This window comes from Aeromonas sp. PS2Canimalfood6, assembly GCF_048276795.1.
In the GTDB taxonomy this organism is placed as follows: domain Bacteria; phylum Pseudomonadota; class Gammaproteobacteria; order Enterobacterales; family Aeromonadaceae; genus Aeromonas; species Aeromonas caviae.
In genome coordinates, this window is sequence record NZ_JBLUXC010000017.1 from 1 (window position 1) to 57,671 (window position 57,671).

Here is a 57,671-nt window from a genome sequence, read left to right on the forward strand (position 1 = left end):
TGCATTGATAATAGTCATGGCTTCGGGCGTGTCGGTTTTTTTTTGCGATTAAATCAGATCACAAACGAAGCCTTTTTTCTATCTATTTCAATTGGTTGTAGCTAAAGATCCTGTACATGAGTATTCACTTGGATTTTTACGACCGCTCTAAACTAGCGCAATGGTTGCGGCAGCACCCGTCAGTCATGCTCTGGGCCAAAAAAACGCTTGGTCAGGGATATTCTGGGTGGCAGCCATATGGTGCTTGGAGCAATCCGCCTCAGGGGTCAGTAGATACCTTGATTTCAGCGCCAGGGGTGACAATTACTCTGCCATCCGGAAAGGGGCAAAAGCTAGCCATTCAGGACGCTATCGGGCCAATGCGAGAACTGATTAGCTCAACCAATAAAGCTGTTCGTATCACTGGATTATCCGGTGTTGGAAAGACCCGAATCTTACAGGCTCTTTTCGATGAAACGGTCGGAGCAGATGCGCTCGATCGGACTATCGCAGTTTATGTTGATACCGGTGAAAGCCCGGAACCCTCTGCAACAGCAATGCTAGATCGACTGATCGCTGAGGGGCGACGTGCCATTATGATCCTTGATAATTGCCCTTCTGAATTGCACACACTCCTAGCCCGTAAAGTAGCGGCCAAAGGTGCGATCAGCCTGATCACTGTCGAGTATGACATTAGAGATGACAAGCCTCAGACCACAGAGGTCATCCATATAGAAGCGATCGGACCGGAGATGGCTGAGCAGCTTCTTATCCGTCGCTTTCCCATTATTGGTCGGAATAACGCCCGCCGCATAGCCGAATTTGCTGACGGCAATGCGCGGGTTTCTCTGGCTATCGCCGAGAGAGTGGAAGAAGGTGAAAGTTTGGCTCAACTTTCTGACGTTCAGTTATTTGACCGATTGTTTGACCAGCGGAAGAGCCCGGACGATGACCTTCGGGCGCAGGCTGAAATATTGTCTTTGGTTTATTCATTTTCAGTTTCAACGGCTGAGGAAGGTCAAAACGAACTGGAGGTATTGGGTTCTATCTCAGGGTATTCCGCAAACCAGTTGTTCCGAGCAACAAGCAAGCTGTCTGATCGCCATATTGTACAGAAGAGGGCCCATTGGCGGGCCATTTTACCTCATGCCATTGCCAACAGGCTGGCGTCATCGGCACTGAATTGTATTCCGGTTAATCAACTAAGAGCGACTTTTGAAACTCTTGGCAACCAACGCTTACTCATGTCGTTCGCACACAGGTTAGGGCTGCTTCACGATCATCCCGTGGCGAAAGAGATTGTTGAATGTTGGCTTCAGCCCGACGGGCTGTTGGGGCGGTTAACAGAATTAAACGATATATCTGAAAGAATGCTGAATTATATCGCGCCAGTTGCACCTGAAGCTCTGCTAGATAGGATCGAAATGGTGTTGACTACGTCTGATATTCATGACGGTGCAACGAGTGAGAATCTACATACCGCAACCATCATCAATCTTTTACAGCTATTAGCATATGAATCGAGAGCATTCGATCGCTGTATTAGACTTCTTATTAATGTGGCTGGTTATGAGAAAGAGAATGATGACAATAACTCGCTAGGAAGCCAGATAACCAAATTCTTCCAAGCATATCTGTCTGGTACTCACGCTACGTTAGAGCAACGCATTACCATCATGAATGAATGCTTTTCATCGGATGTTCCTAGACGTATAGCGTTGGGTTTCAAGATGCTTGCGACAACCTTAGAAGATCGCTGGACTGGATTTGGAATGAATGCGTTTGGTGCTCGGCCGAGAAACTATGGACTTCACCCCAGTCATGATGAGCTTGTGCAGTGGCGAAGTGCTTTTATCGATGTTGCGGTACAATTGGGCACCTCCGGCGATCCCGCTATTGAGGTTCCCGCGCGTCAAATCATGGAGAATACATTCCGAGGGATGTGGAGCCAGATAGCGATAAGAGAAAAACTGATTGATGCTGCTCGAAAATTACATGCACATCGCCCTTGGGGAGGTGGTTGGAAAGCCGTTCGCTCTACGATCTATTTCGATCATACCGAGCGCAAAAACGCGAATAATGTCGAGTCCATACCAGATAATCTTGCTGCCTTGGAGAAAGAGCTAGAGCCACATGACTTGATTTCGGCAATTAGTACTTATGTTTTGAGCAAGGGGCAAGACTATTGGGCTCTGGATGCCAATTTTGATCATGAAAAAATCCATAAATATGATGAGGCCAGGCAACGACTTGAAGCCAAGGCGTTGCAATTAGGTGAGGAGTTTGCGGCATCAGGTCATAAACTTGATGAGCTGGGGCCAAACCTGTTTTCAAATGGTTGGATGCCTAATACCTATGCATTCGGAAGAGGATTGGCTAAGGGGGGGCATGATTTACGAGCGGGCTGGCAGCAACTTGTCGAGCAACTGGAACCATTGTCCAGGGTAGGTATGAATGTTGCTGTCTTTGGTGGTTTTATCAAAGAGATAGATGCATTTGAACCAGAGTTGGTACAGGAGTTACTCGACTTTTGTGCCCAGCATCCAGTACTCCGTCACTCGCTGGTCTATTTGCATCCTTGGGGTAAATTTACAGAAGTTGATCTAGAGCGTTGTATGATGCTGTTGGATGATCCTGATATTGACCCAAATATGTATGAACCCATCTTATGGCGAGATGAGTATGCATCCTTGCCGAGAGCGAGAATCCTCGAGCTTGCAATGCGACTTCTGAGTAAACCTGGCGGCAGTGATGTGGTGCTGGAGGCGCTAAGCATGCGCCTTCATGACAAAGATGTGATGGTGGATACGTTGGGGCCCGATTTTCGTCAGATAGGTCTTAGGGCCGCAATTTTAAATTTGCCAAAAGATCACAACGATCCTGGTGGGTCAAAAGGCTACAACATGGAGTACGTCATCAATGCTGCATTACGTTTCGATGGCAATGAGCCAGAAAAACAGGAGTGGTTGGACGCAATTTTTGCTGTTGTTGATCTGCACTATGGTTACGTTCATTCATATGAAAGCGCCATTGAGACAACAGCTGCGCTGATGCCAGAAGCATTTTTAAATCGAGTCTTTGAAGGCACTGAAGAGCAACAAGAACGACGGCAGTTTTTTATTTGTAATAGAGGCTTACGATTCTCACCTCTTGCCTATATTAATATGGATTTTCTGATTTCGTGGTGTTGTGCCCGAAATGAGCCCCGCGTATGGGTAGCTATTGCAGCAAGCATTAACTTGTGGGAAAAGGATGGCGAAATTGAAGGGCTCAGGATGTCAGAGTTAGCTCTCAGGCTGCTTGAGTCATCTCCTGACCCTGCTATTGTTCTGGAAATATTCGCCGAAAGTGTCACTCCTTCATCTTGGTCTGGTAGCCGAGCCAAAGTAATGCAGTCCAGAGCGGAGGCAATTCGCAAGTTAGTTGAGCATGACAGAGCAGATATTTCGAGTGCAGCTCAAACTGTTTCAGAGAATTTGGTTCAGTTTATCGAGCGACAGAAAGAGCGAGAACAGCGGGAGGATATGGAGCAAGAACAGCGATTTGAATAAAAATCACCTGTTTCAAGTCCGTAGGGTGCAATGAACAGCGTGAATTGCACCTCTAATTTGGTGTTTCATACCTTGTACAAAAGCCGCTCGGCAAACGGTGCAATGCGCTGCGCTTATTGCACCCTACGTCTCTTCGTCAATTCGCCGGGGTGGTGTAACTGATCGCACGCCCCGTAACCAAAGGAACAGAAGGGGCAATCGGCGCCCCGACTCTGCTAATGCCCCCGCTTTATATCACGGCATGCTGGTCCGGCATGGTTTGATAGTCTGCTGACTCACAACCAACAGCCCTGTTTTTCCTCCTATCAGGAGAGCATAAAAGGCAGAGCTCACTCATACCTCGCCGCTTCCCAGGCGTGTATCGCCTGTTTGCGGGTCTCGCCCCAGTGATAGCCGCCGAGTTTGCCGTTTTGCTGGATAACCCGGTGGCAGGGGATCATCAAGGCGATGGGGTTGGCGCCCACCGCCAGCCCCACGGCGCGGGCGGCCTTGGGATTGCCGACGGCGCTCGCCACCTGGGCGTAGCTCACCACCTTGGCGGGCGGGATCTGCAGCAGCGCCCGCCAGACGCTGATCTGAAAGTTGGTGCCACTCACGTGCAAGGAGAGGGGGCGGTCCGGTGTCTTGCTGCCATCGAACATGGTGTGGATGACCCCCTGGGTGCGTGATGGCGCTTCTCGCAGTTCTGCCTCAGGCCAACGCTGGGCGAGGGCACTCAGCGGCGTTTGTGGGGCCTGGTCATCGAGAAACGAGAAGTTGCACACCCCCCGCGGGGCCAGGACGACGCTGGCCCCCTCCCTTGCAAACAGGATGGCGCTGGCGCGGCCGATACCGGAGCTGGCGCCCGTGATGATGGCGACCTTGTTGGACAGTAATGACATGACAGTTCCCTCGCGTGATGTGCATGGCGCCGGGTGGTGATGCTCATGCAGGGTTGGCAGACAAGTGGATGGGTTCAACCCCCTCCTGGTTCAAACCTCCTTTGGTTCAACCCTCCTTTGGTTCAAAGCTTTGGGGGGTCGAAAGCACTGTTGGTTTGAAAGCAATATGGCGGCGAACCTTCGTCACGACGACCCGGATCTTGCTCACTTGTGCCATCGGTGATGGGCCATCACGGCATCGGGAGATATCAGCGTTTTTTGAAGGGAGTGGGAAGGAAGTGGGAAGGGAGCGGGGCTGTGGCGCCGCTTTCCCAGGTGGTGGTGACCTGGGTTTGCAAGGGCAGGGCATGGAAAACAGTGCCACCGGTGTCGGCGGCACTGACGCAAGGCCTGGTGGGATAACCCTCTTTTAGGGGTTATCAGGCCAGGGCGGGGCTGGATGTGGCGGCGCAGGGCAGGGCGGCCAACTGTGCAAGGTGCTCGCCCAGAGAGACCCCGGCGCCGGTGGCGTTGACCGTCTCGAAGTAGTCGTGCCAGCCCGATGCGGCTATCCCCTGGACGAGGGCCTCGATGGCCGCGGCATCCGGCCCGCGCCAGATGGCGAAGAAGGGGTGGGGCGCACCATGGAGGGTGGCAGCATCGGTCTCGCCCAGGGCGATGGGCTCCACCCCGAGGGCGGCGAGGTTGGCCATGCTTGTGCCAATGGCCTCGAAGAACTGCTGACGGGCCGTCTGGCTCAATGACAGCCAGGCGGGAGTGGGGGTGTAGAGCTCTGCCAGATAGTGGGTCATAGGGGTTCCTTCGGGAGTTGGCCCTTGCGCAAGGTGCGCAAGGCGCGTTGACAAATCCGGGTTGTCGCGGGGCTGGGGCTTTCGCGAGACCAGCGCGCGCAGAGGTCAGTGACCCACTGTGGCCTGTCTTTGCTCGCATCGTTCAGCCAGTTGGCGACGGAGTCCTGCACATAAGGGGCGGGATCGGCCCTGAGGGGCTCGAGCAGCATCAGGGCCTGCTCCGGTGCTTGTCGCAGGGACGCAAGATGGGTACACCAGACGCCGCGGGGCCGGGTTGCTTCGCTGGCAAAGCGTCGCAGTCGCTCGGACGGCTCCGCCGTCCAGGGCACCAGGGCGGCAATGGCCGCCTCGAGCTGCGCAGCAATGGTCGTTCGCATTGCGATCCAGGCTCACTCGCGCACCCCAAAGTGCGGGTCATCGGCGAGGGGACGAATGAGGGCCAGGCGGTCGCTGAGCGACAGCCCCTCGCTCGCCCCCACCATGAAACAGGCCCAGCCCCGCACGGTATCGGAGGGATGACGGCTGAGCGCCGCAAGATCCCTCGTGCCGCTCTCGGTCAGGAGCAGCCTGGCGGCCAGCGCCATGCGCCGGGTAATGCCCTCCCCGGATGCGGCGTGCATCGATGCCAGCGCCTGGGGCCCGAGCGAAGGCAGGGTACACTGCATCAGGGCGGCAAAATCCACCGCCAGGCATTCGGTCAGGTTGCTTGCCTCAGCCTCTCCCCGATTGAGCTGGGCGAGGCGGGAGGGGGCGATATCCGTGATGCGATTGCGTGTCATGGGTGCTCCTCTGTGGCTGCCTCAGTGCAGCCTGTCCGGGATGAGAGGACATTGAGCCAGGCCCGCTTGAGCAGGGCGCTCAGGGTCTCTCGCTCTGCCTGATCGAACCCGGCAAAGAGGGAGCCTATCCACTGGCTGTGCTCATCGAGCAGGTGCTGCGCCAGGGCCTGGCCCTGCTCTGTCAGGCGCACCGAGATCTTTCGCCTGTCCTGGCTGTCGCTGTGGCGAGCCAACAGGCCGTCCCGTTGCAGACCGTCGAGCAGGCCGGTGATGGTGGCCCGTGTGACCCCCGCCTTGTCGGCAAGCTCGTGGGGAGCCAGCCCTTGTGGCAGGTCGCGCAGCAAAAACAGCAGCACGAACTTGCCTTCGGAGAGGCGGTGAGGGGCCAGGCGCGCCGCGCACGCCTGATCGATGGCAGCGGCGAGGGTCAACACCTCAAAGCAGACGCGTATGTTTTGGGTGTCCGTGTGTCCGCGGCGCTCTGCATCCTCGAGCAGGGCGAGGTGTTTCTGTTCCAGCGTGATCATGATGGTGAGTCTCGAATGACTTTGTATGGCGCCATACTATATGGCGCCAACCAAATGATCAACCACCCAAGCGCGCGACCGGGATGGTTCATGGCAACGGAGAGCGGGAGTGTGGCGATGGGGGGCCTTTGCAAGAGAAGGCGTTGCAAGAAAATCGGCCATCTTTGGCCGTCATTCCCTATAATGCCCCTCCTTTGTGGTCTGGGGGGAGTGCCCCGCAGTGAGCCACCGCAAGCCCGAATGTTGATAGAGACGATCCCATGCATACCCTGGAACAGCTTCGCGCAGGCGAACTCTGCGGCGCCCGCCACCTCAAACTTGCTGAAAACCTCGCGGTGTTCCCCCCCGAGATCCTGAGCCTCAAGGAGACCCTGGAGGTGCTGGATCTCACCGGCAACCAGCTGAGCGAGTTGCCTGACGCGCTGGCCGAATGCAAGAAGCTGCGCATCCTCTTCTGCTCCGAGAACAACTTCACCGAACTGCCCGAGGTGCTGGGGCGCTGCCCAGCGCTCACCATGGTGGGCTTCAAGGCCAACCGCATCGCGACCGTCCCGGCCGCCTCCCTGCCCACCAGATTGCGCTGGCTGATCCTGACCGACAATGCCATCGAACGACTGCCGGACGAGCTGGGGCAGTGCGACGCCCTGCAAAAGCTGATGCTCTCGGGCAACCGGCTCGCTGGGCTTCCCGAGACGCTTGCCGGTTGCCACCGTCTGGAGCTTTTGCGCATCGCCGCCAACCGCCTGCCAGCGCTGCCGAGCTGGCTGCCCTCGATGCCGCGTCTGTCCTGGCTGGCCTTTGCGGGCAACCCTTTCTGTGATGAGCAGGCGTGTCTGAACGGCACATCGAAGTTCACTACCGAGATCCTCTGGCAGGCGATCTCACTGGGGGATGTGCTCGGGGAGGGGGCATCCGGCGTCATTTATCGCGCCGAGTGGGCGAGTGCCGAAGGGCCCGGGGCGGTGGCGGTCAAGCTCTTCAAGGGGGCCGTCACCAGCGATGGCTTGCCCCTGAGCGAGATGACTGCGTCCCTGGCCGCCGGTCGTCATCCAAACCTGGTCGGGGTGATGGGGAGAGTGAGCGATCATCCCTCCGGCATCCCGGCACTGGTGATGCCCCTGATAGACCCCGCCTTCGCCACCCTGGCGGGCCCCCCGAGCCTGGACTCCTGCACCCGGGATGTCTATGGGGCGGATCTGAACTTCACCCCGGCCCAGGTGATGGCCATGGTGCAGGGGGTGGCTGCGGCCGCCCGGCACCTGCACGAGCGGGGCATCCTCCACGGCGATCTCTACGCACACAACCTGCTGTACTCCTTGCAGCCCGCGATGCCTCACTCGTCGCAGGAGGCGCCGGGCCGGGTGCTGCTCGGTGACTTTGGTGCCGCCTCCTGTTACGACCGCGTCGATGAGGTGCTGGCCGGGCGGCTGGAGCGCCTGGAAGTACGGGCCTTTGGCTGCCTGCTGGCCGAGCTGCTGGCGCGTTGTGATGGGGGGGACGCCGACCTCGACCCCCTTCATCGACTGGCCGGGGAGTGCGGCTTTGAGGTGCCTTCCCGGCGACCCACCTTCGCGCAGATCCTGACCCGGCTGGCAGCGATGGCGACAAGCCTGCCTGGGGTCGTGGCCTGAGGCCTGCCCATCGTGGGCGTACTCTTGCACAGGGGCGGGATCATGGGGCTTGCGCCACTTCGGTGAAGTTGTGATAGTGATGCACCATTGCAGATGACGAGAGGAAGATGATGGAAGCGGCATTTTGGCACCAGAAGTGGAAAGAGAACCGGATTGGCTTTCATCAGGCAGATTTCAACCGCTGGCTGCAATCCTGGTGGTCGGCCCAGCAAGGGAGCGACCCCGTGCTGGTGCCCCTTTGCGGCAAGTCCCGGGACATGCTCTGGCTGCGTGAGCAGGGGCATCCAGTGGATGGCTTCGAGCTCTCCGAGCTCGCCATTACCCAGTTTTTTGACGATAACAACCTGAGTGCAGAGAAAAGCGAGGTGGGTCCCTATCAGTGCCACCGGCACGCCGATCTGCGCATCTATCAGGGGGACTTCTTCGTCGCCCCGGAGCTTGGTCAGCGTTATCGCCTGGTCTATGACAGGGCGGCCCTCATCGCCTTGCCGGGCGCCATGCGCCGCCAGTATGCCGCCCTGATGAGCCGCCTGGTGGAGGCGGGGGGGCAGGTGTTGCTGGTGACCCTCGAATATCAGCCCGAGCAGCAGCAACAGCCGCCGTTCTCGGTAGGGGAGATGGAGGTGCGCACCCTGTTTGAGCGCGACTTTGGTGTCGAGGTGCTGGGGCGTGGCGCCGAGCTGGATCACCCCAGGGTGCTCTCGGGGCAGCTCTCCTATTTCGACGAGGTGGCTTACCGGCTGATCCGCCGGGGCTGAGAGGGCGCGAGGCCGATGCCAAGGATGGAAGTGGCGCTTGTTTTACCTCCTTTGACATAGATCAACGTGGAAAATCAGGGAAATGCCTAAGATGAGGCTGTTTCTCAATCACTGCTGGTGCCGACCGGTGAGCTCTGGTTTGAACGCCGGTCGAACATCAACCCAGTGTCTGATTTTCACGCTCATGTTCACTTTTGGCGGCTCTGGTCGCAATTGATTATGGTTTTTCCAGCCGACCCCACGGGGTCGGCTTTTTCTTGCCTGCGCGTTGCCAACAGGGGAGGTCAGCCTTCGAAGGTGGCGGCGTTGAGCCGAAATGCCCTGGGATCGTCGACAAACTGGCCGGTGATCCGCTCGTCGTGCTCGTGGCCCAGGCCATAGCTGCAGAGGATGAGGCGATCCGAGGTGCGGGATCTCAGCTGGGTGATGAAGCGCACCAGATCGGCACGGCTGAGCCTGCCCACCTCCTCGCGTACCCGTTCGCGCTGATCAAAACCCAGATCCTTGTTGCCGATGCTGACCCAGAGCCGCTGGCCGCGGCTGCGCAGGTTGGCATCCCGCTCGCTGAGCTGGGCCTGCAACCCCGCCTTGCTCTCCTGCCACTGCTGCTCGGTGAACTCCAGCATGGCCAGCGGGAAGAGATCGATGAACTCCTCCACCGCATCCAGCAGGATCTGCGGCCCCGCTACCGGCGACTGGATATAGAAGATGAGACCGGGATGGCGGTTGAGGGGCAGGTTGCCGGCTCCCACCACGTAACCGAGCTGCTGGCGTGTGCGCAGCTCGTGGAAGAAGGTGGATGACATGATGTGGTTGGCCAGGGTGAAGCAGGCGAGATCCCGCGCTCGGGTGGTGCGCGACTGGTAGTAGACCAGCAGCGCCGAGTCCTCGTGATCGCACCCCTGCTCGCGAATGAGGGTACCTCTGTCCTGGATGGAGATGAGGGGGCGGCGGGTCTCGGCGCTGGGCTGGCTGTTGGCACCAAGGTGGCGCTCCAGCAGGGCCGCGAGTTCGAGGGCCTCGGCGGCCGTCCAGTCTCCATGTACCAGGGCCTCCAGATGCACCCTGGCAAAGAGCTCGGAGACGAAGCCGGGCATCTCCCCGAGTTCAACGGTGCGCAGGTGGCGCAACAGCTGCTCGAAGGGCGGGTTGTTGGGTTGCAGCAAACTGGTGAGCTGGTTGAACAACTGGGAGATGGGGCGGGTCTTGGACTGGTTCTCCCAGTTGCGGATAAGCTGCTCCTTGATCTCGCTAAAGCGGGCCGGATCCGGATACCCCAGGGTGCGGTTGCCGAGGATCATGTCGAGCAGCAGCGGTTGCTTGTCGGCAAAGCCGCTGAGGTTGATGGTAAAGCCCCCCTGATGGGCATAAATCTGGTAGCCAAGGCCCGCGAGCTCCGCCGGGTAGGTGAGGGCGTTGAGGTGATCCGTGAGCAGTTCCACGGCCAGACGCGCCATGGCGATGTGACGCGGGCTCTTGACCGCATGTTCGCTGTCGACGGAGATGTAAAGGCTGCCCTTGGGCACGCTGAACTGATGCTCGTGCAGGTGCCAGAGCCGGAAACCGGGCCTGTCGATGAGGCAGGACGGCATGTCGGCGGGCAGTGCCGGCAGACGGGCGTCGAGGCGGGTGCTGATGAAGGGGTTGGGCGCCGGCAGGTGCAGGGCGGGATCCGGTTCACTCTGCTGCCAGCGGATCTTCTCGGCCTCGCTGATGCTCTGGACGCTGTAGGGGGTCTGGTACCAGCGGGCGAGGCGATCCGTGCTCACTTCCGGGGCCTGGATGGTCACTCGCAGATTGTGAGGCGTCAGCTTGGCGAGGAAGCGCCGGATCAGCGGCTCATCGAACTCGCGCATCATGTAATCGCCGTAGAGCAGATCGCCCGGCCCGTAGCTGAACAGGTTGAGCACGAGGCCGGAGACGGTGTCGAGGGCCCGGCCCCGCTCCTGGAAGCGGAAGGCGGATTCCAGCACGCTGCGCTTCTCCTCATAGCGCCAGGCCTGCACCCCGCCCCGCTCGATGAGCTTCAGATAGCCAAACAGGGCGGCGATGATCTCGTCCACATGCTCAAGCCCAAGGGGGGTGAGGCCAAAGCTCACGCCAAAGTCCTTGAAGTTGGCGCCGCTGATCCCGCCGCCGGCGGCGAGCTGATTGACCCAGCCCCGCCCCTTGAGCAGGGAGAGCAGGCTGCCTTCCCCCTCATAGCCGATGAGGTGGCTCAGGAAGGTGAGGGGTTTTTTGTCGTAATACTCATCCACGCACGGCAGCGGGAAGGTCAGCGCCAGCTTGCGGGTCTCCTTGACCGGGGTCAGCTGGATGCGAATGCCGAGATCATCGAGCCGGTAGAGAGGATGGTTCAGGACCGGAGGGCCGAGGCGGCGATCCGGAATGGCACCAAAGAAGCGATCACACCAGGCTAGTTGGATCTCGATGGGTGCCGGTGAAAGCATGACCAGCGCCATGCGATCCGCACTGTAGTGGGTTTCGTAGAACGCAATGAGGTCCGAGCGCAGATCCCGGCCGGGGAGATCCGCCAGGGTGTCGAGGTTGCCCACCGAGAATTTGGAGAAGGGGTGGTCCGGATTGACCGTCTCCTTGTGCACCTGGTAGCTGCGGCGCACGTCGTCCTGCAGCTTGAGGCGGTACTCGGAGTCCACCGCGTTGCGCTCCTTGTCGACCCACTCCGGTGCAAAGGTGGGGCAGATGAAGAACTGGGAGAACCGGTCGAGCCCCGCCTCGAAGAAGCCGTTGTCGATGTCGAAGAAGAAGTTGGTGAACTCGGTGCCGGTCCAGGCGTTGTTGCTGCCCCCGTGACGGCTTATGAATTGCTGGTATTCACCGGGTTTGGGGTAGGTGCGGGTACCGAGAAACAGCATATGCTCGAGGAAATGGGCCATGCCCTGGCGATCGGCAGGATCGTCGAAGTGGCCGGTATTCACCGCCAGGGAGGCGGCGGATTTGTCGGTCTCGGGATCACAGATCAGCAAGACCCTGAGCCGGTTTGCCAGCTCCAGATAGTGATACCGCCGATGATCATTGGGACTGGCATATGGGCTCATTGGGGAGGGGCTCGCGGTGAATTTATTTGAATTTAAACATGATTATCGACCCCGCTATCTTGCGAGGCAAACCCTTTTCTGAGAGGTGGCGCAATTGTTTCCCCCGGCATGGCGGGGTAAGATCCCCCCGCTATTTAAACAGGCCCCCTGGGCGAGGTTGTAATGAAAATCTACATCATGCGTCATGGCCAGGCTGGCATGAACGCAAAGACTGATGAACAGCGTCCACTGACCGAGCAAGGTATCGAAGAGTCCATCCACATGGCGGGCTGGCTGGCTCCCCAATTGGCAGGCTCCCTGAACCTGGTGATCCACAGCAACTACCTGCGAGCCAGACAGACCTGGCAGGCCATCGCTCCCGTGTTGCCCAAGGCCCTCAAGGTCGAGGAGAGCGGCGACATCACCCCCTATGGGGACCCGGCTTTCGTGGCGAGCTATCTCACTGCGCTGGCGGCGGAGCATGACAACATCCTGATGGTCAGCCACCTGCCGCTGGTGGGGTATCTGGTCCAGAGTCTCTGCCCGGCGGCAGGGGCCCCCATGTTCGCGACGTCCGGGCTGGCCTGCATCGAATGGCAAGATGGCAAAGGAGTCTTGCTCTGGTTGGAAGGACCGCATACAATACGGTAAAAGTTAATAATAAGTTACAGTTTGGTTTTTTGGGGAAGAGAGAGTCGATTTTTCCGGTTTTTTATATAAATTTAACGGAATTATTTCGCATAAGCTGCTGTCATACGGATACAACTTCAAGAGGTTGCAAACGATGAGAGTGTTCAAGAAGTACCTGCCACTGATGGTGGCAAAACATGTCAAAACCTTCTTCAAGGGGCGGATTTACATCCACGGCAGGGGGCGCTTCGATTTCCAGTCGGGCTTGCTGATGATGCCATTGCAAGCCGACATTCCCCATCGCCAGACGGTGCTCGAGGTCAATGAACTGATTTCAAGGCTCCACATGGATGCCGCCTGAGGCGCCTCAGGCTGACCCTGGTCCCCCTCATGCCCGCCCCTGTGCGGGCATGATTGTTGATGGCGCCTGGGCGCGGCGCCAACCGTTCGCGTCATGGCGCTTCTTCCTGCGTTGGCAGGCTTGCTTATCCTGATTGCCTCTCTATACTCGCGCGCAATACCCGCCTTTTTATTCTGGATATCGCAATGCCCCTTGCCTTCCTGTTTCCCTTCTCCTGCATGGCCATCTGGGCTGGCAATGGCATCGTCAGCAAGCTGGCGGTCGGGGTGTTGTCTCCAGCAGCGCTCGCCTGGTCGCGCTGGATGGTGGCGGCCCTGGTGCTGACCCCGTTTCTGGCTCACCGGGCCTGGCGCGAGCGCCGCAAGCTGCGGGCCGGTTTCTCGAAGCTGGCGATGCTGGCCCTGCTCGGCATGGTCTTGAACCAGACCTTTGGCTATTACGCGGCCCAGACCCTGGGGGCCACCGAGATTGGCCTGATGATGGGGCTGACCCCCTTGATGACAGTGCTGCTCAGCATCTGGTTGCTGCGCGAGCGGCCCACCTGGGGGGCGCTGCTGGGAGGCGCCATCTCCATTCTGGGGCTGGCGATTTTGTTGGGGCAGGGGGATCCGGCCCGGCTGCTGACCCAGGGCATCCATATCGGTTCCGTCTACATGCTGCTCTCGGCGGCCACCTATGCGCTCTACAGCGTGCTGCTCAAGCGCTGGGATCTGGGGCTGGACAACTGGTCCATGCTCTACGGCCAGGTGCTGTGCAGCCTCCTGTTCCTCACCCCCTTCTATCTGTTGGTGGACGGGCACTGGCCCGATGGCAGCGCCCTCTGGCTCATCCTCTATGCGGGGATCCCGACCTCTGCCCTCTCGCCCTGGCTCTGGATGCAGGGCATTGCCCTGCTCGGGGCGAGCCGCACCGCCATCTTCATGAACCTGTTGCCGGTCATGACGGCCGCCCTTGCCATCAGCTGGCTCGGGGAGCGGCTCACCAGCTATCACCTCATCGGTGGCGGCATGACCCTGATGGGGGTGTTGCTGGCGCAGTTGCTGGTCAGGCCCGTGACGGTGCGAAGACGCGCCCGGCTCGCGGTGGCGGGCTGTCAGGAGAAGTAGGATAAAAAAAGACCGCCCACGAGGCGGTCTTTTTGGTTCGGTGCACAGCGTCACTGCGCCGTCAGATAGAGATCCTTGGCATAGACCAGGTCTTGCGGGTTCTGGTAGGGGTAGCCCTTGACGTTGGGTTTGAGCAGCCGAGATTTCACGTAGAAGTAGACAGGGGCGATGGGGGCCTCCTCGTCGATCAGCACCTCGGCCTGCTGATAGAGGCGGTTGCGCTCGGCGGGGTCCTTGGCGTCATGGGCCTTGGCCAGGAGGGCGTCGTACTCCTTGTTGAACCACTTGCCGCTGTTGGCGCTGCTGCTGGAGGTCATGATGTCGAGGAAGGTGGAGGCATCGTTGTAGTCTCCGTTCCAGGAGTAGCGGCTCACCCCGAAGTCACCCTCGTTCAGGGCCGACACCATGGTCTTCCACTCCATGTTGTTGAGCTCCGCTTTGACCCCCAGGTTGTGCTTCCACATGGAGGAGATGGCGAGCGCTATCTTCTTGTGCCCCTCGTTGGTGTTGTAGAGGATGTCCACCGTCAGCGGCTTGTCCGGGCCGTAACCCGCCTCGCCGAGCAGCGCCTTGGCCTGCTTGATGCGCTCTTCCTTGCTCATCAGCTCGCTGGCGGGGCGTTTGAGCTCGAAGCCGTCCACGCTCGGCGGGGTCAGGCTGAAGGCCGAGAGCTGCCCCTGTCCCAGGATCTTCTCCGTGATGGTGTCCCGGTCGATGGCAAGGGAGAGTGCCTTGCGTACCCTGACGTCGTCAAAGGGTTTGCGCTGGGTGTTGAAGACGTAGTAGTAGGTGGCGAGCATGGGGGCGCTCACCAGCTCCTCCGGGCTCTGGCGCTTGATCTGCTGATACTGCTCCAGGGGATAGGTGGTGTAGTGCAGCTCGCTCGCACGATAGCGGTTGTAGGCCGCGGTATCGGAGACGATCTCCAGATAGATCACCTTGTTCAGCACGGTGTGCTCGTTGTCCCAGTAGTGGGGGTTGCGCTCGGCGATGAGGCGCTCGTTCGGGGTCCACTCCTTGAGGGCGAAGGCGCCGTTGGAGACGATGTTGGCCGGTTTGACCCACTCATGACCGAACTTCTCGATGGTGGCCTTGGGCGCCGGGAAGGTGGTGTAGTGGGAGAGGGTCTTGAGGAAGAAGGGGACCGGGTTTTTCAGGGTGATCTGCAGGGTGTAGTCATCGAGCGCCTTGATCCCCAGGGCATCCGGGCTCTGCTTGCCCTGCACCACGTCGCTGGCATTGGCGACGCCGGTCAGCTCGATGAACCAGGCGTAGTTGGAGGCGTTCTTGGGGTCCGCCGCCCGCTGCCAGCCATAGACGTAGTCCGCCGCCGTCACCGGCTCGCCGTTGGACCATTTGGCATCGGGTCTGAGCTTGAAGGTGTAGACGGTGCCCGTGGCATCGAGCTCGTAGCCAAGGGCGCCCGCCGCCTGCAGCTTGCCGTTGCCATCCAGGGTATAGAGCCCCTCGAACAGATCGTTGACGACGTCGCTGCCCGCGCTCTCTTCCACCATCTGGGGATCGATGGAGGCAGGCTCGGTGCCGATGTTGCGCACGAACACTTGCTGGGTGGCTGGCAGAAGCTGGGTGCCTTCAGGCACCTGGGCGGCGAGGACGGGGAGGGTGAGCAGAGCGGCAACCGCCCCGGCGATAAGCGACTTTTTCATTGAATATCCTTATGTTTTTTTGCTTCCAAAGCGTAGCCAGTGTGCGGGATTGGGGGGCAGATCTCAAGAGGGGAGCCTCTGGCGCAACATTGCCGGGCGCCAGGGGGAGCAAGGCGGGCCGCCGCGTCGGCCCGGATGCATTCTTGTCACGAATTAACCCCCCAAAAGATGCCGGATGGCACCCTTGTTTCACGGCGAAAGCCCGTGGTGGCGCGGCTTTCTGGCGATTTAAAGAACGGCTTAATTCGCTGCAAAAACAAAAAACAGGCGTTACATTGGGTTACAAAACAACGCTGCCGGGGATCGGCACTTTTTTTGCCGACACTTGCAAACGTTTTCAACGGCCAACGGAAACGATCTTAAAGGAACAAGAATGCGAAACATGATCACCATGGGCGAGTTCATCGTCAAAAAGCAGGCGGACTACCCGACCGCGACCGGCGAGCTGACCTCCTTGCTCAGCTCCATCCGCCTGGCCGCCAAGGTGGTGAACCGGGAGATCAACAAGGCGGGTCTGGCGGACATCATCGGCTCCATCGGCGCCGAAAACGTGCAGGGCGAGGTGCAGCAGAAGCTGGACGTCTATGCCAACGAGCGCTTCAAGGCGGCGCTGGAGGCCCGTGGCGAGGTGTGCGGCATGGCCTCTGAGGAGGAGGAGGACTTCGTCTCCTTCGATTCCGAGCTCTCTCGTCACTCCAAGTACGTGGTGCTGATAGACCCCCTCGACGGCTCCTCCAACATCGACGTCAACGTCTCGGTCGGGACCATCTTCTCCATCTACCGCCGGGTCAGCAAACCGGGCGCCGGGGTCACTCTGGAGGACTTCCTGCAGCCGGGTCACCGTCAGGTCGCGGCGGGCTACGTGGTCTACGGCTCCTCCACCATGCTGGTCTACACCACCGGCTTTGGGGTCAACGGCTTCACCTATGACCCCTCCATCGGCTGCTTCTGCCTCTCCCACGAGAACATCCGCATTCCGGAGGAGGGCAAGATCTACTCCATCAACGAGGGCAACTACATCAAGTTCCCGGACGGGGTGAAGAAGTACCTGAAATACTGCCAGGAGCGTGACGAGGCGACTCACAGGCCCTATACCTCCCGCTACATCGGTTCCCTGGTGTCGGATTTCCACCGCAACCTGCTCAAGGGGGGCATCTACATCTACCCGTCCGGCACCAACTCTCCGAACGGCAAGCTGCGCCTGCTCTATGAGTGCAACCCCATGGCCTTCCTGGTGGAGCAGGCCGGTGGCAAGGCGTCCGATGGCTTTGGCCGCATCATGGACATCCAGCCTACCGCTCTGCACCAGCGGACCCCCTACTTCGTCGGGTCCACCAGGATGGTGGAGCGGGCCGAGGCCTTCATGCGGGAGTTCTCCGCCCACGAGGATCCGGCCAACCAGGGCTAAGCCCGGGCCAGCGTCCCTTCGTCACGGGAGCCGTCAAGGCTCCCGTTTTTATTGGCGTGCAGGCGGGTGTAGCCAGGTTGATATGCTGACGGACTGACGGACTGACGGACTGACGGACTGACGGACTGACGGACTGACGGACTGACGGACTGACGGGCTGACGGGCTGACGGGCTGACGGACGGACGCGGCGCCTCGGCGGTCGCGGTGCAATGGCTGGTGGCCCCCTTGCCGGAATACCGGGTCTGGATACGTGGGCGGGATAAATACGGCACGGGCCATCTGCGGGGCTATCGAGGCGCGTTGAACCCGTTTTTTGCCCACAATCCTCCCCACATCCATCTGTTTTTCAGATGGGTTATGACTCAATGCATCGTATCAGTGGATGGATTCGGCGGTAAAACGGTGCTGCCAGGAGGGCGAACCGAGGCGTCGGGGACAAGAAGGGGGGCCGGGGGCGAGATGCCGCCCCTTGCCAGCAACGAAACGGGAGCCCTGGGGCTCCCGTTGTTATGGGCGGCAGGTCGCGCCCTGCTGACGTCATGCTTACCCTCAGGGGGTGGCATGGCGGGCGAGATCCGCCAGCAGGCCGTCCACCAGTTTGAGGCGCATGGCCCTGTCCTGGGTCGGCACCTGGAAGCGCAGCCGGGTCGGTCCGTCCATCTTGTAGATGCGCGGCTGTTCCGAGAGCAGCTTGACCAGATAGGCCGGGTTGACGCGGGTTTCCTGGGTAAAGTCCAGATAGCCGCCGCGCTCGCTCATCTCCACCCGGCGAATCCCCAGCGCCGTGGCGCGCTGGCGGAAGGCGGCCAGCTCCATCAGCGTCTTGGTCGGCTCCGGCAAGAGACCGAAGCGATCGATGAGCTCCACTTTGAGCTCCCGCAGCTCCTGCTCATCGGCGGCACTGGCGATGCGCTTGTACATGGAGAGCCGCATGTTGACGTCCGGGATGTAGTCGTCCGGGAGCAAGGCGGGCAGGCGCAGTTCCACCTCGGTATGCTGGCTCATGAGCTGCTCCAGCGACGGCTCCTTGCCATGTTTGAGCGCCTCCACCGCCTGCTCCAGCATCTCCATGTAGAGGGTGAAGCCCACCGATTCAATTTGGCCGCTCTGATCGTCGCCCAGCAGCTCGCCCGCGCCCCGGATCTCCAGATCGTGGGTGGCGAGCGCAAAGCCGGCGCCGAGATCTTCGAGGGATGCGATGGCCTCCAGCCGCTTGGCCGCATCCTTGGTCATCAGCTTGGGATGGGGGGTGAGCAGGTAGGCATAGGCCTGGTGGTGGGAGCGACCGACCCGGCCCCGCAGCTGGTGCAGCTGGGCCAGGCCAAGGTGATCCGCCCGGTCCATGATGATGGTGTTGGCGCTCGGCACGTCGATGCCGGTCTCGATGATGGTGGTGCACACCAGCAGGTTGAAGCGCTGGTGGTAGAAGTCCGACATCACCCGCTCGAGCTCCCGCTCGCGCATCTGGCCGTGGGCGATGCCGATGCGCGCCTCCGGCACCAGCTCGGCAAGATCGGCGGCGCACTTCTCGATGCTCTCCACGTCGTTGTGCAGGTAGTAGACCTGGCCGCCGCGCTTCAATTCCCGCAGTACCGCCTCGCGCACCACCGCAGGTTCGTGCTGGCGCACGAAGGTCTTGATGGCGAGCCGCTTGGCGGGCGGGGTGGCGATGATGGAGAGATCTCGCATGCCGGACATGGCCATGTTGAGGGTGCGGGGAATGGGGGTGGCGGTGAGGGTGAGGATATCCACGTCGGCGCGTAGCGCCTTGATCTTCTCCTTCTGGCGCACCCCGAAGCGATGCTCCTCGTCGACGATGAGCAGGCCCAGATCCTTGAAGGTGAGCTCGGCGCTGAGCAGCTTGTGGGTGCCGATGATGATGTCCACCTTGCCCTCGGCCATCTCCTTCATCACCGCGCTCTGCTCCTTGGCGGAGCGGAAGCGGCTCAGTACCTCCACCCGCACCGGCCAGTTGGCGAAGCGGTCGCGGAAGTTGTCGTAGTGCTGCTGGGCCAGGAGGGTGGTGGGCACCAGCACGGCCACCTGCTTGCCGCCGTGCACGGCCACAAAGGCCGCCCGCATCGCCACTTCGGTCTTGCCAAAGCCCACGTCGCCGCACACCAGGCGGTCCATGCTCTTGGCCTGGCACATGTCGCCGAGCACAGCGTTGATGGCATTGAGCTGATCCTCGGTCTCCTCGAACGGGAAGCTCGCGGCAAACTGGCGGTAGGCCTCCCGGTCGTGCTTGAAGGCAAAGCCGTGACGGGCTGCCCGCATGGCATAGACATCCAGCAGCTCGGCCGCCACGTCCCGCACCTTCTCCGCCGCCTTGCGCCGCGCCTTGACCCAGGCCTCGCCGCCGAGCTTGTGGCTGGGCGGGTTGTCCGAGCCGGTGTAGCGGCTGATCAGGTGCAAACTGGTGACCGGCACGAACAGCTTGTCGCCGCCGGCGTATTCCAGGGTCAGAAACTCGGTGGGCAGGCCGCCTGCGTCTATGGTCTCGAGCCCCAGGTAGCGACCGACCCCGTGATCCAGGTGCACCACCGGCTGGCCCTGGGTCAGCTCGCCCAGGTTTCGGATCACCGCATCGGAGCTTAAGTTCTTGCTCTTGTCCCGCTGGCGCTTGCTGCGGATCTTGCCGCCGAGCAGCTCGGCTTCGGTGATGAGGGCAAGGGGCGTCTGGCCGGGCTCTTGCAGCAGGAAGCCCCGCTCCAGGGGACAGACCAGCAGCCCGTGGCGCGCATCGCTCACCAGGAAGGCGTCGAGGGAGGCAAACTCCCGGGGTTGCAGGTTGATCCGTGCGAGCAGATCCCCGAGCCCCTCGCGCCGCCCCTCGGACTCCACCGCAAACAGGGTGCGCCCGGCAAAGCCTTGCAGGAAGCCGTCAAGGGCCAGCAGGGGTTGCTCCTTGCTGTGGTCGAGCTGCAGATCCGGCAGGGGGGCGAGGGGCAGATCCTGCTGACCCGCTCCGCCGTCAACGGTCGCCTCCTGCAGCCGCACGGCGCCATAGTCCCCGAGGGCGGCGAAGAGCTGCTCCACCGGCAGATAGATCTGCTGGGGCGGCAGCAGGGGACGGGTGTTGTCCCAGCGCCTGTCTTCATAGCGCTGGCCGATGTCGTTCCAGAAGCGCTGGGCCGCGGGGTAGATCTCCCCCACGGTGAGCAGCAGGGTGTTGCCTGGCAGGTAGTCAAACAGGCTGGCGGTCTGGTTGAAGAAGAGCGGCAGGTAGTATTCGATGCCGGCGGGCCAGCGCCCCTTGCTCACCTCCTGATAGACGGAGCCCTCGGCCCGGGAGATCTCGAACTGTTCGCGATACTGGCCACGAAACAGCTCGATGGCCCCCTCGTCGGTGGGAAATTCCCGGGCGGGCAGGAGGCTCACCGACTTCACCTGCTCGCTGGAGCGCTGGGTCTCGGGGTCGAACGGGCGGATGGAGTCCACCTCGTCATCGAAAAAATCAATGCGATAGGGGCGGCTGCTCCCCATGGGGAAGAGATCCAGCAGGGAGCCGCGGGCGGCGAATTCGCCATGCTCCAGCACCTGTTCCACCGCCACGTAGCCCGCCTGCGCCAGACGCCCGCGCAGCTGCTGCAGGTTGAGGCGCTGGCCGCTTGTGACCATCAGGCTGTATTTGTCGAGATAAGCCTGGGGCGCCGTGCGCAGCATCAGGGTGGAGATGGGCACGATGAGCACGCCGTGGCGCATCTGCGGCAACTGGTAGAGGGTTTCGAGGCGCTGGGAGATGATGTCCTGGTGGGGAGAGAAGCTGTCGTAGGGCAGGGTCTCCCAGTCCGGGAACAGCAGCACCGGGCAATCCTGATCCGCCAGCAGGAACCCCAGTTCCTGTTCAAGGCGCAGGGCGCTCGGGGTATCGGCGGTGACCAGCAGGACGGGTCTTCGGGCTTCCCGGGTGAGGCGGGCGGCAACCAGCGCCAGGCTGCTGCCGACCAGCTGGCCGAACGTTGTCTTCTGGCCCGCTTTGGCGGGCAAGGCGGGGAGGGTCATTGGCATCATCGGAGTCTTTTACTGTTGGCGTTCTTTTGACATGGACCTGGGTTAGCGCTGACGTTCCTGGGCACGCAGCTTGAGCTGTTTCGACTGCACATGCAGGCTGGCGCGCACCAGCAGCTCCCGGTCATCCTCGCGGATGCGCACGTAGTCGAGCATCACGTGGGTGCCATGCTCTCCAGCGTCCCGCTGCACGACCTCGCCGTAGCAGTAGACGGCGGAGGCCTCTTCCCGCAGGAAGATCTTGAGCCGCACGATCTGGTGCAGGGCGGGGGCCTCCCCGTGCCCCTGGTGGGGGTGCAGGTAGGTGAGCTGCCCGGCGCCAAAGCGCAGGGTGTGGAAGCGGTGCTCGGGGTGATCCTGGGCTGCCAGCACATAGCCCATGATCATGTCGATCTTGCGGGACTGCTGATTGATGATCTCCACCAGATCGTGCATGGACTCGTTCTGGCTGCGCAGCAACCGGCTGCTCACCAGATCGATGGAGGTAATGGCGGAGGCGATGCGAAACGGCTCGGGCAACTCGGCCTCCAGGGCCTCCAGCGTCGGCAGACGAAAGTCGGCCGGCATGGGGATCACATTGACCGGCGTGGCATGGGTGACGCTGAAGAACTGTTCCTGCATGGAGGCTATCCCTTGTTGTCATAGACGGTTTCCCTTTATTATCCGGTATCTTATTTCGTTGGCAACGTAGATATCCTTGAAGACCGGACTTTTTCAGCCACTGTCGCTGGCCATCGGCCTGCGTTATGCAGGCTCGCGACGCAGTAACCGCTTCGTCTCCTTTATCTCCCTGTTCTCCACCTTTGGCATCGCCATCGGGGTCGCCGCCCTGATGGTGGTGATCTCGGTGATGAACGGGTTCGAAGGCCAGCTCAAGGGGCGCATCCTCGGGGTGATCCCCCATGTGGTGGTGACCAATCAGGCTGGACGCATCGAGGCCGAGCCCGAAGGTCTGCCCGATCTGGCCCGCCTGCCCCACGTGGTGGCCACGGCCCCCATGCTCGACAGCGAAGGCATGCTGCAAAGCCCGGGTCAGCTCACCGGCGTGAGCGTGCAGGGGATCGATCCCGCCCGCTGGCCCAAGGATGACATCCTGCACGCCCAGATGCTGGGAGGGCGCCTTGACAGCCTGCAGGCCGGTGAATACCACATCGTGCTGGGGCAGGGGGTGGCCAGCCGACTCAAGGTCTCCATCGGCGACCAGGTGCGTCTCATCCTGACCGAAGGTACCCGCTTTACCCCCTTTGGCCGGGTGCCGGCCCAGCGTCTTTTCACCGTCTCCGGCATTTTCGGGGTCGGCGCCGACGTGGACAGCCAGGTGGCCCTGATTGCCCTGGGGGATGCCCAGCGCATGCTGCGCCTGTCCGCGGACAAGGTGGGCGGCATCCGCCTCTGGCTGGACGATCCCTTCGCCGCCGACGAGGTGGTGAAGACCGCGTTGCCGGACGGGCTGGAGTGGCAGGACTGGCGCCGCGAGCGCGGCGAGCTGTTCCAGGCGGTGGCCATGGAAAAACGGATGATGGGGCTGATGCTGGTGCTGATCATCGCGGTCGCCACCTTCAACATCCTCTCCGCCCTGGTGATGGTGGTCACCGACAAGGAAGGGGAGGTGGCCATCCTGCGTACCATGGGCATGAGCGAATCCGGCATCGTCAAGATCTTCATGGTGCTGGGGGCGTCGAGCGGCGTCATCGGCGCCCTGTTCGGGGGGCTGGCGGGGCTGGCGCTCTGCTTTGGCCTCAATCCTCTGCTGAACGCCCTTGGGCTCAACCTCTATATGGCGGCGGGGGGCAGCGGTCTGCCGGTCATCGTCGAGCCGGCCCAGGTCATGACCATTTTGCTGGGCGCCGTGCTGCTGAGCTTCAGTGCCACCCTTTACCCGGCCTCCCGCGCGGCCCGGGTCAAACCGGCGGAGGCGCTGCGTTATGAATAATTCATCTTCTGTTGTTACTGGTGCAAGTGGAGCCCCCGTTATGAATCAATCCGTCTCCTGCGAGCCGCTGCTGCGCTGCCAGGCCCTCAACCATGTCTACAAAGAGGGCAATCTGGAGACCCAGGTACTCAAGGGGATCGAGCTGGACGTTGCCCCCGGGGAGATGTTGGCGGTGGTGGGGAGCTCGGGCTCCGGCAAGACTACCCTGCTGCACCTGATGGGGGCGCTGGACAACCCTTCCAGCGGCGCCGTGCTGTTCAAGGGGCAGGACATCCATGGCTGGGACAGCCGCACCCAGGCGAGGTTTCGCAACCAGGAGCTGGGTTTCGTTTACCAGTTCCACCACCTGCTCTCGGAATTCAGCGCGCTGGAAAATGCGGCCATGCCGCTGCTGATCGCCGGTGAGTCGGTGGCCAGCGCCACCGAGAAGGCGAGCAAGATGCTGGGGCGGGTGGGGCTCTCCCACCGTCTCAACCACAGACCGTCCGAGCTCTCCGGTGGCGAGCGCCAGCGGGTGGCCATCGCCCGTGCCCTGGTCAACGAACCCAGCCTGGTGCTGGCGGACGAGCCCACCGGCAACCTGGATCATGCCAGCGCCACCGCCGTCTATGAGCTCTTGTGCGAGCTCAATCGCGAGCTTGGCACCGCGTTCGTGGTGGTGACCCATGACTTGAGCCTGGCGGCCAAGCTCCACCGCCGGGTCACCCTGGTGAGCGGCATCATGGCGGAGGTCGCCTGATGTTCAAGCCGCTGCCCCTGTTCCTGGGCCTGCGTTACAGCCGCTCCCGCCGCCGCAACGGCTTCATCGCCTTCATTTCGGCCTCCTCCCTCATCGGCATCGCCCTCGGGGTGATGGCCCTCATTCTTGGCCTCTCCGCCATGAACGGGTTCGAGCGGGAGCTCAAGAACCGGGTGCTCTCCGTGGTCCCCCACGGCGAGCTCATCGGCATGGAAGCGCCGCTGCCTGACTGGCCGAGGCTCAGGGACTACCTGCTGGCCCAGCCCGGGGTGGAGGCGGCTGCCCCCGTCATTCGCCTGGACGGCCTGCTGGAGCACGGCTCCGCCCTCAAGGGGGTCCAGCTGCGTGCGGTGCTGCCGGAGCTGGAAGCCAATCTCTCCGATGCGGGCAACTTCATGACGGGTCGGGGCCTTCGCGAGCTGCAGGCGGGTGAACACGGGGTCATCCTCGGCAAGATCATCGCCGACAAGCTGGGGGTCAAGACAGGGGACACCGTCACCCTGCTGCTGCCCCAGGCGGGGGATGCCGCCGGCATCAAGAACCCGAAACGGGAGGCGCTCACCGTGGTGGGGCTGCTCGAGATCGGCGGCCAGCTCGACGGCCTGCTCGGCTTCATGCACCTGGCGGACGCCCAGGCCATCACCGGCATGGGCAGCGCGGTGGAGGGGTTCAGCCTCAAGGTGAGCGACGTGCTCAAGGCCCAGTCCATCACGGTGGCGGCGGCCCAGAAATTCCCGCACTACGTCTATATCAGCAGCTGGATGAGCCGTCAGGGCTATCTCTATCAGGACATCCAGATGGTGCGCACCGTGATGTACGTGGTGATGCTGATGGTGGTGGCGGTGGCCTGCTTCAACATCGTCTCCACCCTGGTGATGGCGGTGAACGAGAAGCGCAGCGAGATTGCCATCTTGAAGACCATGGGGGCGAGCCCGGGCCAGATCCGGCTTACCTTCGTCATCCAGGGGATGGTGAACGGGGTGGCGGGAGCCTTGCTCGGCGCCCTGCTGGGCGGCCTGCTCTCCAGCAAGCTGACCCAGATCCTGAGCGCCATCGAAGGGGTGATCGGGCACCGTTTCCTGAATCCCGACATCTACTTCATCGACTTCCTGCCGACCGAGCTGCACATGCAGGATTTGCTCATCGTGACCGGCGCCGCCATCCTGATGAGCCTGGTGGCGACCCTCTATCCTGCCTGGCGGGCGAGCGGCCTGGTGCCGTCCCGGGAACTGGGGCATTGATGCCCATGGATGTGATAAAGGGCCCTGCGGGGCCCTTTTTATTGTCACTCTTTTGTGGGGAAACCCCCGACGTGGCGGTTATCGGGGCAATACGCAGGAGGAGATGATGCCCGGTGCCGTGTTGATGGCATCAATGGGCATTCAACTCATCGAGAGGCAGTGAAAAACTCCCCACGAAGACATCGATGAAGTAGCGCATGGCGGGGTTCATCCTGGCGTCCAGCATCTGCTCGAGGCGCTTTCGCGCGGGCTCGAACTCCCGGTTGCCGACGCTCAGCTCCTCCAGACACTTGGTGTAGGCGCAGAGGGTGTCTGCATCCTTCACCAGGCTGGTGAGGGCCTCGTCCTGGGCGCCGGAGTCGAGCAGGGGGCGAAAGTCCTCGACCAGCTCAGGCGGCAACATGCCCAGCAGGCGCTGCTCGGCGGCAAGCTCAATCTTCTTGTATTCGCGGGCGATTTCGGGATTGAAGTACTTGACCGGGGTGGGCAGATCCCCGGTCAGCACCTCGCTGCTGTCGTGGTAGAGGGCCATGACGGCGGCCCGGTCTGCATCCACCTGAGCGCCGAACAGGCGATTGCTGATAAGACCGAGGGCGTGGGCCACCATGGCGACCTGCAGGCTGTGCTCGGCGATGTTTTCGGGCTGGATGTTGCGCATCAGGGGCCAGCGGTAGATGAGGCGCATACGGGCGAGGTTGGCAAAAAAATGGCTGGGCAGCATGGAAGACCTCGAATGGGGCAATGAAAAAGGGCAGACCCTAGTCTGCCCTTTTTTCCACCCGCAAGGATAGCCTGAGATGGGCCGTCAGCGGATGTAGCGGCCCGATTCGGCCTCGTGGTTGGTCACTATCATCTGGCCGATGGGGGCCAGGCTGATGAGGGCCAGCTTGAGGTGCTGGATGCCGAACGGGATGCCGACGATGGTGACGAAACAGGCCAGCGCCGAGGCGATGTGGCCGATGGCCAGCCAGACCCCGATGAGCACAAACCAGAGAATGTTGCCAATCAGCCCCAGGGCACCGGTGCCGATGTCGCTCTGGCCCGTCATGCTCTTGCGGCTCACCGCCTGCTTGCCAAACGGGAAGAAGGTGAAAGTGCCGATGACGAAGCAGGCGCGTCCCCAGGGGATCCCGATGAGGGAGACGAAGCAGAGCAGCCCCGCCAGCCACCAGGCCAGCCCCATGAAGACGCCTCCCAGCACGAACCAGAGCAGATTGAACAAGAAGCGGAAAAAGGACATGTGGGTGACTCCAGCAGCACGTGAATTGGCTGTCACCATAGCGAGCCCTGCCGGGGGACGCAATGGCACAGGCGAGAAGGTGGACAATTTGGGTCGCAGCACGCCATTTTTGTGCCTGATTGGCGGCGGATGGCGATCAAAATGGCCCGTTCGCCGTGAAAAAGAGTGAGCCAGTGCAAATTATTGCGGATGGAATGCTTGAACTCGGTGCAAGGCTTCCCCATATAGGAGAAAGTCTTGCGCAAATTGTGCTGTCTGTGCCCCGGATGGGGGATGTGCGGCTCGACGCGACCACTGCACGCCGCTATAATGTCGCGTCATATTTTCTCATCACAAAGACAGTCGTTGTCTTTATAAACAGGAAGACTCCGGGCTTGCCCGGGGGCAATAAAGGGTCAGCACGCAGTGCTGAGTTGAACGAGGTAAAAGAATGCAAGTTTCTGTAGAGACAACCCAGGGTCTGGAACGCCGTCTTACCATCACTGTACCGGCCGCTACCGTTGACGCCGCCGTGCGCAAAGAATTGAATGGCCTGGCCAAAACTCGTCGCATCGACGGTTTCCGTCCTGGCAAGGCTCCGGTTGCCATCATCAAGAAGATGTTCGGTGCCATGGCTCACGCCCGCGTTGCCGATGAAATGATGCAGAACAACTTCATCAAGGCCATCATCGAGAACAAACTGAGCCCGGCTGGCGCCCCGACCATGGATCCGAAAGAGATCAAAGAAGGTCAGGATTTCGAATTCACCGCCACTTTCGAAGTGTATCCGGAGTTCGAAGTTGCCGGTCTGGAGAGCATCAAGGTCGAGAAGCCGGTTGCCACCGTGAAGGACAGCGACCTGGAAAACATGATCGACACCCTGCGCAAGCAGCACGCCACCTGGACTGAAGCCGCTGTGGCTGCCGCCAACGGCATGCGTGTGACCATGGACTTCGTCGGTTCCATCGACGGTGAAGAGTTCGACGGTGGCAAGGCTGAAGGCTTCACCCTGGAACTGGGCGCTGGCCGCATGATCCCGGGCTTCGAAGACGCCATCCTGGGCAAGAAAGCGGGCGACGAGTTCACCATCGAGGTGACTTTCCCGGCTGACTACCACGCCGAAGCCCTGAAGGGCAAGGCTGCCAAATTTGCTTCCAAGCTGCACAAGGTTGAAGAGCAAGTGCTGCCCGAGCTGACCGAAGAGTTCGTCAAGCGTTTCGGCATCGAGAGCGGCAGCGTTGAAGAACTGAAGGCAGAAGTGCGCAAGAACATGGAGCGCGAACTGGCCCAGGCCCTGAAAAACAGCGTGAAAGAGCAGGTACTGAACGGCCTGGTTGAAGCCAACCAGATCGATCTGCCGAAGGCTGCCGTTGCCCAGGAAATCGACACCCTGCGTCAGCAGGCTCTGCAGCGCTTCGGTGGCTTCCAGGGCGGCAACGCCCCCGAGCTGCCGGCCGAGCTGTTCCAGGCCCAGGCCGAGCGCCGTGTCCGCGTTGGTCTGCTGCTGGGTGACGTCATCCGCACCAACGAGATCAAGGCTGACGACGCCCGTGTGACCAGCATCATCGAGTCCATGGCCACTGCCTACGAAGATCCGAAAGAAGTGATCGAGTACTATCAGCAGAACGAGCAGATGCTGAACGGCGTGCGCAATCTGGCCATTGAAGATCAAGCCATCGATCTGATCCTGTCCAAGGCGCAAGTCACCGAGAAAGAAGTTGCCTTCGACGAAGTGATCAACAAGTCCGGTGCCGCTGCCTAAGAACATTTGACTTAAGGTCAAAACTGTTAAGTATAATGGCTCGTGTGATCTCCACTCGGGCCATTTTATTTTAGGGACAATGCCTTATGTACAAGAACTATAACGATGTGACTGAATCCCCACGCAATGCGCTCATCCCGATGGTGGTAGAGCAAACCGCGAAAGGGGAGCGTTCCTACGACATCTATTCCCGTCTGCTGAAAGAGCGGGTGATCTTCCTGACCGGTCAAGTCGAGGATCACATGGCGAATCTGGTGGTGGCCCAACTGCTGTTCCTGGAGTCCGAGAACCCGGATCAGGACATCAGCATCTACATCAACTCGCCGGGTGGCGCCGTCACTGCGGGTATGTCCATCTATGACACCATGCAGTTCATCAAGCCGGACGTGAGCACCGTCTGCATGGGGCAGGCCTGCTCCATGGGGGCCTTCTTGCTGGCCGGTGGCGCCAAGGGCAAGCGTTTCTGCCTGCCCAATGCCCGAGTGATGATCCACCAGCCGCTGGGCGGCTTCCAGGGGCAGGCTTCTGACATCCAGATCCATGCCCAGGAGATCCTGAAAATCAAGAATACCCTGAACGATCGTCTGGCGTTCCATACCGGTCAGGACATGGCCACCATCGAGCGCGACACCGACCGTGACAACTTCATGTCCGCCGAGCAGGCCGTTGCCTATGGTCTGGTTGACGGCATCCTGAGCCAGCGCGGCTGAGCAGGGTACCCCGTCCTGTTGTAAACTCAGCAGGACGATCCATCCTCTATTGATAAAACGAGGTCGCTGAATGACAGAGAAACGCAAGGGTGAGGGCGACAAGCTGCTGTATTGCTCTTTCTGCGGCAAAAGCCAGCATGAAGTGCGCAAGCTGATCGCTGGCCCTTCCGTCTACGTATGTGATGAGTGTGTCGAGCTGTGCAACGACATCATCCGCGAAGAGATCCGCGAGATCTCTCCCAAGCGCGATGGTAGCGAGCTGCCGACCCCTCATGAGATCCGCGCCCATCTGGACGACTACGTGATCGGTCAGGAGTACGCCAAGAAGGTGCTGGCAGTGGCTGTCTACAACCACTACAAGCGTCTTCGCAGCGGCAGCGAGTCCGGTGGCGTGGAGCTGGGCAAATCCAACATCCTGCTGATTGGCCCCACCGGCAGCGGCAAGACTCTGCTGGCCGAGACCCTGGCTCGTCTGCTGGATGTGCCCTTCACCATGGCCGATGCTACCACCCTGACCGAAGCCGGTTATGTGGGCGAGGACGTGGAGAACATCATCCAGAAGTTGCTGCAAAAGTGCGACTACGACGTGGAGAAGGCCCAGCGTGGCATCGTCTACATCGACGAGATCGACAAGATCTCCCGCAAGTCGGACAACCCCTCCATCACCCGCGACGTCTCCGGGGAAGGGGTGCAGCAGGCACTGCTGAAACTGATCGAAGGCACCATCGCCTCCGTGCCGCCCCAGGGCGGTCGCAAGCACCCGCAGCAGGAGTTTTTGCAGGTCGACACCTCCAAGATCCTCTTCATCTGTGGTGGTGCCTTCGCGGGGCTGGACAAGGTGATCGAGCAGCGCTCCGTCAAGGGCACCGGCATCGGTTTTGGCGCCGAGGTGAAATCCAAGAATGCCAAGGCAACCCTGAGCGAGAATTTTGCCAAGGTGGAGCCGGAAGATCTCATCAAGTACGGTCTCATCCCCGAGTTCATCGGTCGTCTGCCGGTGGTCGCGACCCTGACCGAGCTTGACGAGGCTGCCCTCATCCAGATCCTGAAAGAGCCGAAAAACGCGCTGACCAAGCAGTATGCCGCGCTGTTCGCCCTGGAAGAGGTTGAGCTGGAGTTTCGTGATGACGCGCTCAATGCCATTGCCCGCAAGGCCATGGAGCGCAAAACCGGTGCCCGGGGTCTGCGTTCCATTGTCGAGGCCGTGCTGCTCGACACCATGTATGACCTGCCCTCCCTGAAAGGGGTCAGCAAGGTGGTGATCGACGAGACGGTGATCAAGGGAGACTCCGCGCCCCTGATGATCTACGACAATCCCGAGACTCAGGCCGCAGCCTCAGAGTAACTGTCTGATTTTTAATCACATAAAGGGGCTTTTTGCCCCTTTCATGCTTTTTACGGCCAAGGCGATTGAATCTCATCTTTGCGCCCCCATATACTCAGCCAAGCCTTTGCCAACGGTATAACAAGCCGAGAGGACATATATGAACCTAGAGCGTTCAGAACGCATCGAGATTCCCGTCCTGCCTCTTCGTGACGTGGTGGTCTATCCCCACATGGTCATTCCACTCTTTGTGGGGCGGGAAAAATCCATTCGCTGTCTGGAAGCGGCCATGGAGCAGGACAAGAAAGTCCTGCTGGTGGCCCAGAAGGATGCGTCGACTGACGAACCGACGGTGGAGGAAATTTTCTCCGTCGGGACAGTGGCCAATATTCTGCAGATGCTCAAGCTGCCGGACGGCACCGTCAAGGTGCTGGTGGAGGGGGGCCAGCGTGCCCGCCTTGAGCGGATGATCGACGATCGCGACTTCTTTGTCGGGGAGGCCCAGTACATCGCGTCCGCCCCCATCGAGGAGAAGGATCAGGACGTGCTGGTGCGCTCTGCCATCGGCCAGTTCGAAGGTTACATCAAGCTCAACAAGAAGATCCCGCCCGAGGTACTCACCTCGATTTCGGCGATCGACGATGCGGCGCGCCTGGCCGATACCATGGCTGCCCACATGCCGCTCAAGCTCGAAGACAAGCAGAAGGTGCTGGAAATCGCCTCCGTGTCCGAGCGCATCGAGTTTCTGATGGCCATGATGGAGTCGGAGATCGACCTGTTGCAGGTCGAGAAGCGCATCCGCTCCCGGGTCAAGAAGCAGATGGAGAAGAGCCAGCGGGAGTATTACCTCAACGAGCAGATGAAGGCCATCCAGAAAGAGCTGGGTGAGCTGGAAGACAGCCCGGATGAATTCGAAGCCCTCAATCGCAAGATTGAAGAGGCCGGGATGCCGGAGGATGCCCGCGAGAAGGCCCAGGCCGAGCTCGCCAAGCTCAAGATGATGTCCCCCATGTCGGCGGAAGCCACCGTGGTGCGCAGCTATGTGGACTGGATGGTGCAGGTGCCCTGGAAGGCCCGCTCCAAGGTCAAGAAAGACCTGGGCAAGGCCCAGGAGGTGCTGGATGCGGATCACTATGGCCTGGACAAGGTCAAGGATCGCATCCTCGAATACCTGGCGGTGCAGGCGCGTGTGAACAAGCTCAAGGGCCCCATCCTCTGCCTGGTCGGGCCTCCCGGGGTGGGCAAGACCTCCCTGGGCCAGTCCATCGCCAAGGCCACCGGCCGCAAGTATGTGCGCATGGCCCTGGGTGGGGTGCGTGACGAGGCGGAGATCCGTGGTCACCGTCGTACCTACATCGGCTCCATGCCCGGCAAGCTCATCCAGAAGATGGCGAAAGTCGGCGTGAAGAACCCGCTGTTCCTGCTCGACGAAATCGACAAGATGAGTTCGGACATGCGTGGCGATCCCGCTTCCGCCCTGCTGGAGGTGCTGGATCCCGAGCAGAACAGCAGCTTCAACGATCACTATCTGGAAGTGGATTATGACCTGTCGGACGTGATGTTCGTAGCCACCTCCAACTCCATGAATATCCCGGGTCCGCTGCTGGACCGGATGGAAGTGATCCGTCTGTCCGGTTACACCGAGGACGAGAAGCTCAACATTGCCAAGCAGCACCTGGTGGCCAAGCAGATCCAGCGCAACGGCCTGAAGCCTTCCGAGATCACCATCGAGGATTCGGCGCTGATCGGGGTGATCCGCTACTACACCCGCGAGGCGGGTGTGCGCAGCCTGGAGCGTGAAATCTCCAAAATCTGTCGCAAGGCAGTCAAACGCATCCTGCTGGACAAGAGCATCAAGCATGTTCAGGTCAACCAGGAGAACCTCAAGGAGTTCCTGGGGGTACAGCGCTTTGACTATGGCAAGGCTACCGACCAGAACCAGATTGGTCAGGTGTGCGGGTTGGCGTGGACCGAAGTGGGGGGCGATCTGCTCACCATCGAGACCACCAACATGCCGGGCAAGGGCAAGCTCACTTACACCGGTTCCCTCGGTGACGTGATGCAGGAGTCCATCCAGGCGGCCATGACGGTGGTGCGTGCCCGCGCCGAGAAGCTGCGTATCAACGGCGACTTCTACGAGAAGCGCGACATCCACGTGCACGTGCCGGAAGGGGCGACCCCGAAAGACGGCCCGAGCGCCGGTATCGCCATGTGTACCGCCCTGGTCTCCAGCCTCACCGGCAACCCGGTGCGCGCCGACGTGGCCATGACGGGTGAAATCACCCTGCGTGGCGAGGTGTTGCCCATCGGTGGTCTCAAGGAGAAACTGCTGGCGGCCCACCGTGGTGGCATCAAGCGTGTGCTGATCCCGAAAGAGAACGAACGTGACCTCGAGGAGATCCCGGCCAACGTCAAACAAGATCTTGAAATCTATCCGGTTCGCTGGATTGATGAGGTGCTTGCACTGGCGTTGCAGGACAATCCGCAAGGTTTCGAACGCGTTTCTGTCGTGTAAATGTTGATGCGCCGCAAATTTGGCGCATTCGGGGGGTGGTTAAGGCTTGCATGCACCGGACAACGGAAGTAGCCTTGACCACCGATCGGGTACTCATGATGAGTCGCAATGCGTGATGTGGCGCGGGTTTGCGCCAGATTGTCACTTGCAACTGATCAGGAGGCTTGTTATAAAACCTCCACTTGTTGTGGCCAGGGAAATCAGCGCCGCAGCGATGTTCGATAAAAGGGGAATATAAGAGTGAATAAATCTCAACTGATTGACAAGATTGCAGACGGTGCTGATATCTCCAAAGCTGCCGCTGGTCGTGCGCTGGATGCCTTCATCGATGCCGTGGGCGAAGCCCTGAAAGAGGGTGACCAGGTTGCTCTGGTTGGTTTCGGTACTTTCGCCGTTCGCGAGCGTGCAGCCCGTTCCGGCCGCAACCCGCAAACTGGTGCGACCATCGAAATCGCTGCCGGTAAAGTTCCTGCCTTCAAAGCCGGCAAGGCCCTGAAAGACGCGGTCAACTAAGCCGGTCGCTGATATCTATCGGCACCGTCCTTGGTCTCTGACCAGACAAGTGAGAGGGCTCTCCCTCATACTGCTTGACCAAGGCGCATCGCAATCGGTGCGCCTTTTCATTATTTACGCCCATCGAGTTCGGGAGCATAAGTACAAACATGATGTTGGATAAACTACGCGAAGGGGCGCAGGGCAAGGTAGCCAAGGTTATCTTGGGCCTGATCATCCTCTCCTTTGCCTTGGCCGGCGTAGGCAGCTACCTCAATGGCCCGGCACGTACCGCCCCCGCCACCGTCAACGGCAATGACATCAGTGCCCCCGCACTGGAGAATGCCTACCGCAATGAGCGGGCCCGCATGGAATCCCAAATGGGTGAGGCCTTCAACCAGCTGGCCGCCAATCCCGATTACATGAAACAGTTCCGCCGTGGCGTGCTGGACCGTCTGATCGATCAGGCGCTGATCGATGACAAGGCCCGCTCCCTGGGTCTGCGCGTCAGCGATGAGCAGATCAAGCAGGCCATCGTCGCCATGCCCGAGTTTGCCGAGAACGGCAAGTTCAGCAATGACCGCTACCTGCAGCTCATTCGCCGTGCCGGCATGACCCCCGAGATGTTCCGCGACTCCCTGCGCCAGGATATGGTGCGCCAGCAATTGATGGGCGCCGTGCTGGGATCGGAGTTCGCCCTCAAGGGGGAAGCCGAGCAACTGGATCGCCTCTACAACCAGACCCGTGACCTGCGCCTGATCCGTCTGGCCGCTTCCGCCTATGTGGACGGGATCGAGGTGAGCGATGCCGAGGTGGAGCAGTTCTACAAGGCCAACAGCGCTCGCTTCATGAACGACGAGACGGTCAATGTCGACTATCTGCTGCTCGATGCCGCGAACCTTGGCAAGAACATCAAGGTCACCGAGCAGGATGCCCAGGATTACTACGACCAGCATCAGGATCTGTTCCAGCGTCCCGAGCGCCGTCAGGTGGCGCACATCCTGATCCCGTTTGGCAAGGATGAAAAGGCCGCCGAGCAGAAAGCCGAGGCCGTGCTGGCCAAGGCCAAGGCAGGTGACGATTTCGCCGCGCTGGCCAAGGCCGACTCCTCCGATACCTTCTCCGCGAAGAAGGGCGGGGAGCTCGACTGGTTCGAGAAGGGGGTGATGGATCCTGCCTTTGAGAAAGCCGCGTTCGCGCTGGCCAAGGCTGGCGATCTCTCCGCCGTGGTGAAGAGCCCGTTCGGCTTCCACATTATCAAGCTGCTGGCCGTCGAACCGGCCAAGACCAAGCCCTTCGTGGACGTGATGAGCGATACCATCGCCCGTCTGCAGTCTGAGAAGGCCAAGGAGCAGTTCTTCGCCGAGCAGCAGAAGATGGCCGACAGCAGCTTCGAGAACCCGGACTCCCTGGACTTGACCGCCGAAGCCATGGGCCTCCAGGTGCAGTCCACCGGCTATTTCAGCCAGGCCGATGCGCCGGCACCCCTCAATGATCCCAAGGTGCTCTCCGTGGCGTTCTCCGAACAGCTGCGCGATGACAACACCAACTCCGACGTGATCGAGCTGGCCGACGGCAAGGCGCTGGTGCTGCACATCATGGGTCACCAGCCGAAGGCGGCCAAGCCGCTTGCCGAGGTGAAAGAGCAGGTGATCACCGCCATCAAGCACGACAAGGCCAGTGAAGTGGCCCGTGGCAAGGCCCAGGGTCTGCTGGACAAGCTCAAGGCCGGTGAGAACGTTCAGGCCGACCTGACCGCGCTGGGTCTGAAAGTGGATACCCATACCGGCGTATCCCGTTTCGCCCAGGAGATGGACCAGAACCTGGTGACCCAGGCGTTCCGCATGCCCCATCCGACCGATGGCAAGCCGAGCGTCGAGCTGGTGACCGAAGCCAACGGTGATCGTGTGGTGGTGGCGCTGGACAAGGTCAACGTCATCAAGGAGCCGTCCCAGATGGTGAGCCTGCTGCAAGGTCAGCTGGGTCAGGGCAAGGCACAGGCCGACTACAAGTCGCTGATCGACGAGCTGCGCAAGGCGGCCAAGATCGAATACTTCACCGACGTGGAAGCCACTGTCGAGTAAGTCAGCCTCACGGCCCCAAGTGTGAAAACGGCTCCATGATGGAGCCGTTTTTTTTGTGCCATCGACAGCCCGGCAGAGCGGGCGGGCGCAAGAGGGAAGGGCCAGGCACGGGCTTGTGCTGCCTATCCTGGCTGGGGATGAGCGGGACAGGTGTATGACAGCGCGCTGTACTCTTGCTCTCCCTATCCCCAATTCTTCTCTTGCTGTGGGGCGTGATTAAGGAGGCATAAAAAAACCGGCGCACGAGGCGCCGGTTCTGATCGCTTTGCTTGAAAGCGGAGGATTACACCACACCCTGGGTGCGCAGGTAATCCTCGTAGGTGCCGCCGAAGTCGCGGATGCCGTCTTCAGTCAGTTCCAGGATGCGGGTCGCCAGGGAGGAGACGAACTCGCGGTCGTGGGAGACGAAGATCAGGGTACCCTTGTACATCTCCAGCGCCAGGTTCAAGGATTCGATGGATTCCATGTCCAGGTGGTTGGTCGGTTCATCCATGATCAGGATGTTGGGGCGCTGCATCATCAGCTTGCCGAACAGCATCCGGCCCTGTTCACCACCGGAGAGCACCTTGACCGGCTTCTTGATGTCGTCCTGGGAGAAGAGCAGACGACCCAGCACGGAGCGCACCGCCTGCTCGTCTTCGTTCTCCTGCTTCCATTGGGCCATCCAGTCGAACACATTGAGATCGGTGTCGAAATCGTCGGCGTGATCCTGGGCGTAGTAGCCGATCTGGGCGTTCTCGGACCACTTGATGGTGCCGGTATCCGGTGCCAGGGCACCGACCAGCGTCTTGATCAGGGTGGACTTACCGATCCCGTTGGTACCCAGGATGGCGACCTTCTCGCCCACTTCCAGCATCATGTTGAGCCCCTTGAACAGGGGACCGTCGCCATAACCCTTGGAGACGCCTTCGATCTCCAGGATGTTGCGGTAGAGCTTCTTGTCCTGCTCGAAGCGGATGAAGGGGTTCTGACGGCTGGAGACCTTCACTTCCTCAATCTTGATCTTGTCGATCTGCTTGAGGCGGGAGGTAGCCTGGCTGGACTTGGAGGCGTTGGCGCTGAAGCGGGAGACGAAGGATTGCAGATCGGCGATCTGGGCCTTCTTCTTGGCGTTGTCGGCCAGCAGGCGCTCGCGGGCCTGGGTGGCAGCCAGCATGTACTCGTCGTAGTTGCCCGGGTAGACCCGCAGCTCGCCGTAGTCCAGATCCGCCATGTGGGTGCAGACGGAGTTCAGGAAGTGACGGTCGTGAGAGATGATGATCATGGTGCTTTCACGATCGTTGAGCACCTGCTCCAGCCAGCGAATGGTGTTGATGTCCAGGTTGTTGGTCGGTTCGTCCAAGAGCAGGATGTCGGGGTTGGAGAAGAGCGCCTGCGCCAGCAGTACCCGCAGTTTCCAGCCCGGGGCCACTTCGCTCATCGGGCCGTTGTGCTGCTCGATGGGAATACCGGCACCCAGCAGCAGTTCGCCTGCGCGGGATTCGGCGGTATAGCCATCATATTCGGCGACCAGGCCTTCCAGCTCGGCGGCCTTCATGTAGTCGTCGTCGGTGGCCTCCAGGTTGGCGTAGATGGCATCGCGCTCGGCGATGGCGGCCCACAGCTCGGTGTGGCCCATCATGACCACGTCCAGTACGCGCATCTCTTCGTAGGCGAACTGATCCTGGCGCAGCTTACCGATGCGCTCGTTGACATCCAGGCTCACATTGCCGCCGGTGGGTTCGAGATCGCCGCCGAGGATCTTCATGAAGGTGGACTTGCCACAGCCGTTGGCACCGATGAGGCCGTAGCGGTTGCCGCCGCCAAACTTGACGCTGATGTTCTCAAACAGCGGCTTGGCGCCGAACTGCATGGTGATGTTGTTGCTTGAAAGCACTGGAATGTCCCGGTTGGTCTGTCAAATGGCGCGCATTATGGCACAGATCCCCCGAAAGTTTTAGCAGGAACTGTGATCTGGCCCCATTGCAGGGGGTAAGGTTTCACGACCAGGCCGGCAACGGGCTCCGGCCTCTCTTGCAGAGGGGAGGCGAGGGGGCGGTCATGAAAAAAGCCGGCACTGGGCCGGCTTGGATGCGTGGGATGCCACTTAGTGGGCGGAGGCGCCGGAGGCACCGAGCCCGGTCTGGGAGCGGACGAACTGCGGGAAGAACTTGGCATGCTCGTCGGAGGCTGCCTGGGACTTGTCGGTGACCGAGAAGAACCAGATCCCGATGAAGGCCAGCCCCATGGAGAAGAGCGCCGGGTATTCGTAGGGGAAGATGGCCTGGGCATGGCCCAGTACTTTCACCCAGACGGTGGGGCCCAGGATCATCAGGGTCACGGCGCTGATGAGACCGAGCCAGCCGCCATAGACGGCGCCACGGGTGGTCAGGCGGGACCAGAACATGGAGAGGAAGAGCACCGGGAAGTTGCAGCTCGCCGCGATGGAGAACGCCAGGCCCACCATGAAGGCGATGTTCTGCTTCTCGAACAGGATGCCAAGGCCGATGGCGACCACACCCAGTACCAGGGTGGTCATCTTGGATACGCGCAGCTCGTCGGCCTCGTTGGCCTTGCCTTCCTTGATGACGCAAGCATAGAGGTCGTGAGAGACCGCGGAGGCCCCCGCCAGGGTCAGCCCGGCCACGACCGCCAGTATGGTGGCAAACGCCACGGCGGAGATGAAGCCCAGGAACAGGCTGCCGCCCACTGCATCGGCCAGATGGACCGCCGCCATGTTGGTGCCCCCCAGCAGGGCGCCGGTGGCGTCCTTGAAGTCCGGGTTGGTGCTGACCAGCAGGATGGCGCCAAAGCCGATGATGAAGGTGAGGATGTAGAAGTAGCCGATGAAGCCGGTGGCGTAGAACACCGATTTACGGGCTTCCTTGGCATCGCTCACGGTGAAGAAGCGCATCAGGATGTGGGGCAGACCGGCGGTACCGAACATCAGGGCCAGCCCAAGGGAGATGGCGGAGATGGGGTCGGCGACCAGGCCGCCCGGGCTCATAATGGCCGCACCATTGGCATGCACCTTGACCGCTTCGCTGAACAGGGTACCGACGTCGAAGTTGACGGACTTCATCACCATGATGGCCATGAAGCTGGCACCGGAGAGCAGCATCACCGCCTTGATGATCTGTACCCAGGTGGTGGCCAGCATGCCGCCGAACAGCACGTAGAGCACCATCAGGATGCCGACCAGCACCACGGCCACATGGTATTGGAGGCCGAACAGCAGCTCGATGAGCTTGCCGGCACCGACCATCTGGGCGATGAGGTAGAGGGCGACCACCACCAGGGAGCCGCTGGCAGAGAGGCTGCGCACCGAGGTCTGTTTGAGGCGGTAGGAGGCCACGTCGGCAAAGGTGTACTTGCCGAGGTTGCGCAGCCGCTCCGCGATCAGGAACAGGATGATGGGCCAGCCCACCAGGAAGCCGATGGAGTAGATGAGACCGTCATAGCCCGAGGTATAGACCAGGGCGGAGATGCCGAGGAAGGAGGCGGCGGACATGTAGTCACCGGCGATGGCCAGACCGTTCTGGAAGCCGGTGATGCGCCCGCCGGCGGCGTAGTAGTCGGAAGCCGAGCGGTTGCGCTTGGAGGCCCAGTAGGTGATGAACAGGGTGGCGGCCACGAAGACCACGAACATCACGATGGCCGAGATATTGAGGGGTTGGCGTTGCACCTCGCCGCTGATGGCGTCGGCCGCCAGCAAGGGGGTGGAGATCAGACCTGCCAGCGGCAGCAGAAACTTGCCTTTCATGATTGCGCTCCCTTGAGGATCTTCTGGTTCAGTTCGTCGAACTCGCCGTTGGCACGAAATACGTAGATACCGGTCAGCACGAAGGCCGATACGATGAGGCCAATCCCGACCGGGATGCCACGGGTGATGCTGGAGCCTTCGCTCAAGGGGGTGCCAAGCCAGCCAGGTGCAAAGGCGATGAGCAGGATGAACGCCAGGTAGAGCCCCAGCATCAGGATGGAGAGGGTCCAGGCAAAACGCTGGCGTTTGGCGACCAGTGCCTGGAAGTTGGGATCTTGCTGGATCCGAAGATACGGTTGCTGTTCCATTGCAGTTCTCCATGACAGTGAATGTCAGCGGTGGATGAGGGGTTCCCTACCGGACAGCACTGCTGTCCATGTAAGCAAAATGTGAATTAAATGTTATTGCTGAACAATTAGACTTTGGGATAAGCCAGCGGGCCGCCCTGATGCAGGCGTACAAAGACAAGGGCGGCGGTGACGGCATCGCTCAGGGCGTCGTGGGGGGGCAGGGCTGGCAGCGCCAGATGGCGACAGATCGCGGCCAGGTGCAGATCGATGGCGGCGTCGGGATAGCGGCGATAGAGGTGATCGTGATAGAGGCGGCTCACCTCGATGCCGCGCTGGGGCAGGGTGAGCCCCCACAGCCGTTGGCAGGCGAGGTTGAGAATGCGCAGGTCATAGGCGATGTGATACCCCACCAGCTCACGGGGGCCGATGAACTCCAGCAGCGCGCGCAGCGCGGGCTCCAGTGCCATTCCCTGTTGCAGATCCTGATGGCGCAGGCCGTGGATCACCACGGACCCGGCGCTCAGGCTGGCGGGAGCCTGGACCCGGATGGCAAGGGCATCGCCCGTCTCTATCCGGTTGCCCCGGATGCGCACCGCCCCGATGGAGACGATCTCCGCCAGCGCCGGATCCAGGCTGGTGGTCTCGAAGTCCAGCGCCACCCACTCGTCGCCAGCAGGGCGGGCAAAGAGCGGGGCAAACTCCCCCTCCCGAAACGTCCTGCCAAGCCAGCGGCGACGCCAGTGCATCCACATCGCTATTGCCTAAGACGAAAGTGCAAGGTGAGCCACTGCTGGAACTTCTTCACCTGGTGCAGGGCATGGCGCAGCAGATCCCGCTCTGCGGGGCCGAGGTCGGCCACCCGCACCCGTCCGTCTCCCTCCTGCAACTGGCTGCGCAGCCGAAGCCGCATGAACAGCCGGAAGGCCTCCGCCAGATTGGTGCCATAGTCCCGGCTGAGGCGTCCCTGGCCCACCAGGGCCTCGATGCGCCCCGTGGTCGAGGTCTCCAGGATCCCCGCCTCCAGGGAGAGCACCCGGACGCCGTGGACAAGGGGGAAGAGGCCGCCCCGCTTGAGATCCAGCCCCTCCGGGGCTTGCTCCAGCCTGCCAAAGAGGGTGAGGGGGGCGTGAAAGGCGACGGCGGCCCTTGCCATCTCAGCCAGCAGATCCGGCCGGTCGGCGAGGCAGGCCCGCAGGTGGCGGGCGACGGGGGCGAGCCGGGCGCGATCTCCCGTGATGGCCTGGGCATCGGCCAGGGTGGCGAGCCAGAGCAGATCCGCTTCGCTGGCGCGCACACAGGCCTGCTCTATCCCTTGCAGCCAGCCGTCAAGCGGCTTCACCCAGGCCGGGTTGTTGACCATCACCCTGCCCGGGCAAGGGGGATAACCCAGGCGCGCCAGCAGCGCGCTGAAGGCGGCCAGATCCGCCGACTGGGTGGGCCACGGCAGGCCATCCGGCAGGATCAGGGCATTGTCCTGATCGGTTTTCTGGATCTGCTCGCCACGCCCCTCCGACCCCAGCATCAGCAGGCACACCTGCTCTTGCTGCGCCGCGGGGATCACCAGGGAAAAGGCCTTGGCGATCAACTGCTCGTTGATGGTGGCGATGAGCTTCATCAGGAACAGGGTGTGGATCCCCTGGGCAAACAGGGAGCGAATGAGCTGCTGCTGCTCCCGGGCGACCGCCTCGAGGGCGGCCGGGGAGTCGGCGCGGGCGATGCGCAGGGTCAACACATGGGAGTGGGTGGAGAAGAGCCCGAGCACCTGGGTCAGATGCAGGATGCCTGCCACCTCCTGCCCCTGCCAGATGACCAGGCGCTTGATGCGGTGGCGGGTCATCAGCAGCAGGGCATCGAACAGATAGCTCCCCAGTGGCAGACCCGTCAGCGGGGTGGGGGTCAGCACCGCCAGCGGCGCACTGAGCGACAATCCCTTGAGGGTGAGGGCGTGGAGCAGGGTCTTGCGGGTGGCCAGGCTCAGGCTGCCGTCTGCTCCGGGATAGAGCAGGCAGTCGGTGCCCCTGGCCACCATGGCCTCGGTGGCGGCCAGGAGCGAGAGGCTGCTTTCCACGATGAGCGGCGCCTGCAGATGGTCGGGAGCGATGCGGGTCAGGATGAACTCTGCCAGGTTCTGCTGTCCGAGCTGGCCGCGGCGCTCCTGCTCCCGCTGGCGCTCCGCCAGGGTGGCGGTGAAGTAGCGGGCGATATGGGGGTGCTCGTCGCACAGGGCCAGAAAGACGGGGCGGGGAATGAGCTGGCAGAGGGTATCTTCCAGGGCGGCGAAACGGTGGCGGCAGTGCCCGTCAAACTGGGCACGGACGTCGAACATGTCCCCCTCGCCATAGTCGCCAAAGGATTGATGGAGGGCAGACTCTTCCACGGCCCCCTTGATGATGAGGTAGAGCCCGGCGGGCTCCTCCCCGGCGTGCTGCACCGTCTGGCCCGCGCGAAAGTAGCAGATGCTGAGGTGCTGACCGAGCCGCTGGCGTGCCTCCTCGTCCAGGCCGTCGAACGGTGGACGGGCAAAATTGAACAGAAGTGACATGAGAGGCTCCACCGTGACCATGGGGCCAGTCTGACAAAGGCTCCACCACCGGGCCAGCCGACTTTAGTCGCAGGCCCGGGGCGGCCTCCCTGTACCTGCCCATAACACTCTGGTAACGTTGTGGTATGACCAGTTGAATCAAAGGACGAAGACGGAGATGGAAAAGCCAAGGGTCAAATGGGTGTCTCAGGAGGGGATCGCCGAGGTGATGCTCTGCCGGGGGGACAAGCTCAACGCGCTGGATCGGGCCATGTTCGACGCCATCGACGAGACGCTGAACGCGCTATCCCGGCAAAAAGGGCTGCGGGCCGTGATCCTGCACGGGGAGGGGCGGGCGTTCTGCGCCGGGCTGGATGTGAAATCCATGCTGAGGCAGCCGGTGGCGGCGCTGGAGATCCTCAAGCGCGAGGCGGACGAGGCGACCAACCTGGCCCAGCGGGTGGCCTATGGCTGGCATCAATTGCCGGTGCCCGTGATTGCGGTGACCCAGGGGGTCTGTTTTGGCGGCGGCCTGCAGATAGCGCTCGGCGCCGATTTTCGCTTCAGCACCCCGGATTGCAGCTTCTCGGTGATGGAGATCAAGTGGGGCATCATCCCCGACATGAGCGGCAGCGTCACCCTGCGCAACCTGATGGGGATGGATACCGCCATGGAGCTTGCCATGAGCGGGCGCGAGCTGGAAGCCAGCGAAGCCAAGTCCCTCGGCCTGGTGAGCCGGGTGTGCGCGGATCCCCTGGAAGAGGCGCGGGCCTTTGCCCGGACCCTGATCACCAAGTCGCCGGATGCGCTGGCGGGGATCAAGCAGCTCTACACCCAGGCCTGGGCTCGCAGTGACGAGGCCATGCTCAAGGAAGAGACCCGGTTGCAGAGGCAGATCCTGGGGCGCCCCAACCAGTGGCGGGCGACCCTCAACAGCCTGTTTCGCTGGCGCCTGCCATTCGGACCGCGCCGCAACGCGCTTTGAACCCCTCACCCATCCAACACAAATGAAAATGGCAGCCGAAGCTGCCATTTTGCATTGTGCCGTCTGATTACTTGGCAACGGTATCCGGGTCTGCCTCGAAGGGGTGGCCGGTTTGCTCGCGCATCAGGTTCACTTCGGCGCGGTTTTCAATCCAGTAGTCGGCGTTCTTGATGCCGAGCTTTTCCGGGTGGAACACGGGATCCAGACCCTTGGCCAGCTGTGCCTCGTAGTCTTTCAGACAGGCGAAAGCCGGCTTTTGCAGCATCAGGATGGCACCGATGTTGAGCCAGGCCATCAGGCCGACGCCGATGTCACCCAGGCCCCAGGCCAGATCGGCGGTCTTGACGGTGCCGTAGACGGTGGCAGCCATCAGCGCAATCTTCAGCAAGAAGGTGAGCCAGGGGCGGTTAATCTTGCGGTTGACAAAAGCGATGTTGGTTTCGGCGATGTAGTAGTAGGCCACGATGGTGGTGAAGGCGAAGAAGAACAGGGCGATGGCGACGAAGTAGTTGCCAAAGCCTGGCATCATGCTTTCCATGGCGGTCTGCACATAGCCGGGGCCTGCCGCGATGCCGGCGATGCCGGTGTAGAGGGCGGCACCGTCCGGGCCCTGCACGTTGTACAGGCCGGTGATGAGCAGCATGAAGCCGGTGGCGGAGCAGACGAACAGGGTGTCGATGTAGACGGAGAACGCCTGCACCAGGCCCTGCTTGGCCGGGTGGCTCACCGCCGCGGCGGAGGAGGCGTGGGGGCCAGTCCCCTGGGCTGCTTCGTTGGAGTAGACCCCGCGCTTGACACCCCACATGATGGCCAGACCCAGAATGGCGCCGAAGCCGGCTTCCATCCCGAAGGCACTCTTCCAGATGAGCAGGATCACGCCCGGCAGCTGGCCGATGTTCAGGGCAATGATGACGCAGGCGACGATGATGTAACCCAGCGCCATGAAGGGCACCACGGTACTGGCGAAATTGGCGATGCGCTTGACGCCGCCGAAGATGATGAAACCGAGCAGCAGCGCCAGACCGGCGGCGGTGACGTTGGGATCGATGTCAAAGGCGGTCTGCAGGCTGGAGCCGATGGAGTTGGCTTGTACGCCCGGCAGCAGCACGCCGCAGGCGAAGATGGTGGCGATGGCGAAGGTCCAGGCATACCACTTCATGCCGAGCCCCTTCTCGATGTAGAAGGCCGGACCGCCGCGGTATTCACCGTTGATCTTCTCCTTGTAGACCTGACCCAGGGTGGACTCCACGAAGGCGGAGCTGGCGCCGAGGAAGGCGACCATCCACATCCAGAACAGGGCGCCCGGGCCGCCGAAGGTGATGGCAGTGGCCACACCGGCGATGTTGCCGGTACCGACGCGACCGGCCAGGGTCATGGAGAGTGCCTGGAAGGAGGAGACACCGGCATCGTTGCCCTTGCCCTGAAACATCAGGCGTATCATGCCTTTCAAGTGACGCAGTTGCAGGAAACGGCTGCGCAGGGAGAAGTAGAGGCCTACCCCCAGACACAGATAGATGAGCGCAGGGCTCCAAATCACGCCATTGATGGCATTGACGATCTCATTCATGTACAACAACTCCTTTGTTGCGCTGTCTTGGCGAGGTCTGTGCCTCGCTGCCCTAACATTGAAATATATGGTGACCAAGGGGGTCACTCAGGATTGTGCGGGACTTTCGACTGGTTAGTCCGCGGGATTTAACATATCGGTTTGTTCAGGGCCTTCCTAGTGAAAAGTGTTGTGACTTTGTTAATTTGTGAATTGACATTAACAAATGGTGAATGGAACTGGACAAGATTCGGTACATACCCATCATCTGCCGCTTTGCCATGCCCAGAGGGCTGATTGAGGTAATGCAAATAGGAGGCCAGGAGTGGCAACAAGGGAAAACAGATACATTATTCGCCTCGCCGGGGAGGAAGATGGGGCCGGATTGACGGGGTTGTTTGCCCAGCTGGGCTACCCCAACCCTGACGGGGCGGTCAGCGCCAGGCTGGCCCAGCCCGATCCGGCGCGGGAGGTACTGGTGGCCCTGTGCGAGGGGATCCCGGTGGGGGTGCTGGTGTGGCACCACTTGCAACCCATGCACCTTGCACCAGCCTGGGGCCTGATCTCGGCGCTGGTTGTCGATGAGGGTGCAAGGGGCGGGGGCATCGGGGCCCTGCTGCTGGCGGCGGCAGAGCAGCGGGCGGCAGCCCTGGGGTGCGGCCAGCTGGAGCTCTCCAGCAGCCTCAAGCGCGAAGGGGCGCACCGATTTTATCTGGCGCAAGGGTATTGCGAGCGTCCGAAACGTTTTGTGAAAGCTGTCTGATTGGCAAGAGGAGTCCGTGTGTTCTGGTCCAGGTTGAAAGAGGTATTGGGTGGTGCATCTCCCCGGGAGCCCCGTCTCCCAGAAGAGCAGGAGTGGCGCGAGGCGCTGGCGGCGGTGCCCATCTTGCAGGGGCTTGAAGAAGAAGAGGCGCAGAAGTTGATGGAGCTGGCGCGCCATTTTCTCTCGCGCAAGACCCTCACCCAGATCGGGGTGGAACTGACGCCCCGCCAGCAGGGGGTGCTGGCCCTGCAGGCAGTGCTGCCCATCCTGCACCTGGGGTTCGATTGGTATCGAGGTTTCCACGAGGTGATCATCATCCCCGAGCCCGTGACCCGTCGTCAGGAGGTGCAGGACGAGTTCGGGCTGGTGAGCGAATTTGAAGAGGAGAACGCCGGTGAATCCTGGCCCCAGGGGCCGCTGGTGCTGGCCTGGAGTGAATTGCAGCAGGACGGGGACTGGGACGGATTCAACCTGGTGATCCATGAGCTTGCCCACAAGCTCGACATGCTGGGAGGGGATGCGGACGGTGCACCGCCCCTGCCGCGGGGCATGGATCCCCAGCAATGGACCCGGGCGCTGCAAGGTGCGTTTGACGAGATGAACGATCAGTTGACCAGAGAGGAGGTGACCGAGATAGACCCCTACGCCGCCTCGCATCCCGCCGAATTCTTCGCGGTGTGCAGCGAGAGCTTCTTCACCGATCCGTTGCGTCTGCGCGCCGTCTACCCCGCGGTCTATGACCAGTTCGCCCGCTTCTACGGCCAGGATCCCGCAGGCCGCTACCCGGCCACCCGATTGCTTGCTGGGGATCCCGGAGCGCAGGGCTGATCGGCACTGTGTCCGGGCGGCAGAAACACAAAAGGCACCCGAGGGTGCCTTTTTCGTGACAGCGATGTCGCCGGGTGCTTAGGCAGCGGCTTTGAGCTCGACGGGAGCGGCTTTCTTCTGCTCGCCGATGGGCAGCACGGTGCGACCGAACTGCTCGTTGATCACGGTGGCCATGGCCAGGTAGATGGCGCTGGCGCCGCAGATGATGCCTTCGAAACCGGCGATGGTGCCGATCAGGGTGCTGCCGGTGAAGTCACGGGCGGCCAGCAGGAAGAACAGCACGGTCAGGGAGGCGAACACGAACTGCTTCACGCGGGGGAAGTTGATGGTGCCTACCAGCATGAACAGGGTGAACATGCCCCACATCAGCAGATACCAGCCCATGTAGGCGTGGGGAGTGGCTTCGGCCAGACCCATGCCCGGCATCATCAGCAGGAACACCAGGCTCCACCAGAAGGTGCCGTAGGAGATGAAGGCGGTGACACCGAAGGTGTTGCCACGCTTGTACTCCATGATGCCGGCGATGATCTGGGCCAGACCGCCATAGCACAGACCCATGGCCAGGATCATGGCGCTGATGGGGAAGAAACCTGCGTTATGGATGTTCAGCAGAATGGTGGTCATACCGAAACCCATCAGACCCAGAGGGGCAGGGTTGGCCAATTTTTCGCTCACGTGGTGTTCTCCAACAGTAGAGGTGGGGTTGATAAAAGACGCGCGATTTTAGGCAGGCTCAGGGTCCCGGGCAAGGGGGGGACACACAGAAATGGTAAAAAAAGAACACGAAAGTTTAAGTGGCCAACCATTCGTGCCGTTCAGGTAGACGAGTGGTGAATGAAAAACGTTTTCAACGTTGCGATTTTGTATAAAAGGCACCTTGGCATGAAAGTCGGCAACGATGGTGGTGACTGGGACTGGTGAGGGAAACGCGCCCCCGGATGGTCGCGTCATGGCGGCTTGATTGAAAAATGAGTTCATATGCCATCAGACCAGAGTGTTTACCTCCTGTTTGTAGCCCATCGGCCTCCCGTATCGCTTGCCATCGCAGTGTCCGTTGCGCTCCCCATTTTCTCGTCAACCCCGCGCTCGCCACCGTGTTCCCTACACAAGGGCGGGGCGCCTGAGAAACCCGCAGGCGCGCCGTGTTGACTGCCACGGGCGAAAGGGGCGCAAGATCAACGGGTGGGCTCAGAGGCTGCCCTTGTCAAAAAGCCAGAGGCGGGATGGGCCATGGGCCCAGATGACAAAAACCAAGACGCAAGAGGGTGAGCCAAGGGATCGCCCTGTGGCCGGAGGCTTCAACATGGCAGAGACGGCAGCACCGGTTGTACTGGTGAAAAAGCGTCAAGACGGGAGGAATGGCGTCATGGGCTAGCCAGGTGACAAAAACCAAGACGCAAGAGGTTGAGCCAAGGGATCGCCCTGTGGCCGAAGGCTTCAACATGCAGACACGGCAGCACGGAGGGCCAGTGAAGAGGCTGCGAAATTTAAGAGGGGGCGCGGGGTTGGCCCTGTGGCGTGCGGGAGAGGGTGTTCAGGATTGGCCCGATTAGACACTGTCTATCTGATCGGGCCATCTATTTTGACATGCCGACATGCCGACATGCCGACATGCCGACATGCCGGATAACTGGATTGTTCGGGACGGCTAGCGAGAGACAAATCCTGATGGCAGGGGTCAGGGGGAGGTTAGAGAAGGGGAGGCAAGCAGCCAAGGTCACCTCCTGCCTCTGCTCGGCCAGACCGGCAACCAGGGATAAGGAGAGCCCACCTCGTGCCCGCCACGGTGAAAGACTCAGCAAGGGACAGGGATCCGCTTCCCTTGTTCCTTCGTGGAGAGACGCTACCAGAAGTAGAGATCCACCATCCTGATCATCCCGCTGCAAGCAGGCAAGCAAGTAGGGATAAGGCAGCTCCACCATGATGTCGCCGCCGCTAGGCACAAAGGGAACAACAGGGGCAAAGCGCGGCGCCAGCCACCGCCCGCTCGCTCCGGCGGGAAAGAAAGGGACGAGAAAGGGCCGAGCAGACTGGCGCCGTCCGGGTACCTGGGCGGTGGGCACCTTAAAATGGCCAGGAAGGCGTTATCCGGTCGGGGGTGGGAGCCCCTCGGGCCATATGCCGTCGGGGCAAACAAGAGGGGTATCCGGCGGGGGCCGGATCAGTTGTCCAGGGTCAGCACCACCTTGGCTTCCTTGTCGGCCTCCTTTACCTGGCTGTCGAGCACGAAGAGGCGCTCCGGCGCGATGCCCTGGGTATCCACCAGATACTCCTTGGTGTTCTGGGCGCGGCGCATGGCGAGGTTTCGCAGGGACTTGGCGGTGATGAGTTGCTGATCCCGCAGCAGGAGCACCGCCTGGGCGCGCAGGGCCTCGCTCCCTTCATCGAGTCGCAAGCGGTCGGCCAGATCCCCGAGATCTTCGTTGAACTTGGCTTCATAAGCCTCTGCCAGTGCGGACTGCATGGCGGGATCCTGCTCCAGCAGCGTCAAATCCACCGGGCTGCCGGTGGTCTTGGCCAGCAGCCGCTCAAGCTTCTGGCGCTGGAGGATGGGGCGCTCTTCGTTGAAGTTGACCTTGCCGCGGATGTTCATGCTGAGCTTGGGCCTCTCCTTGAGGGCCTGGGCGAGGGTGGTCAGCTTGGTCTGCTGGGTCGGGGTCAGGGCGGGATCGCCGGGCAGGAAGGGGAGCTCGTCGAGATCCTTGGTGCCCCCCGTCAGGGACGCAAGCAGGGAGAAGGGGGAGGTGATGGCCTTGCCGAGGGTATTGCCGAGCACGTCCCAGAAGATATTGCCCAGGCTGAAATCAGGCTGATCCAGATTGCCCTTCACCTTGAGGTTCATCTTGATGACGCCGTTCGAATCGCTCAGCAGGGCGATGGCGAGGCCGAGGGGCAGATCCTTGGCCTGCTCGCTCTTGACCTTCTCCCCGAGTTGCAGCTTCTTGATGGTGATGTCGTTGTCCCCCTCCAGCCGGTTGCCCTGCAGCTTGTAGTTGAGCTTCATGGAGAGCTGCCCCTTGTCGATGGCATAGCCTGCATAGGTGCTGGAGTAGGGGGTGAAGGTGGTGAGCTCCAGGTTGTTGAAGGCCACGGCCACATCCAGCACGGGATCCTCGATGAGCAGGTTGGCGCCCCCCCGGATGGTGACGGGGGCGTAGCGGTCCACCTTGCCGTTGAAGGCGAGCTCGGAGCGCTGCCCCGGGGTATTGCTGATATGGCGGCTCTGGCCGTCGAGGGAGGCGATGTCCACCACGAACTCCGGGCTCAGGCTGCGATCGGCGAAGCGCAGGTTGCCCTGGGCGGTACGGATCTGATCGATGACGATGTGCGGGGCGGGGGCGCTCTCCCTGGCGTTCGCGGCGGGTTGCGGCAGCAGCAGTTGCTGCACGTTGGTGATCCCCTCTTCGTTGATCTCGATACGGGCATAGGGTTTGCTGAGCAGGATGTCGGCGATGCGCAGTTGCTGGCTCAGGCCATCATAGTGCAGGCCGCTCAATTGCAGATTCTCTATCTGGAGCAGGCGCTGGTTGTCGGCCCGATCCAGCACGTTGAGCCCCGCGACCTCGAGTCCACCGCTTATCTCCAGCTTGCTGATGGCCCCCTGGCGGTCGGTGACCAGGTCAAGCCTCGTGCGGCTGGCAAGCTCGCCGTCCCGCACGCTGATGCGCAGCAGATCCTGCAGGTAGGGTTGGGCCAGGGTCAGCGGCAGCCCCTGCTGGCGGATGGCGCCGTTCAGGGTGAAGGGGGTCAGCCCCAGGGTGCCGTCAAACGCCACCGTCGTCCTGGTGTCGAGGGCTGCGTTGAGGGTGAGGGGGCTGGGTTGGGCGGTCTGGCTGCCAAGGGGCCCCAGGGTGAGGGCGATGGCGGAGATGGCCCGTTTCAGGGGCTTGCCGCTGGTGGCTTCGGTCAGGGTGAGGCTGCCCTGGTCGATGCGGGTCTGCTTGAGGGCCCATTGCCAGGGCTTGGCGGGGGTGGCCGGTTGTTTGCCCCCCTTGGGGGTCTTCTGGGGGATCAGCAGGTCCGCGAGATCCAGTTGTTGCTGGTGGTCGAGGACGGCGGTGATGGCCGGGCTCTTGAGGGTGGCGGCATCGAGCTCAAGGCGCTGCTTGTTGCCATCGATGCGGATCCCGGTCAGCGCCAACTGCTTGAAGCGGGCAAATTCCTCCCCCTTGTTGCGTGTGAGCTGCCAGTTGGCCAGGGTCAGCTTGCCCTTTGACAACTGCCAGTCCAGTCCCTGCTTGCCCTGGGTGAGGCGATAGGCGAGCTCGGCGCTGGCCTCCCCTTTGGCGAGGGTCGCCTTGAGATAGGGGGCCCAGAGGGGGGCGAAGGGGGCGATGGCCACCTTGCCAAGGCTGAGGTTGCCCTTGCCGGCACCGCTCATCATGTCGAACTCTCCTTCGGCCTTGAGGGGGCTCTTCTCGTTGACGGTGGCGCTCAGGCGATAGGGGTTGAGCACCCCCTCTGCGCTGGAAAATCCGGGCAGGTGCAGGGTGAGCTTGTCCAGGGTGAGGGGCGGCACCCACCCCGGACTGTTGGGCTTGCGGCTGTCCCGGTAGCTGAGCCGGCCCTGCTCGACGGACAGCTTGCCGATAGTCACCAGCACGGGCTCGGCGCTAGCTGGCGGTGTTTGCTCCGGCGCAGGGGCGAGCAGGGAGGCCAGTGCATCGGTCAGGTTGAAGCGTGCCTCCCCCTTGAGATCCTCGAGGCGCACCAGATCTGCCCTGGGGGCGGTCAGGGTGGCCTCTTCCAGTACCAGGGCGCGCTGCTGCCAGCTCGCTTTCAAGGCGGGAATGAGCTTCAGCTCTTCAAATGACACCAGTGCTTGCTGCTGGTCATCGAGCAGGGCGCTGGGCCCCAGCACGAGGGAGGGGGAGCGGATCCCCACCTCTATCTTGCCAAGGGAGAGGTGCAGACCGTAATGGGTGGCAAGCCAGCCGGGGAGATGGCGCTGGATGAGGGTCGGCGCCTGCCAGAGCAGGATGGTGATGCCGATGAGCAGGAGCGCGAGAAGATAGAGGGCATAGCGCAGCAGACGAGCGGGCAGAGGCTTGAGCATGATGGTCTCCATTTGATGCGCATATGGTAGCAATTAATCGTGCCCGGTTCATGGGAAGGACTCATGAGGTGCGCCGCACTCTGACCGGGCTGGGGAATTATTGTGCGACCAAGGCCGGATTTCCCCCGTTTGCCCCACCTCGCCGCTTGCCCAAACCGCCCAGTCTGTCCGGCATGTCGCGATGGGCGATGTGGGGAACAAGGGGGTTGCCGGGTCAGGGCTTGCCACTGCGAATATCCACTGGAAAATCGGGATACCGGGGGCGAGATACCCCCAGAGTCTGTCAATCCCCGTCGGTTTTCAAGCCGCCGAGGGAGTGGATGCAGCGCTGCTCGGCGGCATCGAGCTCGGCCATCACCATCTGGATGTCCTCTAGCTGCTGGCGCAGGGAGTGGCGTCTGGCTTCGATGAGCTGGATCATGGAGTGAAGCTGCATCCGGCTGGAGCGGTCGGTGTCGTACATGTCGAACAGTTCGCGGATCTCCGCCAGGCTGAACCCGAGGCGCTTGCCGCGCAGGGTCAATTTCAGGCGGATCCTGTCCTTGTGGCTGTAGATGCGGGTCTGCCCCTCCCGGGTCGGGGTGATGAGCCCCTCGTCCTCGTAATAGCGGATGGTGCGGGGGGTGATGTCGAACTCCTGGGCCAGCTCCGAGATGCTGTAGGTCCTCTCCTTGCCACTGGCGTGTCTGGCTCTCATGGTGCGCCCTCCTGATGAGATGGCGGGGTCCTGGCACAGCGGCAAGGGCCGGGTTCATGATGCATGATGGCCTCCCGGGGTGCGCTGCTCGCGCTCTTGTGCGAGGCGCAGTCCCCTCCCGTGCAGGGCCTGGCCGACCCGTGAGCCGTTGGGGCGCCCCAGCAGCTCGCTCACCCACTGGCCGGTGGCGGCCAGCTGGTCGAGGTCGACGCCGGTGCTCATGCCAAGGCCGTGCAGCAGATAGACCACCTCTTCCGACGCCACATTGCCGGAGGCGCCGGGGGCATAGGGGCAGCCGCCGAGCCCGGCCACCGAGCAGTCGATGGTGCGGATCCCGCGCTCCAGCGCCGGCAGCAGGTTGGCCAGCCCCTGGCCATAGGTGTCGTGAAAATGAACCGCAAGCCGGCCCGCCGGGATCTCGTGCAGTACCGCATCCAGCATGGGAGCCACGGTGCCCGGGGTGCCGACGCCGATGGTGTCGCCGAGGGATATCTCGTGGCAGCCCAGATCCAGCAGCCGCTCGGCCAGGGCGGCGACCCGTTTCGGGCGGGTCGGGCCGTCGAACGGGCAGGCGATGACGGTGGAGAGGTAGCCGCGCACCTTGATGCCGAGGCTGCGCGCCTCCTGCACCAGGGGGGCGAAGCGCACCAGGGACTCCTCCACGCTGATGCCGATGTTGGCTCGGGTGAAGCCGTCCGAGCAGGCGGTGAAGAGGCCTATCTCGTCGGCGCGTGCGGCGACGGCGGCCTGCAGACCCTGCAGATTGGGCACCAGGGCGCCATAGCGGGTCGGCCCCCTGCGCGGCAGGGCGTTGAACAGTGCGGCGGAATCCGCCATCTGCGGCACCTTTTTGGGCGACACGAAGGCCCCCACCTCGATGCGCTGCAACCCGCTCTCGGCCAGGCGGGCGATGAGCGCCAGCCGCTGCGCCAGGGAGAGGGTGGCGGTCTCATTTTGCAGGCCGTCCCGGGGCCCCATCTCCACCAGGCTGACCTTGTCGTCCCGGTTCTCGTGCGTGTGGCTCATGAGCGCTCCTCCTGCGCGGTATGGTCCTCGGCAAAGCGCACCAGCACGGCGCCCTGGCTCACCTGTTCCCCCTGGCGGCACTGCAGGGCCTCAATCACCCCGTCCCGGTCGGCCTTGAGGACGTGCTCCATCTTCATCGCCTCCAGCACCAGCAGGGGTTGCCCCTTGCTGACCGGCTGGCCGGCCTCGACCTGCAGCGCCACCACGATGCCGTGCATGGGGGCCAGGATGCCCGGGACATGGCTCGTGTCGTGATCATGGTGGAGCTGATGATGCTGATCATCGAGCGAGAAGCGGATGCGTCTGCCCGCCAGGTGCAGCAAATAGGCGCCCTCGCCGAGGGGCTGCACCGGATAGCGCTGCCAATGTCCACTCTGGCACAGGCGGATCTGATCTGACCCGAGTTCAAACGGGATCTGCTCGCCCTGCCAGAGCAGGGCGCCCCCTCGCTCGGCGAGGGTGAGAGTGCGGGTCTCCTCGCCGATGCGCACCGTGGCGCAAAAGCGGCGGGTGGGGCCCAGCCGAAAGCCTGCGGCCTGCTGCCAGGGGGAGGCATCGCGCTCGCAAGTGGCGAGCCAGAGGGTGGTGAGGGGCCAGGCGAGCGCCGGAACGGGCAGGGTGTCGGTGGGAATGGGCCACTGGGTGTGGTGGCGCATCGCCAGCACCTCTGGCGCTTCGCACAGGCGCTGCAGGAGCGGGCCGTTGTGCACCAGAGGGCCGAGATCCAGGGCTGCCAGGGCATCGGCCAGGGTGGCAAAGGCTTCGCTGCGGCTCGGTGCGTGGGCGACGAGCTTGGCGATCATGGGGTCGTAATAGGGGCTCACCTCATCGCCAGCGGTGACGCCGGTGTCGATGCGCACCCCCTTGGGCCAGGTGAGCCAGTGGATGGGGCCGCTCGCTGGCAGAAAACCGGCGGCCACGTCCTCGGCGTAGAGGCGCGCCTCCACCGCGTGGCCACGCAGCACCACTTCATCCTGGGTGAGGGGCAGCGGTTTGCCCTCGGCCACCGCCAGCTGCCAGGCCACCAGATCCTGACCTGTGATGGCCTCGGTAACCGGATGCTCCACCTGCAACCGGGTGTTCATCTCCATGAAGAAGAACTCCTCCTTGCAGAGCAGAAACTCGATGGTGCCGGCCCCCCGATAGGCGATGGCCTTGGCCGCCGCCACGGCCGCCTCGCCCATGGCGCGGCGCAGGGCAGGGGAGATGTCGGGGGCGGGGGCCTCTTCGATCACCTTCTGGTGGCGGCGCTGCAAGGAGCAGTCCCTGTCCCCCAGATAGATGGCGTTGCCAAGGGCATCGGCAAAGACCTGCACCTCCACGTGGCGGGCGCGGGGGAGATAGCGCTCCAGCAGCACATGGTCGTCGCCAAAGGCGGCACTCGCCTCCCGCTTGACCGCCGCCAGGGCGTCGTCAAAGTCGGCCAGCTGATCGACCCGGCGCATCCCCTTGCCACCGCCGCCGCTGGCCGCCTTGATAAGGAGCGGGAAGCCCACCTGGCTCGCCTGATCGCGCAAAAAGCCGGGGTGCTGATCCGCGCCGTGATAACCGGGCAGCACGGGGACGCCGGCTGCCTGCATCAGCGCCTTGGCGCCCGACTTGTCCCCCATGGCGAGGATGGCGGCGCCGCTTGGGCCGACAAAGCGCACGCCCCGCTGCTCGCAGGCGGTGGCAAAGTCGCTGTTCTCGGACAGGAAACCGTAGCCCGGGTGGATGGCGTCGGCATTCGCCTCTTTGGCAATCTTGAGCACCTTGCCGGTGTCGAGGTAGCTCTCCCGGGCGGGGGCCGGCCCCAGATGCCAGGCCTCGTCGGCTTCGCGCACGTGCATGGCGCGGGCGTCGGCGTCGGAGTAGAGGGCGATGGTGTGAATGCCGAGGCGTCGTGCTGTCTTGATGATGCGCACGGCGATTTCACCGCGATTGGCGATCAGCAGGCGCTTGATGGGAGTGTGATGGGTCATGCTTCGTCCTTGAAACGGGGGCGCCAGGTGGGGGGGCGTTTGTCGAAGAAGGCCTGGATCCCCTCCTGTGCCTCGAGACCGACCCGTACCCGGGCGATGGTCTCGACGGTCTGCTCTTCGTGCTGGTGGCCTGGGCGCCCTTCGAGGGCGGCCAGCAGCCGCTTGGTCTCCTTCATCGCCTGGGGGCCGTTGCGACATAACCGCAGGGCCATGGCGCGTCCCTCCGCCAGCAACTGATCAGGCTGGCTGAGCCTGTGCACCACGTTGAGTCGGCAGGCGGTGATGGCATCGAAGGGCTCCGCGCTCAGCATGTAGCGGCGGGCCTGGCGCATCCCCATGGCGCGCACCACGTAGGGGCTGATCACCGCAGGCACCAGTCCCAGGGTCACCTCGGAGAGGCAGAAGCGGGCATTTTCGCTGGCCAGCACGATGTCGCAGGCGCAGACAAGGCCTAAGGCTCCGCCGTAGGCGGCCCCCTGCACCAGGGCCACCGTGGGGAAGGGCAGCTCGTCCAGTGCCTGCATCAGGTGGGCCAGCACCCGGGCGTCCTCGCGATTCTTGTCAAAGGCGCGGGGGTCGAACGCCTCCCCGGCCATCTTGCGCATCCACTCGAGATCGGCGCCCGCGCAAAAATGCGGCCCCTCGGCGCGCAGCAGCAGCACGTGGGGGCGGTCGGCCAGCGGCTGGCCGTGGGCCAACTCGTCGAGACAGTCGAGCAGCCCCTGCATCAGGTCGGCATCGAGGGCGTTGTGACGGGCCGGGCGGGCGAGCACCAGCTCGATCACCGGGCCGTGGCGCTCAAGGCGAAAATGGGCAAGGGGATCGTTGAAGAGCGGGTCTGACATATGAACTCCTTACATCCGGAAGATGCCGTACTGCAGAGGGCCAGGCTCGGCCCCCTGGCAGGCCGCCAGCGCCAGGGCCAGCACGGTGCGGCTCTGGGCCGGGTCGATGACGCCGTCATCCCACAGGCGAGCACTGGCGTAATAGGGGTGACCCTGGCGCTCGTACTGCGCTATCACCGGGGCGCGAATGGCGGCCGCCTCCGACTCGCCCAGAGTCTTGCCCTCGGCGGCCAGCTTGTCCCGGCGCACCTGCACCAGCACCCCGGCCGCCTGCTCGCCCCCCATGACGGAGATGCGGCTGTTGGGCCAGCTGAAGAGAAAATCCGGTTCATAGGCGCGCCCGCACATGCCGTAGTTGCCAGCGCCGAAGCTGCCGCCGACGATCAGGGTGATCTTGGGCACCCGGCTGCAGGCCACGGCGGTCACCAGCTTGGCGCCGTGCTTGGCGATCCCCTCTTTCTCCGCCGTACTTCCTACCATAAAACCGGTGATGTTTTGCAGAAACAGCAGCGGGATCCCCCGCTGGTTGCAAAGCTGGATGAAGTGGGCTCCCTTCTGGGCGCTGTCGCTGTGCAGCACGCCATTGTTGGCGAGGATCCCCACCTGCATGCCCTCAATGCGGGAAAAACCCGTCACCAGGGTAGTGCCGAACAACGCCTTGAATTCGTCAAACACAGAGCCATCCACCAGCCGGGCGATCAATTCTCGTGCGTCATAGGGGCGCTTGAGACTGGTGCCCACCAGGCCGTAGAGCTCCTCGATGGGGTAGTGCGGCTCATCATAGGAGGGAGCGGATGGGGCCGGTGACGCCGCCGTCTGGCTGTCACCCAGGTTGCTTACCAGGGTGCGGGCGATGGCCAGGGCATGGGCATCGTCCCGGGCCATGTGATCCGCCACCCCGGAGTGGGCGCAGTGTACCTCGGCGCCGCCCAAGGCTTCTGCGCTGATCTCCTCGCCGGTGGCGGCCTTGACCAGGGGTGGGCCCGCCAGAAAGAGGGTGGCCTGCTCCCTGACCATGATGGACTCGTCCGCCATGGCGGGCACATAGGCGCCGCCGGCGGTGCAGAGCCCCATCACCACCGCCAGCTGGGGGATGCTCTGGGCCGACATGCGAGCCTGGTTGTAGAAGATGCGGCCAAAATGCTCCCGGTCGGGGAACACCTCGTCCTGCATGGGCAGGAAGGCACCGCCGGAATCCACCAGATAGAGGCATGGGAGGCGCAGTCGCTCGGCAATGGCCTGGGCGCGCAGGTGCTTTTTCACCGTGAGGGGGTAGTAGGTGCCGCCCTTCACGGTGGCGTCATTCACCACCAGCATGCACAGGCGCCCCGAGACCCGGCCGATGCCGGTGAGGATGCCGGCAGCGGGCACCGGTTCGTCATAGACCTGCCAGCCAGCCAGCGCCGACAGTTCGAGAAAGGGGGAACCCGGGTCCAGCAGCTGGTCGATGCGCTCCCGGGGCAGCAGCTTGCCACGGGCCTGGTGGCGGGCGTTGTTGGCAGCACCGCCGCCCAAGGCTATCTCCTCCAGGCGGGCATTGAGATCGTCGACCAGTGCCTGCATGGCGGCCCGATTGGCCTCATAGTCGGGGCTGGCGGTGTCGAGGCGGGAGTGGATCCTGCTCATGCGCTCTCTCCCATCAGCTCGCGGCCGATGAGCCAGCGGCGGATCTCCGAGGTGCCGGCGCCGATCTCGTAGAGCTTGGCGTCCCGCAGCAGGCGGCCGGTGGGGTATTCGTTGATGTAGCCGTTGCCGCCGAGCAGCTGGATGGCATCGAGAGCCATCTGGGTGGCGTTCTCGGCGGCAAACAAAATGGCGGCGGCGCAATCCTTGCGGCTGGTGCGGCCCTGATCGCAGGCGCTCGCCACCGAATAGACCAGCGCCCGGCTGCTGGCGAGGCGGGTATACATGTCGGCGAGCTTGCCTTGCACCAGCTGGAACTCGCCGATGGCCTGACCGAACTGCTTGCGCTCGCGCACATAGGGAAGCACCACGTCCATGCAGGCCTGCATGATGCCAAGGGGCCCGGCCGCCAGCACCACCCGCTCGTAGTCGAGCCCGCTCATCAGTACCTTGACCCCGCCGTGCAGGGGGCCCAGCAGGTTCTCCTGCGGCACCCGGCAGTTGTCGAACACCAGCTCGCAGGTACTGGAGCCGCGCATGCCGAGCTTGTCGAGCTTCTGGGCGGTGGAAAAACCGGGAGTACCCGCCTCGACGATAAAGGCGGAAATCCCTTTGGGCCCGGCGGCGGCATCGGTCTTGGCATAGATGA

General features: G+C 62.1%; 45 protein-coding genes (1 of these 45 running past the window's edge). 20 read left to right on the forward strand and 25 right to left on the reverse strand.

Going from position 1 to position 57,671, the window contains the following annotated elements; genetic code table 11:
• Positions 1-116: 116 nt before the first annotated feature.
• Positions 117-3,530, forward strand: coding sequence for a hypothetical protein (locus tag ACNPAA_RS09350; protein ID WP_417891710.1), 3,414 nt, complete (start codon positions 117-119; stop codon positions 3,528-3,530).
• A gap of 329 nt (positions 3,531-3,859) precedes the next feature.
• On the opposite strand, the gene ACNPAA_RS09355 is transcribed toward ACNPAA_RS09350, so the two are convergent.
• From ACNPAA_RS09355 to ACNPAA_RS09375, 5 genes are all read right to left on the reverse strand, one after another.
• A complete protein-coding gene (locus ACNPAA_RS09355) occupies positions 3,860-4,411 on the reverse strand; it encodes a methylated-DNA--[protein]-cysteine S-methyltransferase (RefSeq protein WP_234924928.1) in 552 nt (183 codons plus the stop codon).
• A gap of 419 nt (positions 4,412-4,830) precedes the next feature.
• On the reverse strand, positions 4,831-5,202 hold the full coding sequence (locus ACNPAA_RS09360) for a DUF6616 family protein (protein ID WP_160838930.1): 372 nt from the start codon (positions 5,200-5,202) through the stop codon (positions 4,831-4,833).
• On the reverse strand, positions 5,199-5,579 hold the full coding sequence (locus ACNPAA_RS09365; protein WP_234888662.1) for a hypothetical protein: 381 nt from the start codon (positions 5,577-5,579) through the stop codon (positions 5,199-5,201). Before ACNPAA_RS09365 ends, ACNPAA_RS09360 begins: the two co-directional genes overlap by 4 nt.
• A 12-nt stretch (positions 5,580-5,591) precedes the next feature.
• Entirely contained in the window at positions 5,592-5,981 is a 390-nt protein-coding gene (locus ACNPAA_RS09370; RefSeq protein ID WP_234924927.1) for a hypothetical protein, read from the reverse strand.
• Positions 5,978-6,508, reverse strand: coding sequence for a MarR family winged helix-turn-helix transcriptional regulator (locus tag ACNPAA_RS09375; RefSeq protein ID WP_103243219.1), 531 nt, complete (start codon positions 6,506-6,508; stop codon positions 5,978-5,980). Before ACNPAA_RS09375 ends, ACNPAA_RS09370 begins: the two co-directional genes overlap by 4 nt.
• Positions 6,509-6,768: 260 nt before the next feature.
• Here ACNPAA_RS09375 and ACNPAA_RS09380 point away from each other — a divergent pair, with 260 nt between their 5' ends.
• Both ACNPAA_RS09380 and ACNPAA_RS09385 read left to right on the forward strand, forming a co-directional pair.
• On the forward strand, positions 6,769-8,139 hold the full coding sequence (locus tag ACNPAA_RS09380; protein ID WP_201871977.1) for a leucine-rich repeat-containing protein kinase family protein: 1,371 nt from the start codon (positions 6,769-6,771) through the stop codon (positions 8,137-8,139).
• Between the two features lie 110 nt (positions 8,140-8,249).
• The gene (locus tag ACNPAA_RS09385; protein ID WP_201871975.1) at positions 8,250-8,897 is read left to right on the forward strand and encodes a thiopurine S-methyltransferase; all 648 of its coding nucleotides are present in this window, start codon (positions 8,250-8,252) and stop codon (positions 8,895-8,897) included.
• A 284-nt stretch (positions 8,898-9,181) separates the two neighbouring features.
• Here the strand turns inward: ACNPAA_RS09385 and ACNPAA_RS09390 are convergent, their stop codons facing one another.
• Entirely contained in the window at positions 9,182-11,956 is a 2,775-nt protein-coding gene (locus tag ACNPAA_RS09390) for an insulinase family protein (RefSeq protein WP_201871973.1), read from the reverse strand.
• Between the two features lie 162 nt (positions 11,957-12,118).
• On the opposite strand from ACNPAA_RS09390, the gene sixA reads away from it, so the two are divergent.
• From sixA to ACNPAA_RS09405, 3 genes are all read left to right on the forward strand, one after another.
• Positions 12,119-12,586, forward strand: a complete 468-nt coding sequence (gene sixA / locus ACNPAA_RS09395) for a phosphohistidine phosphatase SixA (protein ID WP_041215262.1) — start codon at positions 12,119-12,121, stop codon at positions 12,584-12,586.
• 133 nt (positions 12,587-12,719) lie between these two features.
• Positions 12,720-12,926: a DUF1107 domain-containing protein gene (locus tag ACNPAA_RS09400; RefSeq protein WP_005324080.1), complete on the forward strand. Its 207-nt coding sequence runs from the start codon at positions 12,720-12,722 to the stop codon at positions 12,924-12,926.
• 185 nt (positions 12,927-13,111) lie between these two features.
• Entirely contained in the window at positions 13,112-14,032 is a 921-nt protein-coding gene (locus tag ACNPAA_RS09405; protein WP_041215261.1) for a DMT family transporter, read from the forward strand.
• A gap of 50 nt (positions 14,033-14,082) precedes the next feature.
• Here ACNPAA_RS09405 and ACNPAA_RS09410 read toward each other — a convergent pair whose 3' ends face one another.
• Positions 14,083-15,699, reverse strand: coding sequence for a peptide ABC transporter substrate-binding protein (locus ACNPAA_RS09410; protein ID WP_045524768.1), 1,617 nt, complete (start codon positions 15,697-15,699; stop codon positions 14,083-14,085).
• A gap of 143 nt (positions 15,700-15,842) precedes the next feature.
• On the opposite strand from ACNPAA_RS09410, the gene ACNPAA_RS09415 reads away from it, so the two are divergent.
• Complete coding sequence (locus ACNPAA_RS09415) at positions 15,843-16,085, forward strand: hypothetical protein (protein ID WP_139739434.1); 243 nt, start codon at positions 15,843-15,845, stop codon at positions 16,083-16,085.
• Positions 16,073-17,107: a class 1 fructose-bisphosphatase gene (gene fbp / locus ACNPAA_RS09420; protein ID WP_029314452.1), complete on the forward strand. Its 1,035-nt coding sequence runs from the start codon at positions 16,073-16,075 to the stop codon at positions 17,105-17,107. Before ACNPAA_RS09415 ends, fbp begins: the two co-directional genes overlap by 13 nt.
• Before the next feature lie 551 nt (positions 17,108-17,658).
• Here the strand turns inward: fbp and mfd are convergent.
• Both mfd and ACNPAA_RS09430 read right to left on the reverse strand, forming a co-directional pair.
• Positions 17,659-21,123: a transcription-repair coupling factor gene (gene mfd, locus ACNPAA_RS09425; protein ID WP_279473817.1), complete on the reverse strand. Its 3,465-nt coding sequence runs from the start codon at positions 21,121-21,123 to the stop codon at positions 17,659-17,661.
• Between the two features lie 42 nt (positions 21,124-21,165).
• Complete coding sequence (locus ACNPAA_RS09430; RefSeq protein ID WP_049636824.1) at positions 21,166-21,741, reverse strand: hypothetical protein; 576 nt, start codon at positions 21,739-21,741, stop codon at positions 21,166-21,168.
• Positions 21,742-21,817: 76 nt separating this feature from the next.
• Here ACNPAA_RS09430 and ACNPAA_RS09435 point away from each other — a divergent pair, with 76 nt between their 5' ends.
• The 3 genes from ACNPAA_RS09435 to lolE are packed head-to-tail and all read left to right on the forward strand — an operon-like array spanning position 21,818 to position 25,033.
• Positions 21,818-23,053 carry a lipoprotein-releasing ABC transporter permease subunit gene (locus ACNPAA_RS09435; protein ID WP_201871968.1) on the forward strand — a complete coding sequence of 412 codons (1,236 nt, stop codon included), beginning with the start codon at positions 21,818-21,820 and terminating at the stop codon, positions 23,051-23,053.
• Positions 23,054-23,093: 40 nt separating this feature from the next.
• Positions 23,094-23,792: a lipoprotein-releasing ABC transporter ATP-binding protein LolD gene (gene lolD, locus ACNPAA_RS09440; protein WP_010674567.1), complete on the forward strand. Its 699-nt coding sequence runs from the start codon at positions 23,094-23,096 to the stop codon at positions 23,790-23,792.
• Positions 23,792-25,033 carry a lipoprotein-releasing ABC transporter permease subunit LolE gene (gene lolE / locus ACNPAA_RS09445; protein ID WP_039039045.1) on the forward strand — a complete coding sequence of 414 codons (1,242 nt, stop codon included), beginning with the start codon at positions 23,792-23,794 and terminating at the stop codon, positions 25,031-25,033. Before lolD ends, lolE begins: the two co-directional genes overlap by 1 nt.
• 130 nt (positions 25,034-25,163) lie before the next feature.
• Here the strand turns inward: lolE and yfbR are convergent, their stop codons facing one another.
• Both yfbR and ACNPAA_RS09455 read right to left on the reverse strand, forming a co-directional pair.
• Positions 25,164-25,754, reverse strand: a complete 591-nt coding sequence (gene yfbR, locus ACNPAA_RS09450) for a 5'-deoxynucleotidase (protein WP_010674569.1) — start codon at positions 25,752-25,754, stop codon at positions 25,164-25,166.
• A gap of 84 nt (positions 25,755-25,838) precedes the next feature.
• On the reverse strand, positions 25,839-26,273 hold the full coding sequence (locus ACNPAA_RS09455; RefSeq protein WP_039039046.1) for a YccF domain-containing protein: 435 nt from the start codon (positions 26,271-26,273) through the stop codon (positions 25,839-25,841).
• A gap of 430 nt (positions 26,274-26,703) precedes the next feature.
• Between ACNPAA_RS09455 and tig the strand changes: the two genes are divergently transcribed.
• The 6 genes from tig to ppiD all read left to right on the forward strand — a co-directional run bounded on the left by tig (position 26,704) and on the right by ppiD (position 35,139).
• Positions 26,704-28,014 (forward strand): trigger factor, encoded by a 1,311-nt coding sequence (gene tig / locus ACNPAA_RS09460; RefSeq protein WP_010674572.1) that lies wholly within the window; start codon positions 26,704-26,706, stop codon positions 28,012-28,014.
• Between the two features lie 86 nt (positions 28,015-28,100).
• Positions 28,101-28,724 (forward strand): ATP-dependent Clp endopeptidase proteolytic subunit ClpP, encoded by a 624-nt coding sequence (gene clpP / locus ACNPAA_RS09465; RefSeq protein WP_005324106.1) that lies wholly within the window; start codon positions 28,101-28,103, stop codon positions 28,722-28,724.
• A gap of 70 nt (positions 28,725-28,794) precedes the next feature.
• Positions 28,795-30,069 carry an ATP-dependent protease ATP-binding subunit ClpX gene (clpX, locus tag ACNPAA_RS09470; protein ID WP_010674573.1) on the forward strand — a complete coding sequence of 425 codons (1,275 nt, stop codon included), beginning with the start codon at positions 28,795-28,797 and terminating at the stop codon, positions 30,067-30,069.
• A gap of 139 nt (positions 30,070-30,208) precedes the next feature.
• Complete coding sequence (gene lon, locus ACNPAA_RS09475) at positions 30,209-32,563, forward strand: endopeptidase La (RefSeq protein WP_010674574.1); 2,355 nt, start codon at positions 30,209-30,211, stop codon at positions 32,561-32,563.
• A gap of 240 nt (positions 32,564-32,803) precedes the next feature.
• The gene (gene hupB, locus ACNPAA_RS09480; protein WP_005315375.1) at positions 32,804-33,076 is read left to right on the forward strand and encodes a nucleoid-associated protein HU-beta; all 273 of its coding nucleotides are present in this window, start codon (positions 32,804-32,806) and stop codon (positions 33,074-33,076) included.
• A 149-nt stretch (positions 33,077-33,225) separates the two neighbouring features.
• On the forward strand, positions 33,226-35,139 hold the full coding sequence (gene ppiD / locus ACNPAA_RS09485) for a peptidylprolyl isomerase (protein ID WP_199767338.1): 1,914 nt from the start codon (positions 33,226-33,228) through the stop codon (positions 35,137-35,139).
• Between the two features lie 283 nt (positions 35,140-35,422).
• Here the strand turns inward: ppiD and ACNPAA_RS09490 are convergent, their stop codons facing one another.
• The 5 genes from ACNPAA_RS09490 to ACNPAA_RS09510 form a co-directional block, all read right to left on the reverse strand.
• Positions 35,423-37,015 (reverse strand): ABC-F family ATPase, encoded by a 1,593-nt coding sequence (locus tag ACNPAA_RS09490; protein WP_045524774.1) that lies wholly within the window; start codon positions 37,013-37,015, stop codon positions 35,423-35,425.
• 210 nt (positions 37,016-37,225) lie between these two features.
• The gene (locus ACNPAA_RS09495) at positions 37,226-38,881 is read right to left on the reverse strand and encodes a cation acetate symporter (RefSeq protein WP_039039048.1); all 1,656 of its coding nucleotides are present in this window, start codon (positions 38,879-38,881) and stop codon (positions 37,226-37,228) included.
• Positions 38,878-39,189, reverse strand: coding sequence for a DUF485 domain-containing protein (locus tag ACNPAA_RS09500; RefSeq protein WP_039039049.1), 312 nt, complete (start codon positions 39,187-39,189; stop codon positions 38,878-38,880). The genes ACNPAA_RS09495 and ACNPAA_RS09500 overlap by 4 nt, the downstream gene beginning before the upstream one ends.
• A 107-nt stretch (positions 39,190-39,296) precedes the next feature.
• Positions 39,297-39,923 (reverse strand): 3'-5' exonuclease, encoded by a 627-nt coding sequence (locus ACNPAA_RS09505; RefSeq protein ID WP_029314461.1) that lies wholly within the window; start codon positions 39,921-39,923, stop codon positions 39,297-39,299.
• A 2-nt stretch (positions 39,924-39,925) separates the two neighbouring features.
• A complete protein-coding gene (locus ACNPAA_RS09510) occupies positions 39,926-41,713 on the reverse strand; it encodes a putative nucleotidyltransferase substrate binding domain-containing protein (RefSeq protein ID WP_201871965.1) in 1,788 nt (595 codons plus the stop codon).
• Positions 41,714-41,870: 157 nt separating this feature from the next.
• On the opposite strand from ACNPAA_RS09510, the gene ACNPAA_RS09515 reads away from it, so the two are divergent.
• Positions 41,871-42,677, forward strand: a complete 807-nt coding sequence (locus ACNPAA_RS09515) for a crotonase/enoyl-CoA hydratase family protein (RefSeq protein WP_201871964.1) — start codon at positions 41,871-41,873, stop codon at positions 42,675-42,677.
• Positions 42,678-42,744: 67 nt separating this feature from the next.
• On the opposite strand, the gene ACNPAA_RS09520 is transcribed toward ACNPAA_RS09515, so the two are convergent.
• Positions 42,745-44,244, reverse strand: coding sequence for an alanine/glycine:cation symporter family protein (locus ACNPAA_RS09520; RefSeq protein ID WP_043156472.1), 1,500 nt, complete (start codon positions 44,242-44,244; stop codon positions 42,745-42,747).
• A gap of 328 nt (positions 44,245-44,572) precedes the next feature.
• Between ACNPAA_RS09520 and ACNPAA_RS09525 the strand changes: the two genes are divergently transcribed.
• Both ACNPAA_RS09525 and ACNPAA_RS09530 read left to right on the forward strand, forming a co-directional pair.
• Entirely contained in the window at positions 44,573-44,986 is a 414-nt protein-coding gene (locus ACNPAA_RS09525; protein ID WP_048208677.1) for a GNAT family N-acetyltransferase, read from the forward strand.
• 18 nt (positions 44,987-45,004) lie between these two features.
• Positions 45,005-45,814: a zinc-dependent peptidase gene (locus ACNPAA_RS09530; RefSeq protein ID WP_069651179.1), complete on the forward strand. Its 810-nt coding sequence runs from the start codon at positions 45,005-45,007 to the stop codon at positions 45,812-45,814.
• A gap of 78 nt (positions 45,815-45,892) precedes the next feature.
• Here ACNPAA_RS09530 and ACNPAA_RS09535 read toward each other — a convergent pair whose 3' ends face one another.
• The 8 genes from ACNPAA_RS09535 to ACNPAA_RS09570 all read right to left on the reverse strand — a co-directional run.
• Complete coding sequence (locus ACNPAA_RS09535; RefSeq protein ID WP_069651183.1) at positions 45,893-46,489, reverse strand: acetate uptake transporter; 597 nt, start codon at positions 46,487-46,489, stop codon at positions 45,893-45,895.
• A gap of 1,486 nt (positions 46,490-47,975) precedes the next feature.
• Entirely contained in the window at positions 47,976-50,882 is a 2,907-nt protein-coding gene (locus ACNPAA_RS09540) for a DUF748 domain-containing protein (RefSeq protein ID WP_417891711.1), read from the reverse strand.
• A 271-nt stretch (positions 50,883-51,153) separates the two neighbouring features.
• Positions 51,154-51,567: a MerR family transcriptional regulator gene (locus tag ACNPAA_RS09545; RefSeq protein WP_010674587.1), complete on the reverse strand. Its 414-nt coding sequence runs from the start codon at positions 51,565-51,567 to the stop codon at positions 51,154-51,156.
• 54 nt (positions 51,568-51,621) lie between these two features.
• The gene (locus ACNPAA_RS09550; RefSeq protein ID WP_417891712.1) at positions 51,622-52,593 is read right to left on the reverse strand and encodes a hydroxymethylglutaryl-CoA lyase; all 972 of its coding nucleotides are present in this window, start codon (positions 52,591-52,593) and stop codon (positions 51,622-51,624) included.
• Positions 52,590-54,554 carry an acetyl/propionyl/methylcrotonyl-CoA carboxylase subunit alpha gene (locus ACNPAA_RS09555; RefSeq protein ID WP_417891713.1) on the reverse strand — a complete coding sequence of 655 codons (1,965 nt, stop codon included), beginning with the start codon at positions 54,552-54,554 and terminating at the stop codon, positions 52,590-52,592. Before ACNPAA_RS09555 ends, ACNPAA_RS09550 begins: the two co-directional genes overlap by 4 nt.
• Entirely contained in the window at positions 54,551-55,399 is an 849-nt protein-coding gene (locus tag ACNPAA_RS09560; RefSeq protein ID WP_042878770.1) for an enoyl-CoA hydratase-related protein, read from the reverse strand. The genes ACNPAA_RS09555 and ACNPAA_RS09560 overlap by 4 nt, the downstream gene beginning before the upstream one ends.
• A 9-nt stretch (positions 55,400-55,408) precedes the next feature.
• Entirely contained in the window at positions 55,409-57,025 is a 1,617-nt protein-coding gene (locus ACNPAA_RS09565; protein ID WP_408809008.1) for a carboxyl transferase domain-containing protein, read from the reverse strand.
• A protein-coding gene (locus tag ACNPAA_RS09570; RefSeq protein ID WP_151028040.1) for an isovaleryl-CoA dehydrogenase crosses the window boundary here: on the reverse strand, positions 57,022-57,671 show its 3' portion. 499 nt of this gene lie beyond the right edge of the window; 650 of the gene's 1,149 nt are visible here — the last part of the coding sequence; its start codon lies beyond the right edge, outside the window; the stop codon is at positions 57,022-57,024. Before ACNPAA_RS09570 ends, ACNPAA_RS09565 begins: the two co-directional genes overlap by 4 nt.

Excerpts from the sequence above, each read along its gene's own strand:
- ACNPAA_RS09350 (WP_417891710.1), top strand. The coding sequence starts at position 117 with ATGAGTATTCACTTGGATTTTTACGACCGCTCTAAACTAGCGCAATGG.
- ACNPAA_RS09355 (WP_234924928.1), bottom strand. The coding sequence starts at position 4,411 with ATGTCATTACTGTCCAACAAGGTCGCCATCATCACGGGCGCCAGCTCC.
- ACNPAA_RS09360 (WP_160838930.1), bottom strand. The coding sequence starts at position 5,202 with ATGACCCACTATCTGGCAGAGCTCTACACCCCCACTCCCGCCTGGCTG.
- ACNPAA_RS09365 (WP_234888662.1), bottom strand. The coding sequence starts at position 5,579 with ATGCGAACGACCATTGCTGCGCAGCTCGAGGCGGCCATTGCCGCCCTG.
- ACNPAA_RS09370 (WP_234924927.1), bottom strand. The coding sequence starts at position 5,981 with ATGACACGCAATCGCATCACGGATATCGCCCCCTCCCGCCTCGCCCAG.
- ACNPAA_RS09375 (WP_103243219.1), bottom strand. The coding sequence starts at position 6,508 with ATGATCACGCTGGAACAGAAACACCTCGCCCTGCTCGAGGATGCAGAG.
- ACNPAA_RS09380 (WP_201871977.1), top strand. The coding sequence starts at position 6,769 with ATGCATACCCTGGAACAGCTTCGCGCAGGCGAACTCTGCGGCGCCCGC.
- ACNPAA_RS09385 (WP_201871975.1), top strand. The coding sequence starts at position 8,250 with ATGGAAGCGGCATTTTGGCACCAGAAGTGGAAAGAGAACCGGATTGGC.
- ACNPAA_RS09390 (WP_201871973.1), bottom strand. The coding sequence starts at position 11,956 with ATGAGCCCATATGCCAGTCCCAATGATCATCGGCGGTATCACTATCTG.
- sixA (WP_041215262.1), top strand. The coding sequence starts at position 12,119 with ATGAAAATCTACATCATGCGTCATGGCCAGGCTGGCATGAACGCAAAG.
- ACNPAA_RS09400 (WP_005324080.1), top strand. The coding sequence starts at position 12,720 with ATGAGAGTGTTCAAGAAGTACCTGCCACTGATGGTGGCAAAACATGTC.
- ACNPAA_RS09405 (WP_041215261.1), top strand. The coding sequence starts at position 13,112 with ATGCCCCTTGCCTTCCTGTTTCCCTTCTCCTGCATGGCCATCTGGGCT.
- ACNPAA_RS09410 (WP_045524768.1), bottom strand. The coding sequence starts at position 15,699 with ATGAAAAAGTCGCTTATCGCCGGGGCGGTTGCCGCTCTGCTCACCCTC.
- fbp (WP_029314452.1), top strand. The coding sequence starts at position 16,073 with ATGCGAAACATGATCACCATGGGCGAGTTCATCGTCAAAAAGCAGGCG.
- mfd (WP_279473817.1), bottom strand. The coding sequence starts at position 21,123 with ATGATGCCAATGACCCTCCCCGCCTTGCCCGCCAAAGCGGGCCAGAAG.
- ACNPAA_RS09430 (WP_049636824.1), bottom strand. The coding sequence starts at position 21,741 with ATGCAGGAACAGTTCTTCAGCGTCACCCATGCCACGCCGGTCAATGTG.
- lolD (WP_010674567.1), top strand. The coding sequence starts at position 23,094 with ATGAATCAATCCGTCTCCTGCGAGCCGCTGCTGCGCTGCCAGGCCCTC.
- lolE (WP_039039045.1), top strand. The coding sequence starts at position 23,792 with ATGTTCAAGCCGCTGCCCCTGTTCCTGGGCCTGCGTTACAGCCGCTCC.
- yfbR (WP_010674569.1), bottom strand. The coding sequence starts at position 25,754 with ATGCTGCCCAGCCATTTTTTTGCCAACCTCGCCCGTATGCGCCTCATC.
- ACNPAA_RS09455 (WP_039039046.1), bottom strand. The coding sequence starts at position 26,273 with ATGTCCTTTTTCCGCTTCTTGTTCAATCTGCTCTGGTTCGTGCTGGGA.
- tig (WP_010674572.1), top strand. The coding sequence starts at position 26,704 with ATGCAAGTTTCTGTAGAGACAACCCAGGGTCTGGAACGCCGTCTTACC.
- clpP (WP_005324106.1), top strand. The coding sequence starts at position 28,101 with ATGTACAAGAACTATAACGATGTGACTGAATCCCCACGCAATGCGCTC.
- clpX (WP_010674573.1), top strand. The coding sequence starts at position 28,795 with ATGACAGAGAAACGCAAGGGTGAGGGCGACAAGCTGCTGTATTGCTCT.
- lon (WP_010674574.1), top strand. The coding sequence starts at position 30,209 with ATGAACCTAGAGCGTTCAGAACGCATCGAGATTCCCGTCCTGCCTCTT.
- ppiD (WP_199767338.1), top strand. The coding sequence starts at position 33,226 with ATGATGTTGGATAAACTACGCGAAGGGGCGCAGGGCAAGGTAGCCAAG.
- ACNPAA_RS09495 (WP_039039048.1), bottom strand. The coding sequence starts at position 38,881 with ATGAAAGGCAAGTTTCTGCTGCCGCTGGCAGGTCTGATCTCCACCCCC.
- ACNPAA_RS09500 (WP_039039049.1), bottom strand. The coding sequence starts at position 39,189 with ATGGAACAGCAACCGTATCTTCGGATCCAGCAAGATCCCAACTTCCAG.
- ACNPAA_RS09505 (WP_029314461.1), bottom strand. The coding sequence starts at position 39,923 with ATGTGGATGCACTGGCGTCGCCGCTGGCTTGGCAGGACGTTTCGGGAG.
- ACNPAA_RS09510 (WP_201871965.1), bottom strand. The coding sequence starts at position 41,713 with ATGTCACTTCTGTTCAATTTTGCCCGTCCACCGTTCGACGGCCTGGAC.
- ACNPAA_RS09515 (WP_201871964.1), top strand. The coding sequence starts at position 41,871 with ATGGAAAAGCCAAGGGTCAAATGGGTGTCTCAGGAGGGGATCGCCGAG.
- ACNPAA_RS09520 (WP_043156472.1), bottom strand. The coding sequence starts at position 44,244 with ATGAATGAGATCGTCAATGCCATCAATGGCGTGATTTGGAGCCCTGCG.
- ACNPAA_RS09540 (WP_417891711.1), bottom strand. The coding sequence starts at position 50,882 with ATGGAGACCATCATGCTCAAGCCTCTGCCCGCTCGTCTGCTGCGCTAT.
- ACNPAA_RS09545 (WP_010674587.1), bottom strand. The coding sequence starts at position 51,567 with ATGAGAGCCAGACACGCCAGTGGCAAGGAGAGGACCTACAGCATCTCG.
- ACNPAA_RS09550 (WP_417891712.1), bottom strand. The coding sequence starts at position 52,593 with ATGAGCCACACGCACGAGAACCGGGACGACAAGGTCAGCCTGGTGGAG.
- ACNPAA_RS09555 (WP_417891713.1), bottom strand. The coding sequence starts at position 54,554 with ATGACCCATCACACTCCCATCAAGCGCCTGCTGATCGCCAATCGCGGT.
- ACNPAA_RS09560 (WP_042878770.1), bottom strand. The coding sequence starts at position 55,399 with ATGTCAGACCCGCTCTTCAACGATCCCCTTGCCCATTTTCGCCTTGAG.
- ACNPAA_RS09565 (WP_408809008.1), bottom strand. The coding sequence starts at position 57,025 with ATGAGCAGGATCCACTCCCGCCTCGACACCGCCAGCCCCGACTATGAG.